Source organism: Sphingobium sp. SYK-6, from assembly GCF_000283515.1.
GTDB classification, from domain to species: domain Bacteria; phylum Pseudomonadota; class Alphaproteobacteria; order Sphingomonadales; family Sphingomonadaceae; genus Sphingobium; species Sphingobium lignivorans.
The window spans coordinates 3502406-3557691 of sequence record NC_015976.1; the positions used below are offsets into that span (position 1 = coordinate 3502406).

56 protein-coding genes and 1 other RNA gene (2 of these 57 running past the window's edge) are annotated in these 55286 nt (G+C 65.9%); 31 read left to right on the forward strand and 26 right to left on the reverse strand.

Annotation, left to right across the window (positions count from 1 at the left end):
* Window positions 1–108, reverse strand: partial view of a replicative DNA helicase gene (locus tag SLG_RS16030; protein ID WP_014077550.1) — the 5' end (the start) only. 1383 nt of this gene lie to the left of the window's left edge; only the first 108 of its 1491 coding nucleotides appear in the window; its start codon is at window positions 106–108; the stop codon falls past the left edge of the window.
* 201 nt (window positions 109–309) lie between these two features.
* On the opposite strand from SLG_RS16030, the gene SLG_RS16035 reads away from it, so the two are divergent.
* The 3 genes from SLG_RS16035 to SLG_RS16045 are packed head-to-tail and all read left to right on the forward strand — an operon-like array spanning window position 310 to window position 1969.
* A complete protein-coding gene (locus tag SLG_RS16035) occupies window positions 310–792 on the forward strand; it encodes a UPF0262 family protein (RefSeq protein WP_014077551.1) in 483 nt (160 codons plus the stop codon).
* The gene (locus SLG_RS16040; protein WP_231848692.1) at window positions 789–1514 is read left to right on the forward strand and encodes a GH25 family lysozyme; all 726 of its coding nucleotides are present in this window, start codon (window positions 789–791) and stop codon (window positions 1512–1514) included. Before SLG_RS16035 ends, SLG_RS16040 begins: the two co-directional genes overlap by 4 nt.
* Window positions 1511–1969: a cytidine deaminase gene (locus SLG_RS16045; protein WP_014077553.1), complete on the forward strand. Its 459-nt coding sequence runs from the start codon at window positions 1511–1513 to the stop codon at window positions 1967–1969. The genes SLG_RS16040 and SLG_RS16045 overlap by 4 nt, the downstream gene beginning before the upstream one ends.
* Window positions 1970–2011: 42 nt before the next feature.
* Here the strand turns inward: SLG_RS16045 and SLG_RS16050 are convergent, their stop codons facing one another.
* Entirely contained in the window at window positions 2012–3763 is a 1752-nt protein-coding gene (locus SLG_RS16050; protein WP_197535672.1) for a hypothetical protein, read from the reverse strand.
* Window positions 3764–4001: 238 nt separating this feature from the next.
* On the opposite strand from SLG_RS16050, the gene dcd reads away from it, so the two are divergent.
* Window positions 4002–4556, forward strand: a complete 555-nt coding sequence (gene dcd / locus SLG_RS16055; protein WP_014077555.1) for a dCTP deaminase — start codon at window positions 4002–4004, stop codon at window positions 4554–4556.
* Window positions 4557–4689: 133 nt separating this feature from the next.
* Window positions 4690–5493 (forward strand): metallophosphoesterase family protein, encoded by an 804-nt coding sequence (locus SLG_RS16060; RefSeq protein ID WP_014077556.1) that lies wholly within the window; start codon window positions 4690–4692, stop codon window positions 5491–5493.
* A gap of 81 nt (window positions 5494–5574) precedes the next feature.
* On the opposite strand, the gene ctrA is transcribed toward SLG_RS16060, so the two are convergent.
* A complete protein-coding gene (gene ctrA / locus SLG_RS16065; protein WP_014077557.1) occupies window positions 5575–6282 on the reverse strand; it encodes a response regulator transcription factor CtrA in 708 nt (235 codons plus the stop codon).
* A 184-nt stretch (window positions 6283–6466) separates the two neighbouring features.
* Complete coding sequence (locus SLG_RS16070) at window positions 6467–7474, reverse strand: acyltransferase family protein (protein ID WP_051003791.1); 1008 nt, start codon at window positions 7472–7474, stop codon at window positions 6467–6469.
* Window positions 7475–7497: 23 nt separating this feature from the next.
* On the opposite strand from SLG_RS16070, the gene SLG_RS16075 reads away from it, so the two are divergent.
* The 3 genes from SLG_RS16075 (at window position 7498) to SLG_RS16090 (ending at window position 9566) form a co-directional block, all read left to right on the forward strand.
* A complete protein-coding gene (locus tag SLG_RS16075) occupies window positions 7498–8232 on the forward strand; it encodes an RluA family pseudouridine synthase (RefSeq protein WP_014077559.1) in 735 nt (244 codons plus the stop codon).
* Window positions 8225–8629, forward strand: a complete 405-nt coding sequence (gene arfB, locus SLG_RS16080; RefSeq protein ID WP_014077560.1) for an alternative ribosome rescue aminoacyl-tRNA hydrolase ArfB — start codon at window positions 8225–8227, stop codon at window positions 8627–8629. The genes SLG_RS16075 and arfB overlap by 8 nt, the downstream gene beginning before the upstream one ends.
* Window positions 8630–8807: 178 nt before the next feature.
* The gene (locus SLG_RS16090; protein ID WP_014077561.1) at window positions 8808–9566 is read left to right on the forward strand and encodes a hypothetical protein; all 759 of its coding nucleotides are present in this window, start codon (window positions 8808–8810) and stop codon (window positions 9564–9566) included.
* 317 nt (window positions 9567–9883) lie between these two features.
* Here the strand turns inward: SLG_RS16090 and SLG_RS20555 are convergent, their stop codons facing one another.
* The gene (locus tag SLG_RS20555; RefSeq protein WP_014077562.1) at window positions 9884–10765 is read right to left on the reverse strand and encodes a hypothetical protein; all 882 of its coding nucleotides are present in this window, start codon (window positions 10763–10765) and stop codon (window positions 9884–9886) included.
* A gap of 157 nt (window positions 10766–10922) precedes the next feature.
* Between SLG_RS20555 and SLG_RS16100 the strand changes: the two genes are divergently transcribed.
* Together SLG_RS16100 and SLG_RS22265 are read left to right on the forward strand one after the other, a co-directional pair.
* Complete coding sequence (locus SLG_RS16100) at window positions 10923–11411, forward strand: GAF domain-containing protein (protein ID WP_041392131.1); 489 nt, start codon at window positions 10923–10925, stop codon at window positions 11409–11411.
* 151 nt (window positions 11412–11562) lie between these two features.
* Window positions 11563–12564 carry an RcnB family protein gene (locus tag SLG_RS22265; RefSeq protein ID WP_014077564.1) on the forward strand — a complete coding sequence of 334 codons (1002 nt, stop codon included), beginning with the start codon at window positions 11563–11565 and terminating at the stop codon, window positions 12562–12564.
* A 55-nt stretch (window positions 12565–12619) separates the two neighbouring features.
* Here the strand turns inward: SLG_RS22265 and SLG_RS16110 are convergent, their stop codons facing one another.
* The 6 genes from SLG_RS16110 to SLG_RS16135 all read right to left on the reverse strand — a co-directional run bounded on the left by SLG_RS16110 (window position 12620) and on the right by SLG_RS16135 (window position 17607).
* On the reverse strand, window positions 12620–13399 hold the full coding sequence (locus SLG_RS16110) for an arginyltransferase (protein WP_014077565.1): 780 nt from the start codon (window positions 13397–13399) through the stop codon (window positions 12620–12622).
* A gap of 171 nt (window positions 13400–13570) precedes the next feature.
* Window positions 13571–14227 carry a molybdenum ABC transporter ATP-binding protein gene (locus SLG_RS16115; RefSeq protein ID WP_014077566.1) on the reverse strand — a complete coding sequence of 219 codons (657 nt, stop codon included), beginning with the start codon at window positions 14225–14227 and terminating at the stop codon, window positions 13571–13573.
* Window positions 14217–14909, reverse strand: coding sequence for a molybdate ABC transporter permease subunit (gene modB / locus SLG_RS16120; RefSeq protein WP_014077567.1), 693 nt, complete (start codon window positions 14907–14909; stop codon window positions 14217–14219). Before modB ends, SLG_RS16115 begins: the two co-directional genes overlap by 11 nt.
* Window positions 14910–14994: 85 nt before the next feature.
* Window positions 14995–15762: a molybdate ABC transporter substrate-binding protein gene (gene modA, locus SLG_RS16125; RefSeq protein ID WP_051003884.1), complete on the reverse strand. Its 768-nt coding sequence runs from the start codon at window positions 15760–15762 to the stop codon at window positions 14995–14997.
* A gap of 146 nt (window positions 15763–15908) precedes the next feature.
* A complete protein-coding gene (locus SLG_RS16130) occupies window positions 15909–16289 on the reverse strand; it encodes a winged helix-turn-helix domain-containing protein (RefSeq protein WP_014077569.1) in 381 nt (126 codons plus the stop codon).
* A gap of 58 nt (window positions 16290–16347) precedes the next feature.
* Window positions 16348–17607: a threonine ammonia-lyase gene (locus tag SLG_RS16135; protein ID WP_014077570.1), complete on the reverse strand. Its 1260-nt coding sequence runs from the start codon at window positions 17605–17607 to the stop codon at window positions 16348–16350.
* Window positions 17608–17662: 55 nt separating this feature from the next.
* Here SLG_RS16135 and SLG_RS16140 point away from each other — a divergent pair, with 55 nt between their 5' ends.
* The 4 genes from SLG_RS16140 to SLG_RS16155 all read left to right on the forward strand — a co-directional run bounded on the left by SLG_RS16140 (window position 17663) and on the right by SLG_RS16155 (window position 21965).
* Window positions 17663–18532: an NAD(P)-dependent oxidoreductase gene (locus SLG_RS16140; protein ID WP_014077571.1), complete on the forward strand. Its 870-nt coding sequence runs from the start codon at window positions 17663–17665 to the stop codon at window positions 18530–18532.
* On the forward strand, window positions 18529–20196 hold the full coding sequence (locus SLG_RS16145) for an amidohydrolase (protein WP_014077572.1): 1668 nt from the start codon (window positions 18529–18531) through the stop codon (window positions 20194–20196). Before SLG_RS16140 ends, SLG_RS16145 begins: the two co-directional genes overlap by 4 nt.
* Window positions 20193–20999 (forward strand): class I mannose-6-phosphate isomerase, encoded by an 807-nt coding sequence (locus SLG_RS16150; RefSeq protein WP_014077573.1) that lies wholly within the window; start codon window positions 20193–20195, stop codon window positions 20997–20999. The genes SLG_RS16145 and SLG_RS16150 overlap by 4 nt, the downstream gene beginning before the upstream one ends.
* A gap of 120 nt (window positions 21000–21119) precedes the next feature.
* Window positions 21120–21965: a beta-etherase gene (locus SLG_RS16155; RefSeq protein ID WP_014077574.1), complete on the forward strand. Its 846-nt coding sequence runs from the start codon at window positions 21120–21122 to the stop codon at window positions 21963–21965.
* A gap of 660 nt (window positions 21966–22625) precedes the next feature.
* Here the strand turns inward: SLG_RS16155 and SLG_RS16160 are convergent.
* On the reverse strand, window positions 22626–23195 hold the full coding sequence (locus SLG_RS16160; protein ID WP_014077575.1) for a TetR family transcriptional regulator: 570 nt from the start codon (window positions 23193–23195) through the stop codon (window positions 22626–22628).
* A gap of 75 nt (window positions 23196–23270) precedes the next feature.
* Between SLG_RS16160 and SLG_RS16165 the strand changes: the two genes are divergently transcribed.
* Window positions 23271–24323 carry an aromatic ring-hydroxylating dioxygenase subunit alpha gene (locus SLG_RS16165; RefSeq protein ID WP_014077576.1) on the forward strand — a complete coding sequence of 351 codons (1053 nt, stop codon included), beginning with the start codon at window positions 23271–23273 and terminating at the stop codon, window positions 24321–24323.
* Between the two features lie 37 nt (window positions 24324–24360).
* Here SLG_RS16165 and SLG_RS16170 read toward each other — a convergent pair whose 3' ends face one another.
* Genes SLG_RS16170 through SLG_RS16185 form a run of 4 tightly spaced genes read right to left on the reverse strand, consistent with a single transcriptional unit; the run spans window position 24361 to window position 27080 of the window.
* Complete coding sequence (locus SLG_RS16170) at window positions 24361–24870, reverse strand: NUDIX hydrolase (protein WP_051003885.1); 510 nt, start codon at window positions 24868–24870, stop codon at window positions 24361–24363.
* A 44-nt stretch (window positions 24871–24914) separates the two neighbouring features.
* The gene (locus tag SLG_RS16175; protein ID WP_014077578.1) at window positions 24915–25598 is read right to left on the reverse strand and encodes a TPM domain-containing protein; all 684 of its coding nucleotides are present in this window, start codon (window positions 25596–25598) and stop codon (window positions 24915–24917) included.
* Complete coding sequence (locus SLG_RS16180; RefSeq protein WP_014077579.1) at window positions 25598–26425, reverse strand: TPM domain-containing protein; 828 nt, start codon at window positions 26423–26425, stop codon at window positions 25598–25600. Before SLG_RS16180 ends, SLG_RS16175 begins: the two co-directional genes overlap by 1 nt.
* Before the next feature lie 37 nt (window positions 26426–26462).
* Window positions 26463–27080, reverse strand: coding sequence for a LemA family protein (locus SLG_RS16185; RefSeq protein ID WP_014077580.1), 618 nt, complete (start codon window positions 27078–27080; stop codon window positions 26463–26465).
* A 136-nt stretch (window positions 27081–27216) separates the two neighbouring features.
* Between SLG_RS16185 and mscL the strand changes: the two genes are divergently transcribed.
* The 5 genes from mscL to SLG_RS21075 all read left to right on the forward strand — a co-directional run bounded on the left by mscL (window position 27217) and on the right by SLG_RS21075 (window position 31077).
* Complete coding sequence (gene mscL, locus SLG_RS16190; RefSeq protein ID WP_014077581.1) at window positions 27217–27651, forward strand: large conductance mechanosensitive channel protein MscL; 435 nt, start codon at window positions 27217–27219, stop codon at window positions 27649–27651.
* A 126-nt stretch (window positions 27652–27777) separates the two neighbouring features.
* Window positions 27778–28032 (forward strand): hypothetical protein, encoded by a 255-nt coding sequence (locus tag SLG_RS16195; protein ID WP_014077582.1) that lies wholly within the window; start codon window positions 27778–27780, stop codon window positions 28030–28032.
* A 57-nt stretch (window positions 28033–28089) separates the two neighbouring features.
* Window positions 28090–28442: a transfer-messenger RNA gene (ssrA, locus tag SLG_RS20695) on the forward strand.
* Window positions 28443–28826: 384 nt separating this feature from the next.
* Window positions 28827–29189, forward strand: a complete 363-nt coding sequence (locus SLG_RS16200; protein WP_014077583.1) for a tetratricopeptide repeat protein — start codon at window positions 28827–28829, stop codon at window positions 29187–29189.
* Between the two features lie 751 nt (window positions 29190–29940).
* Window positions 29941–31077 (forward strand): DDE-type integrase/transposase/recombinase, encoded by a 1137-nt coding sequence (locus SLG_RS21075; protein ID WP_014077584.1) that lies wholly within the window; start codon window positions 29941–29943, stop codon window positions 31075–31077.
* 199 nt (window positions 31078–31276) lie between these two features.
* Here SLG_RS21075 and SLG_RS16210 read toward each other — a convergent pair whose 3' ends face one another.
* The 5 genes from SLG_RS16210 to SLG_RS16230 all read right to left on the reverse strand — a co-directional run bounded on the left by SLG_RS16210 (window position 31277) and on the right by SLG_RS16230 (window position 39538).
* Window positions 31277–33913 (reverse strand): TonB-dependent receptor domain-containing protein, encoded by a 2637-nt coding sequence (locus SLG_RS16210; protein ID WP_014077585.1) that lies wholly within the window; start codon window positions 33911–33913, stop codon window positions 31277–31279.
* Window positions 33914–33995: 82 nt separating this feature from the next.
* A complete protein-coding gene (locus tag SLG_RS16215; RefSeq protein WP_014077586.1) occupies window positions 33996–35603 on the reverse strand; it encodes a hypothetical protein in 1608 nt (535 codons plus the stop codon).
* A 338-nt stretch (window positions 35604–35941) separates the two neighbouring features.
* On the reverse strand, window positions 35942–36235 hold the full coding sequence (locus SLG_RS21815; RefSeq protein ID WP_158512734.1) for a hypothetical protein: 294 nt from the start codon (window positions 36233–36235) through the stop codon (window positions 35942–35944).
* Window positions 36236–37580: 1345 nt separating this feature from the next.
* Window positions 37581–38366 carry a 3-hydroxybutyrate dehydrogenase gene (locus SLG_RS16225; RefSeq protein WP_014077587.1) on the reverse strand — a complete coding sequence of 262 codons (786 nt, stop codon included), beginning with the start codon at window positions 38364–38366 and terminating at the stop codon, window positions 37581–37583.
* Entirely contained in the window at window positions 38363–39538 is a 1176-nt protein-coding gene (locus tag SLG_RS16230; protein ID WP_014077588.1) for a patatin-like phospholipase family protein, read from the reverse strand. The genes SLG_RS16225 and SLG_RS16230 overlap by 4 nt, the downstream gene beginning before the upstream one ends.
* A gap of 155 nt (window positions 39539–39693) precedes the next feature.
* On the opposite strand from SLG_RS16230, the gene ypfJ reads away from it, so the two are divergent.
* Window positions 39694–40563 carry a KPN_02809 family neutral zinc metallopeptidase gene (gene ypfJ / locus SLG_RS16235; RefSeq protein ID WP_014077589.1) on the forward strand — a complete coding sequence of 290 codons (870 nt, stop codon included), beginning with the start codon at window positions 39694–39696 and terminating at the stop codon, window positions 40561–40563.
* Between the two features lie 614 nt (window positions 40564–41177).
* Here the strand turns inward: ypfJ and SLG_RS16240 are convergent.
* The 3 genes from SLG_RS16240 to SLG_RS22000 form a co-directional block, all read right to left on the reverse strand.
* Complete coding sequence (locus tag SLG_RS16240; protein ID WP_014077590.1) at window positions 41178–41573, reverse strand: PilZ domain-containing protein; 396 nt, start codon at window positions 41571–41573, stop codon at window positions 41178–41180.
* A 52-nt stretch (window positions 41574–41625) separates the two neighbouring features.
* The gene (gene dksA, locus SLG_RS16245) at window positions 41626–42093 is read right to left on the reverse strand and encodes an RNA polymerase-binding protein DksA (protein ID WP_014077591.1); all 468 of its coding nucleotides are present in this window, start codon (window positions 42091–42093) and stop codon (window positions 41626–41628) included.
* Between the two features lie 430 nt (window positions 42094–42523).
* Window positions 42524–43453, reverse strand: a complete 930-nt coding sequence (locus SLG_RS22000; protein WP_070098735.1) for a hypothetical protein — start codon at window positions 43451–43453, stop codon at window positions 42524–42526.
* A gap of 231 nt (window positions 43454–43684) precedes the next feature.
* Here SLG_RS22000 and serS point away from each other — a divergent pair, with 231 nt between their 5' ends.
* The 5 genes from serS (at window position 43685) to rimO (ending at window position 49370) form a co-directional block, all read left to right on the forward strand.
* Window positions 43685–44962, forward strand: a complete 1278-nt coding sequence (gene serS / locus SLG_RS16255) for a serine--tRNA ligase (protein WP_014077593.1) — start codon at window positions 43685–43687, stop codon at window positions 44960–44962.
* On the forward strand, window positions 44962–45726 hold the full coding sequence (gene surE, locus SLG_RS16260; protein ID WP_014077594.1) for a 5'/3'-nucleotidase SurE: 765 nt from the start codon (window positions 44962–44964) through the stop codon (window positions 45724–45726). The genes serS and surE overlap by 1 nt, the downstream gene beginning before the upstream one ends.
* A gap of 294 nt (window positions 45727–46020) precedes the next feature.
* The gene (locus SLG_RS16265; RefSeq protein WP_014077595.1) at window positions 46021–46623 is read left to right on the forward strand and encodes a PEPxxWA-CTERM sorting domain-containing protein; all 603 of its coding nucleotides are present in this window, start codon (window positions 46021–46023) and stop codon (window positions 46621–46623) included.
* A gap of 198 nt (window positions 46624–46821) precedes the next feature.
* Window positions 46822–47886: a potassium channel family protein gene (locus SLG_RS16270; protein ID WP_014077596.1), complete on the forward strand. Its 1065-nt coding sequence runs from the start codon at window positions 46822–46824 to the stop codon at window positions 47884–47886.
* 107 nt (window positions 47887–47993) lie between these two features.
* Window positions 47994–49370, forward strand: coding sequence for a 30S ribosomal protein S12 methylthiotransferase RimO (rimO, locus tag SLG_RS16275; RefSeq protein WP_014077597.1), 1377 nt, complete (start codon window positions 47994–47996; stop codon window positions 49368–49370).
* 51 nt (window positions 49371–49421) lie between these two features.
* Here the strand turns inward: rimO and SLG_RS16280 are convergent, their stop codons facing one another.
* Window positions 49422–50246, reverse strand: coding sequence for a DUF4163 domain-containing protein (locus SLG_RS16280; RefSeq protein ID WP_014077598.1), 825 nt, complete (start codon window positions 50244–50246; stop codon window positions 49422–49424).
* A gap of 86 nt (window positions 50247–50332) precedes the next feature.
* Between SLG_RS16280 and SLG_RS16285 the strand changes: the two genes are divergently transcribed.
* From SLG_RS16285 to SLG_RS20565, 5 genes are all read left to right on the forward strand, one after another.
* Entirely contained in the window at window positions 50333–51727 is a 1395-nt protein-coding gene (locus tag SLG_RS16285) for a leucyl aminopeptidase family protein (RefSeq protein ID WP_014077599.1), read from the forward strand.
* A gap of 54 nt (window positions 51728–51781) precedes the next feature.
* Complete coding sequence (locus tag SLG_RS16290; protein WP_014077600.1) at window positions 51782–52687, forward strand: C40 family peptidase; 906 nt, start codon at window positions 51782–51784, stop codon at window positions 52685–52687.
* Window positions 52684–53613 (forward strand): N-acetyl-gamma-glutamyl-phosphate reductase, encoded by a 930-nt coding sequence (gene argC, locus SLG_RS16295; protein WP_014077601.1) that lies wholly within the window; start codon window positions 52684–52686, stop codon window positions 53611–53613. Before SLG_RS16290 ends, argC begins: the two co-directional genes overlap by 4 nt.
* Window positions 53614–53685: 72 nt before the next feature.
* Window positions 53686–54216 carry a peptide-methionine (S)-S-oxide reductase MsrA gene (msrA, locus tag SLG_RS16300; protein WP_014077602.1) on the forward strand — a complete coding sequence of 177 codons (531 nt, stop codon included), beginning with the start codon at window positions 53686–53688 and terminating at the stop codon, window positions 54214–54216.
* 101 nt (window positions 54217–54317) lie between these two features.
* On the forward strand, window positions 54318–54554 hold the full coding sequence (locus SLG_RS20565; RefSeq protein WP_014077603.1) for a hypothetical protein: 237 nt from the start codon (window positions 54318–54320) through the stop codon (window positions 54552–54554).
* A 23-nt stretch (window positions 54555–54577) separates the two neighbouring features.
* Here SLG_RS20565 and SLG_RS20570 read toward each other — a convergent pair whose 3' ends face one another.
* On the reverse strand, window positions 54578–55286 hold the final stretch of the coding sequence (locus tag SLG_RS20570; RefSeq protein ID WP_051003792.1) for a glycosyltransferase family 2 protein. Its footprint extends 1286 nt past the window's final position; only the last 709 of its 1995 coding nucleotides appear in the window; its start codon lies off the right edge, out of view; it ends in the stop codon at window positions 54578–54580.

Here is a 55286-nt window from a genome sequence, read left to right on the forward strand (position 1 = left end):
GTCGATCATGAGCGCGCCGAGCAGCGCGGCCTCCGCTTCCACGTTGCGCGGCAGGCGCGTTTCGGATGCGGTGTCGGGCACCGGCGAGAGGCGGATCGGATCGGTCATGGGGCGCGCACAATCGGCCTTCGACGAGCGAAGGGCAAGGGCCTCGACACCAATAGTTCCGTGGACGCTTTGTGGATAAGATCGGGGAGGAAATGACGCGGGCCACCGCCGGGCGGCCGATCCTCCCCGCTCCGCGCCCGTCCATGCGCCTGCACCTCCCCTTGCCGCCGCTTCGCCACAGGCCTAGGGAAGCAGCGGACCATGGCCGACCCGCGCATCATCGACATCACGCTCGACGACAAGACGATCCTGTGGCGCAGCGCGGACGTCGAGCAGGAACGTCGCATCGCGATCTTCGACCTGCTGGAAGAGAACCGCTTCGCGCCAGTGCGCACGCATCCCGATGGCTATGCCGGCCCTTACAAGGTGTTCCTGCGCGTCGCCGACGGGCGGCTCGTGATCGAGATCCGCCGCGCGGACGACAGTCCGCTGGAAGCCGTGATCCTCGGGCTGGCCAGCCTCAAGCGCGCGATCCGCGATTATTTCGCGATCTGCGAGAGCTATTATCAGGCCATCCGCCAGGCCACCCCCGCCCAGATCGAGACAGTCGACATGGCACGCCGCGCCATCCACAATGATGCCGCCGAACTGCTCAGGGGACGGCTCGAAGGCAAGATCGACGTCGATTTCGACACGGCGCGGCGTCTCTTCACGCTCATCTGCGTACTGCACATCCGCTCGTGACTGGAAGGACGACACAGCACCGCGCCCGGCCCCGCCGCCGGATCAAGCTGACGCCCCTGCGCCTCATGGTGGGGACGCTCCTTCTGGCGGCGCTCATCGGCGGCGGGGCCACGCTTTTCGCGCGGCACTGGACACCGTCGCGCACGCATTTCCCGACGCAGGGATTGACCCTCACCGCCGAGAGCGGCGAGATCAACTGGCGCATGGCCCGGGCGGCGGGCGCCGACTTCGCTTATATCCTCGCCACCAGCGGTGCGGGATCGCGCGATCCCGCCTTCGATGATTATCTGGCCGGCGCGCGCCGCAACGGGCTGCGCTATGGCGCGATCCACCGCTTCAGCCTGTGCGAGCGCGCCTCGGGCCAGGCCACGCGCTTCATTGCCACGGTCCCCCGGGATGCGGCGATGCTGCCGCCCGCCGTGCAGCTCGATTTCCAGCCCGGTTGCGCGGACCGCCCGAGCCGCGACATGCTGCTCGCCGAACTCAACATCTTCCTCAACCAGATCGAGACGCACAGCGCGAAACCGGCGATCCTGCGTCCCTCCCATGCCTTCGAGGCCCGCTATGACGTGGCGGGCGGCATCAATCGTCCGCTCTGGCTGGAAGGCAATTTCTTCCCGCCCGATTATGCGACCCGGCGCTGGGTGATGTGGACTGCCTCGACATACCGGCGCGTCGACGGCATTGAAGGGTCGATCGAATGGAATGCGGTGCGGCGATGAGCGATGAACTGGACGATAGCGACCGGGCCCTGATCGCGGCAGCGCGAGAGGCGATGGGCCACGCCCATGCGCCCTACAGCCGCTTCGCCGTGGGCGCCGCCCTGCGCCTGACGGACGGCACGATCATCACCGGCAGCAATTTCGAGAATGCCAGCTACGGCCTCTCGCTCTGCGCCGAGACGGTCGCCATCGCGGCCGCCAATGCCAGGGGCCGCCTGCGGGACATTGCCGCCATCGCCGTCACCGGCGGCGCCATGGACAGCCCGCCGGGCGAAGCGATCATCACGCCATGCGGGCGCTGCCGCCAGATCATCAAGGAAGCGCAGGACATGGCCGGGCGGCCGCTCTCCATCCTGTGCGCCGCGCCCGCCGGCGATGCCGTTGCCCGCCACGCGCTGGACGACCTCCTGCCCCATGCCTTCGGCCCCGCGGACCTCGGGATCGGCCCTGCATAAGCGGGCCGGTGCGCCAGAAACCTTCGCTTACGCTTCGTTGCTTCAGGTCCGATTGCCCCGCGCCGCAAAGCGCGCCTTCGCCGTCGCGATGTCCTTCGCCACCAGAGTGCGCTGCGTGGTGAAGCTGTCGTCGACGAAGGTGATGGTGGGAATCTGCGGCTGGTCCGCGCTGACCGGCCGGTAGGTGCCGAACCCCGCCTCATGGACACCGCTCGATCCGCGTCCCGGCGCCGGCCAGCTCAGATGATTGTAGGAGGCGACATGGCCGAAATTGGCCTGCGGATACAGCGGGAAGCGCGCCACCTGGTTCATGGGAATGAAGCCCATCAGCGCATCATATTGCATCTCGGCGATGGGCGGGATGCCCGGGTGCAGCGCCGCCAGCTCGCTGACCAGCGTGCGGGTCCCTTCGAGCATGTCGCCTGACAGGTTGTTCTCCCACAGGCCGCAGATATCGAGAAAATAGGCGTCGATCCCGAAGCGCGTGATCATGTCGGAGATGCGTCCCTTGAGATGATCGCGCCAGCTCGGCACCGCCAGATTCATGAAGGTCATGCTGGCATCACCCTTGCGGTCGCCGTCCCAGTCCACATAATCCGCGGCCATCGGCACGCCGTAGATGGTGCGGATCTGCGCATCGGCCATCTGCGCGAACAGGGGCGATTGCGGGTTGGCGATATTGCTGCCGAACATCAGCGCGAAACGGAAGCCGAGCGTCTTCCCTTCGGCAATCAACCGGGCGAGCCCGGCCTCCCCGCCTGTTTCGGCACCGACGCGGAAAGCCGGATAGTCCCAATAATAGCGCCCATCCCAGCCGGGCAGGAACACCATCACATTTTGCGGATCGATCTGCTTCGCCGTCCAGCGCAGGATCTCGAGTTGCCGGTCGAAATCGTTGAACACATAGCCGGTCCAGTGTTCCCCATGGAGCGCGAGCACCAGCGCGAGATGCTTCATCCAGCTGGGCGCGTCGGCCCGGCTCGCGAAGTCCGGCAGGTTCCAGTTGCGGCGCACCGTCTCGAAGTGCGGCGCGGCGATGCCGGCAAAATCGGCGGCAGACGCGATGCGCCAGGTTGCGGTCCGCACGTCGCCGCGCCGGTCCCAGCCCGCCTGCTCGTGCAGCAGCTCGACCTTGTATCCCTCCGGCCCCGGCAGGAAAGCGAAGCGGGCTGGCCGCACCTGCGTCTGCAGCGCCGAAATGCCCCAGATGCGCCCGTCCTTGCCCTCGATCGCGGCCAAGGGCGTTCCCATGCCATCCATGAGCGCCGGATATTCGAACCGTGTCTCATCCTCGCCCGGATCGATCCATTCCCGGGCCGAGGCCGAGAGCCGCCCGCGCGGCAGGCCACGCACGATGGTCTTGATTGCCTTGATGGGCTTGTCGAGCCGTGCCTCGACCTCCCACTCGATCGCGCTGTTCGCGCTGCGGACCAGCCGGGCTGTGAGACTGCCCGGCGCGCGCTGCTGGCCGCCGGCCCAGGTCAGCCCCTTCGCCACCAGCGTCAGCCCCGCCGTCCCCTCGCGCGTCACCGTGACGGTGGCGGGATCGATCCCGTAGACATTCTCGAAGGTGATGATCTCGAACCCGAAGATCAGCCCGCCGAAATCCACGGACGGTTCGGGATTGGAGAAGCTGAGCTTCATCACGCCAGCGCCCCGGCGCGGGGTGTTGACGCTATCCGTCGAGGTCAGCAGCTGGAGGCGGGCGGGATTGGGCTGCTCCGAAGGCCCTTCACGCGCGAGCGCGGGTCCGCCCGCCAGCACCGCGCTGCTGGCGGCCGCAGTCGCCAGCATCGTTCGGCGCGACATTGCTGCCGGATCACGCATTCAAGGTTCCCCCGTTTTTCGTCTGTTGCTCCTGGCGGGAAGACCGTCCTGCAGCCCACCCGTCCGCGTTCACGCAAACAGCATAAGCTGCCAGCGCACCGCCGCAATCCATCAATCGCCCCGTCCGCCGCGAGGGAGGGCAAGCAGCGCGCGTCCCGCGAAGGAGGCTGGCCTTCCCCGCGCCGAGCGGCTAGCACCGCGCGCTATGGCCATACTCTCCGACAAGTGGATTCGCGCGCAGGCTCAGGAAAGCGCCATGATCGAGCCGTTCGTGGAAAACCAGCGGCGCGAGGGCTGCATCAGCTACGGCCTCTCCTCCTACGGCTATGATGCGCGCGTCGCGGACGAGTTCAAGATCTTCACCAATGTCGACAGCGCCGTCGTCGATCCCAAGGATTTCGCGTCCAACAGCTTCGTCGACCGCAAGACGGACGTGTGCATCATTCCGCCCAACAGCTTCGCGCTGGCCCGCACGGTGGAGTATTTCAGGATCCCGCGCGACGTGCTGGTGATCTGCCTCGGCAAGTCCACTTATGCGCGCTGCGGCATCATCGTGAACGTGACGCCGCTCGAGCCCGGCTGGGAAGGCCATGTGACGCTGGAATTCTCCAACACCACGCCGCTCCCCGCGAAAATCTATGCCAATGAAGGCGCCTGCCAGTTCCTCTTCCTGCAGGGCAACGAGCCTTGCGAGACGAGCTATGCCGACCGCGCCGGCAAATATATGGGGCAACGCGGCGTCACGCTGCCACGGCTTTAAGGGCCTGCCCCCCGACGGTTCCGAGCACGAAGGCGGCGGAGCGACATGGCGACCGCGCGCCGCGCCGGGCTCATTCGCAGCCGCAACAATAGCTCTGGTCCTGAGGCCATGCCTGACATTATAATGGCCGTGCATGTTCGGCCTTTTCAGAGCGAAGTCCGCACCGGACCTTCTCGTCGATCCGCCCCATCTGGGCGAGGGGCGCCGGGTCTACGCGATCGGTGACATTCACGGCCGCCTCGACCTGTTGAAGGACCTGATCGACATGATCGCCGCCGACGACCAGGCGCGCGGCTCCAACGGCACGACCGAACTCATCATGCTCGGCGACTTCGTGGATCGCGGGCCGGAGAGCGCGGGCGTTCTCGACTATCTCCTGCGATTGCGGACATGGTGGCCTTCGATCACTTGCCTGCAGGGCAATCACGAGGAAGTCTTCCTGATGGCGGCCCGCGGCGACGAGGCGGCGCTGCGGTTCATGACGCGCATCGGCGGCCGGGAGACCCTGCTAAGCTACGGCGCGACCGAGAATGATCTCGACCAGATGACGCTGGGCGAACTGCGCGACTGGCTGATGGCCGCCGTGCCCGACGCGCATCTGCAATTCATGGAGAGCATGTCGGACCGGGTGCTGATCGGCGATTATGCCTTCGTCCATGCCGGCATTCGGCCACGCGTCCCGATGGAGGAGCAGGAAGGCAAGGACCTGCGCTGGATTCGCGAGGAATTTCTGAGCTTCGAGCAGCCCCACCCTTATTTCGTCATCCACGGCCATTCGATCACGTCCGGCGTCGATCAGAAGGGCAATCGGATGGGGATCGACACCGGCGCCTATGCCTCGGGGGTCCTCACCGCGGTCGGGCTGGAAGGCAGCGACCAGTGGTTCCTCAGCACCTCGGGTCCTGGCACCGGCGATTTCTCCGGCATCGACGACTGACCGGAAGCCCGGAAATGACAAAGCCGGCGGATCGCTCCACCGGCTTCGCGCATCAGGAGATTTCAGGAGCGTCGCTGCGCGTCAGGCGACCTGCGTGAAATCGTCGATCGCTTCATCGGGATCGCGCAGCACATAGCCACGACCCCAGACGGTCTCGATGTAATTCTCGCCGCTGCAGGCCAGGCTGAGCTTCTTGCGCAGCTTGCAGATGAAGACGTCGATGATCTTGAGTTCCGGCTCGTCCATGCCGCCATAGAGATGATTGAGGAACATCTCCTTGGTGAGCGTGGTGCCCTTGCGGAGCGAGAGCAGCTCCAGCATGGCATATTCCTTGCCGGTGAGGTGAACGCGGTTGCCGTCCACTTCCACGGTCTTGGCGTCGAGATTGACGGCAAGCTTGCCGGTGCGGATGACGGACTGGGAATGGCCCTTGGACCGGCGAACCACGGCATGGATGCGCGCCACCAGCTCTTCCTTGTGGAAAGGCTTGGTCACATAGTCGTCGGCGCCGAAACCGAAGGAGCGGACCTTGCTGTCCATCTCCGAAATGCCCGAGAGGATGAGAACCGGCGTCTGGACGCGGGCGCTGCGCAGCTTCTTGAGCACGTCATAGCCGTGCATGTCCGGCAGGTTCAGGTCGAGGCAGATGATATCGTAATCATAGAGCTTGCCGAGATCGAGACCTTCCTCGCCCAGGTCCGTCGTATAGACGTTGAACCCTTCGGTGGTCAGCATGAGTTCGATCGCCTTGGCGGTCGTCGGTTCGTCTTCAATCAGCAGCACGCGCATATGCTAGCCCCTCTGTTCGATCGTCCGGCGCGCCTTACCCGGCATGGCAGGCCCGAGCGCAACTATTAACCATATGAGGTATGAACGCAAAAGGTTAATTTTGGGTAAAGTGGCTTGTCTCCGCGAGTCGCGACTGCTTGACGGCGAAAGTCACACCGATCGGGAGGCGTGGCTGACGACGCCTTCACCGCACGTTGCCGGGCTCTCCGAGCAGAAGCCGGCGCCCCAGAGACGATTGCCGGATCAGCGCATCCAGCGCCAGGGATGCGCCCAATGCGACGGGAAGGAGAACGGCTTTCGACGCATAAGGCGAAAGATAGTGAATGAAGGCGACGTGCGCATACATCACGGTCAATGACCGGCGCCCGACCCAGCCGAGCGTTGCAAGGGCCGGACGGGGCAGCCCCCGGACGAGCGCGGCAAGCGCCACCGTGACCGCGAAGGCGCCCGCCAGCGAAAGCACCGGCCAGCCCAGATCGCCGGCTTTCATGTTGATGGGCGGGAACCATGCCAAGACGATCAGCGCCGCCACGATACTGGTAAGCAGGATGGGCCGCGCAAGCGGATCGCGCAGGCGCCAGAGGCCCCCGGCCCACATCAGCAGCACGGCGCCGGGCACGGACAGCAGCGCCATCGGCGAATGCGCCGTCATGGCCGGCAGCAAAAGCGAAAGCCCCAGCACGCCGGCCATGAATCCCGCGACGCGCGGGCTCGCCGCGGTGCGTCCCCCGGCGATCACGCCATTCCAGACAAGACGCGACACGAACAGGCACGGGATAAACCACAAGATCGTGAACGGCCCCCGCAGCGTCTCGGGCGCCAGAAGGATTGTCGCCAGCCCCGTCCCCCAGTCGGGAAAGATCGGCCGTACGCCCCGCGCCCCCTCGATCATGAAATCGGCGGCGAGCAGCAGGAGCGAGAAGCTGAGGAACGGAAGCCCCAGCCCTCGCGCGCAGGACCGCAGCAGAGCGCCCCATGGCCTGTGGCTGGCCGTATAGCCCGAGAGAATGAAGAAGAGCGGCATGTGAAACGCATAGATGCCGTCGCGCACGGCGCCGCGCGTCCAGACATGGCCGGCGACCACCGCGATGATGCCGAGCCCCTTGAGCGCGTCCACCCAGTCAAGCCGCGCGGACGCTGCCAGGCCGGCCCTCGCCTCCCCCGTCATGCGCTTGCTGCTTCCCCCGCTCATGGGCACGGCCTATAGGCTCGTTCATGGCAGTCAACTCACGATCACAACACCACTCAGGCGGCCTTTCGCCCATCACTGACCGCGTGCTCTTCATCGACGGCGAAGCGATCATTCTGGACAAGCCGGCCGGTCTGCCGGTCGATCCTCCGCGCGATGGAAGCCTCAGCCTTCACAATCATCTGGCGTCGCTGACCTTCGGCTTCGAGCGCTGGCCTGTCGCGGTCCACCGGCTGGACCGGGATACCAGCGGGTGCCTGCTGCTCGCGCGCAATCCCAAGGCCGCCAAGCGCTTCACCGAGGCCTTCGAGGCGCGCGCGGTGGAGAAAAGCTATCTCGCGGTGGTGGATGGCGTGCCCGATGCGCCGGAAGGGGTGATCGATCTGCCCCTCGCCAAGCGGAGCACGGCCGCGACCGGTTGGCGCATGGTGCCCGACGCGGCCGGCAAGCAGGCCGTGACGCATTGGCATCTGCTGGCTGCGCGGGACGGCCGCGCGCTGCTGCGCTTCACGCCGGAGACCGGACGCACGCACCAGTTGCGCGCTCATTCGCTCCATGGCCTGGGCTTCGGCATTCTTGGCGATCCGGTCTATTCGTCCGGTGCCGAGCCACTCTGGACCGGGGGATTGCTGCTGCACGCCCGCAGCCTTTCCATGCCACGCCCGGGCAAGGCCCCCGCCGCAGCGATCGCGCCCGTGCCGCCCCGCTTCGCCCAGGCCGGCTTTCCCGACGCAGAGGCGCTGGACAGCTCCGATGTCTGACCGGATCATTCCGGACGAGGCTTTTGAAGAGCGTTTCATCACGGCAAGCGGGCCCGGCGGCCAGAATGTGAACAAGGTGGCCAGCGCGGTGCAACTGCGGGTCGATGTCTTCCGCCTCGGCCTCTCTCCGGAGAGCTACCGGCGGCTGAAGGCCATCGCCGGATCGAGGCTGACCGCGAGCGGCACGCTCGTCATTCTCGCCCAGCGCTTCCGCACCCAGGAAGCCAATCGCGAGGATGCCCGCGCCCGCCTCATCGCCATGCTCGACAAGGCGGACGAGCGCGAGGCCCGCCGCATTCGCACAAGGCCCTCCAAGGCCGCCAAGGCCCGCAGGGTGGATGCCAAGAAAGCCCGCAGCACCGTGAAGGCAGCGCGCACGCGCGTGCGGATCGACTAGGTAGGGCGGACGGTTTAGGCCCGACAAATGGTCTGCTGTTGGGTCGCCCTGGTAGCCAGCGCCGTGGCTGATTAGTTGTGGAAAGCGGACACCAGCAGCAGGAGTCGAGCCTCATCACAAGTTTCGTTGCGGCTGCCAACCGGGCTGTCTAACTTCGTCGCATGCCGAAAGGGTTGGGATGAAGTGGACGCTAGGATTAATGGGCTTTGCGGGCTTAGCCATTTTTGGTTCGGTTCTGGTCCTGACGTATGTGTCGCCGATCCATGTCGAGCGCGCCGCGCGCGGCTTCGTTCAGAGCCAGATAAAGCGGCAAATCAAAAATGAACTCGGCATCCACCCACGAGAAGCTCGGGACGTCCGAGTCGGCGGTATGGCCGAGGTTTTGGCGCAGCGGAACAAAGAGGAGATCAGCGTGCTGCGGCAGCATCTGGCAAGTGGACTCGACGCGCAGATTGCAGACACCTTGGCAAGGATGCAGGATGCCGATTGCGAATGCCGTGAATTTATGCGACGAGGCCTAGATACAGTTGGTCAATCGCGCCTTTCGAACTTGCAGCGCGCCGAGCCTCAACTGCGCAGAATAATTGAGGGAAAGTACAGCGAGATCGTCACCGATCTGCTACGCGATTTGCGTATTTTCCTTGGCACAAACATGTTCGCCTTCGTGCTTCTGCTAGTCCTTTCAGTTGCGAGGCCTAGCTATACGCGCCAGCTGTTTGTGCCGGGCATCCTGCTCGGGGTGGCCGTCGCAACGGGGAGCGTCATCTATTTGTTTGGCCAGAACTGGTTTTTTACCATCCTTTACGGCGATTTCGTGGGCTGGGCTTATGGCCTTTGGCTATTGCTGATCTTCGGGCTTTTTTGTGACATCGTTTTGTTCAAGGCCAAGGTAACGACACAGATTGTCGATGCGCTGTCTCCCGCGGTTCCTTGCTGATTGTGATGGCTACAAAGTCATTCGCGCGGAATAGCTGGCGCCTGCGAAGCCTCATGTCCCGAATGGCGGCTTCGGGAAGGAAAATGCCGTATAACCGCCGTTTCCCAACGCCATCGAATTTGTCCACGGTGCCCTCGAGCACTGGCGAATGCGGGTGTGGCCGGGTTTTCTGAGGCTCCTCGTTCGAATATGTTGAGGCCGGACGCGATATCTTTGCGACCCGGCTCGCTTTTCCGTTCTCCCCAATCCCCTTTTACCTGAATAGACCACCTGGAACCGGCCGATGGCGAGCCCAAGGAAATGGCCTGCCGCGCCCCTCAGAACGGCGAAGGGCTGGCTTGCGGCGCGGCCGGGCTCGGTAACGGGGATGGGCGGCTCTCGGATGGCGGTGAGGCGGATGGCGCGGGAGCCGGGGCGGGCTGGACCGGCTTGGGAGCGGACGAACGGCTGGGGCTGGGGCTGGGGCTAGGCCGGGGCTGAGGCTTGGGCTTCGGCGGCGTGACCGGTTCGGCAGCGGAGCGTCGCGCGGGTTCGCTGCGCTGACGCTGCGGGGGCGGCGCGCCCGTCGCGCGGGCTGAAGGCGTGGCCGCCGCTGGCTGCGGCTCTGCGGCGGGTGCGGCATTGTCCGGCTGCGGCAGGTCCGCCTCCGCCTCGACAGGCGCCGGCTCGGGAATGGTCACCGCGACGCCGGCAGGAGACAGGCCGTCGGCGACATGCCCCGCTCCTGTCAGGAACAGGGCAAGCGAGAAGAGGGCGAGAAACGACGTCACGGCCAGCCACAGCACGCCCATGCGCCGAACCAGCTGCGCCGATGACAGGCTTTCCTCCGATGGTGCGCCCGTGGCGGCAACCTCTGCCCAATGGGCCATGGCGAGACGGATCGACCGCGTCACCGGGATCATCAGCGCCAGCCCCGCGATCGCGGCAAGCAGCGCCGCCATGACGCCGCCGAAGAAGAGCGCGAGAAGCATGGGGCGGCCGACCGGCGCATCCGGCACCAGACCCGCCAGGCACAGCCAGATGGCACCGGCATTCAGCGCCACGAGCATCGTGAGGAGCCAGCGATACAGCGCCGATGCCTCGCCGATCAGCCGGGTAAGCCCTTCGCCCAGCCGCTCGACGCCGCGCCGTCCGACTTCCCGCGCCAGCGCGCCGGTCGCCTCGCCCCTGCCGATGTCGCCTTCGCTTGCCGGACCCATGGCGCTCCCTGTCGTCGCAATGCCTCAGCCGCTGCTGATGACCCCGGAAAGGCCGAACTGCAAGCGCGAACAGCTGCGGGGCGGGCGGTTTCCGGCTATCGCATCTCCCCTGTCAAACAGGCTGGCGAGCGGGCGTCCAACGGCCTACATGCACGCCATGTACGACTTTGCCCCGACGGCCTCCGCCGACAAGCCCGCGCTCTATGCCGACCTCGTCCTGGCCGCCCGGGCCATCGTGGAGGGCGAACCCGATCCCATCGCCAACATGGCCAATGTGGCAGCGCTGGTCTGGCAATTCCTTCCGGACCTCAACTGGGCAGGCTTCTACCGGCTGATCGGCGATGAGCTGGTTCTCGGCCCCTTCCAGGGCAAGGCGGCCTGCATCCGCATCCCGCTGGGCAAGGGGGTGTGCGGCACGGCGGCGGCAACCCGCCGGACGCAGCGGGTCGAGGATGTCCATGCCTTTCCCGGCCATATCGCCTGCGATGCCGCCTCCGCTTCGGAGATCGTCGTGCCCGTCCTCCATGGCGAGCGGCTCATCGGCGTGCTGGACCTCGACAGCCCCCTGCCCGCCCGCTTCGATCAGGCCGATGCAGAGGGACTGGAAGCGCTCTGCGCGGCCATCTCGTCGGCACTTGTCGGCTGAGGCCTTGCCGATCGCGCCGCCCGGCCCGAACCAGATCGGGACAGGTGCCGGGACGAGCGGCATGGAAAGAGCCATGCACGGCTGCTAATTCCGCACATGACCAGCGGTTCGCGAAGGGAAGCGAAGCCGCGAGGAAGCGGAAGGCGGCGCCATGCGGATCCATCATATCATCGGCCTGATGGCGAGTGCGGCGTGCCTGCCTGCGACGCCGTCGCTGGCGCAGCCTGCGGGGTCGCATCCCGCTCCGACGGTCACCTCTTCCCCGGGCGGCCCCACCATGCCGCATCATGCCGACTGGAACCGGACGGTCGAGGGGCGCTGGTGGGCGGGACATGAAGCGCCGGGCGGCTGGTCGGCCTATCGCACGCCCGTCAACGGCTTCATCCTGCCCGGCTACTGGCTGCAGCCCGGCTATCACATCGCCGAGCCCGAGCGATACGGTCTCCCGCAGCCGCCGCCGGGCTATGGCTGGTCGCGCTACTACGACGATGCCGTGCTCACCGACACCTATGGCAGCGTCCATGACTCCCGCATCGGCTATGACTGGGACCGCCCCGGGGGCTACAGCGATGCCGATTATCGGTATGACGCTGCGCCGGAGGAAATGCGCCGGGACGATGCCGGCCGCGCGGTTGCCGGCGCAGCGATCGGCGGAGTCGCTGGCGGCCTCATCGGCAGCGCCGTTGCCGGGCCGGGCAACCGCACCGGCGGCGCCATCCTCGGCGCCGGGCTGGGCGCGATCACCGGTGCGGTGGTCGCCGATGCATCGGCGGGGCCGCGCGGAGACATGGCGTACGCCCCGGCCCGGGGAAGCCTCTCGGCGGCGGAGCAAAAGCTCCTGCGCGAGGAAGCTCGCCAGCGTCGCAAGCTCGACACGCTGGCGCGCAAGGCAGGCTATGCCGATTATGACGCCTTCCTGCTCGCCCGCGCCGCATATGACGAGAGGCACGCCCCCGCACCGCTGCACCGGGCGCCGCACTGGGCCATGACGGGCGGGCCGGAATATACCGTCTCCCGGCAGGGTGGCGTTGCTTCGCCGTCGACGCCGCGCGTTCACACCCGGCAACTGCCCGGCTATTATGCCGATGGATATTATTATCCGGGGGCGACCATCACCACCATCACGATCGATCCCGGCGGCTCGCCGCCCTGAGCCCGCATGCCCCGACAGGGGTAAGTCATAGCAATGCGCAGATTTGGCCGGAGGCTCAGCTCTGAACGAGCTTCTTGTCCGCTCCGGGGATCAACGACGGCTCGAACCGTTCCCAGCCGGCGCGGCCGAGCCGCTCGATCGGCTGATAGCGGACCTTGTAGTTCATCCGGTCCGAATTCTCGACCCAATAGCCCAGATAGACATAGGGCAGGCCGGCACGCTGGGCGCGCAGGATATGGTCGACGATGATGAAGCTGCCAAGCCCCGGCCGATCCGCATGGTCCGGATCGAAGAAGCTGTAGATCATAGAGAGACCATCGCCCTGCTTGTCCGTCAGGCAGGCGCCGATGAGCCGTCCGGGACGGCCATCCTCGCTGTTCGCCGGCTCACGATATTCCACGACATAGGTCTCGACCGGCGTCTGCTCGACCATGTCGGCAAAGTCGATCTCGTCCATCTCGGTCATGCCGCCATTGGGGTGACGTGCTGACAGATAACGCTGCAGCAGCGCGAACTGCTCGTCGGTGGACCAGGGCTTGCAGGCCCGCACCACCAGATCACTGTTGCGGCGCACGAGGCGGCGCTGCGTCGCGTTCAGGCGGAATTCGTCGGCGACGATGCGCACCGACACGCAGGCATTGCAGTCCGTGCAACTCGGCCGATAAGCGACGTTCTGGCTGCGGCGAAAGCCGATGCGACCGAGCGCATCGTTCAGTTCCGAGGCATGCTCGCCGGCAAGCTCGGTGAAGACTTTGCGTTCGGTCCTCCCCGGAAGATAGGGGCAGGGACCGGCATTCGTCATGAAGAAACGCGGAAACCGGAACGCTGCGCTCACATCGTCTCCCTGCGGCAATGGGCCGATGACTCAACTGGAAAGACTATGCCCATATAGCGGCATCGTGAAAAGACCATTTACTCCGTCTCCTGGCCGGAACCGTCATCAGGTTGCCCCTCGGGCATCGAAATCCGCGTGGGCATGCAAGGGATTTTGCCGCACTTCCGCCCCTCAGCCGCCCAGCGGGATGATGGCGCAAGCCAGACGCGCCACCTCGCCCGAATCGTGACTGACGTAAAGGATCGGCAAGCCAAGCTCGTCGCGCACCCGCTCGATGACGCGCAGTATCTCTTCCCGGCGCGCCGCGTCGAGCGAGGACAGCGGCTCGTCCATGAGCAGGAAGCGCGGCCCGCTGAGCAGGGCCCGGCCGATGGCGACTCGCTGTGCCTCCCCGCCGGACAGCGTGCGCGGCCAGCGATGCATCAGATGGTCGATGCCGAGGAACTCGACCGTCTGCTCAATGCCGATCCAGCGCTCGGCCGGTGGGGCCAGCCGCCATCCGTAAAGGAGATTGTCGCGCACCCGGCGATGCGGGAACAGCCGGCCATCCTGAAAGACATAGCCGGCCCGGCGCCGCTCGGGGGGGAGATCGATGCCGGACGCACTGTCGAAGAGCACCTGCCCCGCCACCGCGATGCGTCCCCGGTCCGGTCGCAGCAGCCCGGCCACCATGTTGAGCACGGAGGTCTTGCCGGCGCCCGAGGGGCCGAACAGGGCGGTCAGGCCACCCCCGCCCGACTGGCCGGCACTCTCCGTGTTTTCCTCCGGTGCGCGCAGGCTTATGCGCGTATCGCCGAGCCGACGCTCGACATCGATCTCAAAGGACATGGCCGCCCTTCCCCTGCCCCATGCGGCGGGCCAGCACTTCCGAAAGGACCAGCGCGCCGAGCGACAGCAGCACCGCGATGGCGGCAAGGCGCGTCACCGCGGCTTCGTTGCCGGGAATCTGCAAGGCACTGTAGATGGCGATGGGGATCGTCCGCGTCTCGCCGGGAATGTTGGATACGAAGGTGATCGTCGCGCCAAACTCGCCGATCGATCGCGCGAAGCCGAGCACGGCGCCGGCCAGCAAGCCCGGCGCGGCGAGCGGGAGCGTGATGGAGAAGAACACGCGCACGGGCGAAGCGCCCAGCGTGCGCGCCGCCCCCTCGAGCCGCCGGTCCACGGCCTCGATCGAGAGGCGCATCGCGCGGACCATGAGCGGCAGCGCCATGACCGCCGCCGCCAGCGCCGCGCCGGTCCAGCGGAACATGAAGCTGACGCCGAACCAGTCGGCCATCCACCGCCCCGCCGGACCGTTGGCACCGAAGGCGATCAGCAACAGCCAGCCGGTCACGACCGGCGGCAGCACGAGCGGCAGATGCACCAGCGCATCGAGCAGCAGCTTGCCGGGGAAGCGCCCGCGCGCGAGCAGCCAGGCAAAGCCGAACGCGAGCGGCATCGTCGCGAGCACCGCGACGATGCTGACCCGCAGCGAGAGCAGGATGATCTCCCATTCCTCGCCCGTCACAAAGCGGACCGGACATAATAGGACACATAAAACGGACGGTGCAGCGTGCGCTGTCCTACCCTTGGCCAGGCCAGTGCCATCGCCCTCATCGGACCGGAAATCCCCGCCGGGCAAAGATGGCCTTGCCTTCGCGCGACAGCAGAAAACGGCGGAAATCCTCGACTTCCGGATGTCTGGAGCCACGCAGGATCGCCAGCGGATAGACGATCGGCGGATGCGTCCCGGACGGGAACACGCCCACGATCCGCACGCCGGAAGACGCGCGCGCGTCGGTTTCATAGACGACACCTAAAGGGGCCGCGCCACGCTCCACCAGCGCGAGAGCAGCGCGGACATTCTCGGCGCGCGCCACGCGGGCTTCCACGCTGCGCCAGACGCCGAGCGCGGCAAGCGCGGCCTTGCCATATTTGCCGGCGGGAACGGCGTCGGGATCGGCCATGGCAAGGCGCCCCTTGCCGAGCGCCCGGGCGAGCGGAAACCCACGGGCGATCCGCAGCGCCACGGCACTGCGCGCCGGGGCGACCAGCACCAGCCGGTTGGTGAGGAAATCCGCGCGCGAGCCCGGCCGGAGCAGACCCTTGCCCGCGACATGGTCCATCCATGCCTCATCGGCCGACACGAAGAGATCGGCGGGTGCACCCGCCTCGATCTGACGCGCCAGCGCAGGCGATGCGGCGAAAGACAGCACCGGCGCGGCATGACGCCGCGCTGCCCAGGCCCGCGCCGCATCGTTCATCGCTTCCTGCAGGCTGGCGGCGGCAAGGACCAGAGGCCCACGCCGCTGCGCCTGTGCCTGCGCGGCACCGGACAGCAAGACCGAGGCGAACAGCAGCAGGCAGAAAAACGAACGGATCTTCAAAGGCAGGATCCCCGGTGAGCGGCTCGATCAGCTATAGTTCAGCGTATACAGCAATGAAGAGGCAGGGCAATTGCGAGTCACGCAACGAACGACCCGACACCCGAGGTCACGAAGGATGGACGCCCCCCTACCCCGGCCGCTCAGCCCTTCTGCGTCACGCGGGGCGCCGGCAGCATCGCGGCTTCGAGCGCGGCATGGTCCGGGCAGCGGGATGCGCTGTCGAGCCGGGCCTGCAGGGCCCGATAATGCGCGAGCACCGACGTGCCGAACGGCGTCACGCGTGCGCCGCCGCCATGGGCACTGCCGGGCGAGGTTTCCACCAGCGGCTCGCGCCAGCAGCGATTCATGGCATCGACCAGCAGCCATGCGCGGCGATAGCTCATGTCCATGGCGCGTGCGGCGCCTGAAATGGAGCCATGGGCATCAATGGCATCGAGCAGGTCCGCCTTGCCGGGGCCCATTGCGATCTCGTCCCCGCAATAAAGCTGGATCTTGAGCTTGAATGTGCCTGGCGCGGTCATGCCGCGATCCTAGAGGCTTTTCGCCACGCGCGGAAAGCCTGTTCGCGCGGCAGGTCGTTCAGGCAAGTTCGACCGGCGTGACTTCATAGCCGCCATCGACCAGCGCCGCGATGAGCCGGCGCAGATGCGCCTCGTCGCGCGTCTCGCATTCGATATCGGTGATGAGGCCCTTGGCCGGGAGCGAGGTGAACACGCGCTGGTGATAGACCTCGATGATGTTGACCTGCTGCTCGTGGAAGATGCGCGAGACATGGTAGAGCGCGCCCGGCCGATCCTGCAGGCGGATGCGCAGGCGCGCGAGCCGCCCGGAGCGCGCCAGATCGCGCAGCAGCACGTTGGCGAGCAGGCGCGTATCGATATTGCCCCCGCAAAGCACCAGCCCGACGGTCCGTCCCGCGAACATGGCCTTGTGCTCGATCAGCGCCGCGAGGCCGGCCGCGCCCGCGCCCTCGACCACGGTCTTCTCGATCTGCAGGAGCAGGCTGACCGCCTGTTCCAGCGCCCGCTCGCTCACCAGTACGACATCGTTGGCCAGAGCCTCGACGAAGCGCCGGGTGAGCTTGCCCGGCTCCTTGACCGCAATGCCCTCCGCCAGCGTGTCGCCGCCGGTCGGCAAGGCGACATGCTTCACGAAATCATACATGGAGGGATAGAGCTCGGCCTGGACGCCGATCAGCTCGATACCCGGCTTGAGCGCGCGCGCGGCCGTGCCCATGCCGGAGAAGAGGCCGCCGCCGCCGATGGGGATGACGAGCGTGTCGACGTCCGGCGCGTCCTCCAGAAGCTCGAGCGCGACCGTGCCCTGGCCGGCAATGATGTCCGGCTCGTCGAAGGGATGCACGAAGGTGAGGCCGCGCTCTGTTTCCAGCTCGCGGGCATGGGCATTGGCTTCGTCGAAGGTCTCGCCGAACAGGACGACCGTGGCGCCATGGCCTTCCGTCTGCATCACCTTCACCAGCGGCGTGGTCTGGGGCATGACGATCGTGACCGGCACGCCGAGCCGCGCGCCATGATAGGCAAGGCCCTGCGCATGATTGCCGGCCGAGGCGGCGATCACGCCCTTGGCCCGCGCCGTGTCGTCGAGCAGCAGCAGCCGGTTGAGCGCGCCGCGCTCCTTGTAGGCGGCGGTGAACTGATGATTCTCGAACTTGAGATAGACCGTCGCGCCGGTGAGGCTGGACAGCGTCTTGCTGACCAGCGTGGGCGTGCGCACGATCGAGCCACCAATCCGCTCCCGCGCCGCGCGGACATCGGCAATGGTCACCGGCAGCGCCTGCGCGCCGGCCGGCAAGGGCTCTATCGTCTCGATCCTGTTCATGGCGGGCGCCCTATCCCATCTGGCGCTTCCTGAAAACAGGCTCTATGCCCGCCTTATGGCAAAAATCGCGTTTATCGGGCTGGGGGTGATGGGCGCGCCGATGGCAGGGCATCTTGCCAGAGCGGGACATGAGCTCTCCGTATTCAATCGATCGATGGGCAAGACCCAGGCATGGGTGGACCGTTATGGCGGCATCGCGGCGATCAGCCCGGCGCAGGCAGCGGAAGAAGCCGACATCGTGATCAGCTGCGTGGGCACGGACGACGACCTCGCCGCCGTGACCATCGGCCGCGACGGCGCGTTCCGTACGCTGCGCTCGGGCGGCCTCTATGTCGATCACACAACCGTTTCGGCGCGGATAACGCGGCAACTCGCGCTCGAAGCGGACAGTCGCGGCCTGCACTTCGTCGACGCGCCGGTCTCGGGCGGCCAGTCCGGCGCGGAGGCGGGCACGCTCTCCGTGATGTGCGGCGGCAGCGCGCCGGCGGTGGAAGCCGCGCGGATCGTCATGCAGAGCTATGCCGCGCGCGTCGTGCATTGTGGAGAGGCGGGCGCCGGGCAGACCACCAAGATGGTCAACCAGATCTGCATCGCCGGGGTGCTGGAGGGCATCTCGGAAGCGCTGCGCTTCGCCCAGGCATCCAAGCTCGATCTTGCCCGGGTGCACGAAGCGATCTCGGGCGGGGCGGCGCAGAGCTGGCAGCTGGACAATCGCTGGCAGAGCATGGCCGAGGACCGGTTCGACTTCGGCTTCGCGATCGAATGGATGCGCAAGGATCTCGGCCTCGCGCTGGACGAGGCGAAGGCCATCGGCGCGACGCTGCCGGTGACGGCGCTGGTGGATCAATATTATGCGGAAGTGGTAGCGATGGGTGGAGGACGGCAGGATACGAGCGCATTGGTGAGGCGCCTGCGCAAGCCATGATCCGGTTCCGCGTCCGGCCCCTGATTGCCGCCCTGCTCGCCGCCTGTACCCCCGTCACGCTTCAGGCGAGCGGCCTCATCGACAATGTGAACGGCATCACCATCGACGAGACGGGCGACCTCGTCCATTTTACCGGCCTCCTCATCGACAGCGAGGGCCGCGTGGAGAAGCGGCTGGCACGCGGCGAGAAGCGCCCCGAGCGGCCGGACTTCCGCTATGACGGCAAGGGGCGCACGCTCATCCCGGGCATGATCGATGCGCATGGCCATGTGATGGATCTCGGCTTCACGCGCCTCAACCTCGACCTCAGCGACACCAAGTCGCTGGAGGAAGCGAAAGCGAAGATCGCTGCCTTCGCCGCCGAGAATCCCTCGCGCCCGTGGATCCTGGGCTTTGGCTGGAACCAGGAAGTCTGGGGCCTCGGCCGTTTCCCCACCGCTGCCGATCTCGACGGGCTGGCGGAAGGCCGGCCGATCTGGCTGGAGCGCGTGGACGGCCATGCCGGCTGGGCCAACACGGCCGCGCTCACCGCCGCGAAGATCACCGCCACCACGAAGGCGCCGTCCGGCGGGCGGATCGAGATGGCGGCCGGCAAGCCAAGCGGCGTGCTGGTCGACAAGGCGATGGCGCTGATGCAGGCGGTGGTCCCGGCGCCGCAGCCCAAGGATTATGACGCGGCGCTAATCAAGGCGCAGGACGCGCTGCTCGCGCGCGGCGTGACCGCCATCGCCGACATGGGCACCACCATAGAGGCCTGGCAGGCCTATCGCCGGGCAGGCGACCGGGGCGCGCTGCGCATCCGCATCATGGGCTATGCGCGTGGCATGGATCAGGCGACGTTGATCGCCGGCCCCGGCCCCACGCCCTGGCTCTATGACGACCGGCTGCGACTGGGCGGCGTCAAGCTGATGATCGACGGTGCGCTCGGCTCGCGCGGCGCGGCGCTCAAGGCGCCTTATGCCGATGCACCACGAGAAAGCGGCCTGCCGATGCTGACATCGACCCAGCTTCGCAACCAGATGAGCCGCGCCGCAATGGACGGCTTCCAGCTCGCGGTCCACGCCATCGGCGACAAGGCCAATGCCGAGCTGCTCGATGCGATCGACGAGCTGAGCTTCACGTACAAGGGCGACCGGCGCTGGCGCATCGAGCATGCCCAGATCGTCGACCCCGCCGACCTGCCCCGCTTCGCGCAGCATGGCGCCATCGCGTCCATGCAGCCGCAGCACGCCACGTCCGACTGGTCGATGGCCATCGCGCGCATGGGGCAGGAGAGGCTCGGCGGCGCCTATGCCTGGAAAGCCATGCTGGACAACAAGGTGCCGCTCGCCTTCGGCTCGGACGTGCCGGTCGAGCCGGCCGATCCGTTCATCGGCCTGCGCGCCGCGCTCACCCGCGTCGATGGCAACGGCCAGCCGCCGGGCGGATGGATGCCCGAGCAGCGCCTCTCGTTCGCGCAGGCCCTGCGCGCTTATGGCTGGGGCGCGGCCTATGCCGGGTTCGCCGAGCAGCGTTTCGGCAATCTCGCGCCGGGCCAGCGGGCGGACTTCATCATCCTCGACCGCGATGTCGAACTGGCGGCACCGCGCGACCTGCCCGCCACACGGATCGTCGAAGTATGGATTGGCGGGCAGCGCACGATCATGAAGGACGACGAGCCATGAGCGCTGTCGAGCTGACGACCAAATATGTCGAGAAGCCCTGGGGCCGGACCACGCTGCCGGACATCTTCCCCGATGGCGGCGGGCGCCGCATCGGCGAGGTGTGGTTCGACGGGCCGGAGGGGCGCCACCCGCCCCTGCTCGTCAAATATATCTTCACCAGCGAGAAGCTCTCCGTGCAGGTGCACCCTGACGATGCGCAGGGGCGCGCGCGGGGTCTGGCGGGCGGCAAGAGCGAATGCTGGCTGATCCTCGATGCCGAGCCGGGCGCGACGCTCGGCATGGGCACGCGCATGAAGCTCGACGACGAGACGCTGCGCGACGCCTCGCTCGACGGGCGGATCGAGCAGCTGATGGACTGGAAGCCGGTGAAGCCGGGCGACTTCTTCTATATTCCGGCGGGCACCGTCCACGCCATCGGCGCCGGCGTGACGCTGGTCGAGGTCCAGCAGAATGTGGACGTCACTTACCGCCTCTATGATTATGGCCGCCCGCGCGAACTGCACCTGGAGGACGGGATCGCGGTCAGCGTGGCCGAACCCTATGCCCGCGCGCCCGTGAACATCGAGGCGATGGCGCAGGCCAGCCTGCTGGAGCGCGACGAAGCGCCTTTCCGGCTCGCGCTCGAGACGCTCCCGCCCGGCGCGCGCGACATCGGCGGCGATGGGCCGTGCTGGTTCATTCCGCTCTCGGGCAGCGGCACCCTCGACGGGAAACCTTGGGAAGGCGGGCAGTGCTGGCTCATCGAAGGCGAGGCCCGGCTGGACGTCGTCGACACCGCGCGGACGCTGATCGCCGGTCTCTGAGCGCCGCTCGTTTCCAGACATTATCAACGATCCGGGAACGAATGGCCAAAATCAACTAGCACTGACCGCCGGTTGCGCTTATGCCTCGGGGACGAAGCCTAAGGAGGGAGAGTCTCGAAAATGGCAAAAGACAACAAGATCACCATCTACGATCTGGCGCTGGCGAGCGGTGCGACGATCAGCCCATTCGTATGGGCGACCAAATATGCCATCGCGCACAAGGGCTTCGAGCTGGACATCGTGCCCGGCGGCTTTTCCGGCATTCCCGAGCGGACCGGCGGTGTGACCGAGCGCCTCCCGGCGATCGTCGATGACGGGAAATGGGTGCTCGATAGCTGGCTGATCGCCGAGTATCTCGACGAGACCTATCCCGAGCGGCCGACCCTCATCCCGCACGCCAGCGTCAAGGCGCTCACGCAAGGCATGGAAGCTTGGCTGTGGGGCGCCGCCATCAGCCCGTGGATGACCTGCTTCATCAAGCAGTATCGGGACCGCTCGCTGCCGCAGGATCATGAGTATGTGACCACCTCGCGCGAGCGTATGTTCGGTCGCAAGATCGAGGACATCATCGTGGGCCGCGAGGACCGCATTCCCAAAGTGCCGCCGACGCTGCAGCTGCTGCGCAACGTGCTGGCGGAGAACAAGTGGCTGGGTGGCGACACGCCCAATTATGCGGACTTCCGCCTGCTCGCCGTGTTCCTGTTCACCGCCTCGGTCGCCGACACGCCGGTCCTGACCGATGACGACCCGCTGCGCGACTGGATCGAGCGCGGCTTCGATCTCTACGGCGGGCTGGGCCGGCATCCCGGCCTCTCGCCCATCTTCGGCCTGCAACTGCGCGAGGGCGATCCCGAGCCCTTCATCAAGGGCGGCGCCGTGGGCGGCCTCGCCACGCGCAACACCGGCCCCAAGTCGACCGCCGCCGAGACCGCGCGCCTCAAGGGCGAGAAGGCGCCGGCCGCCTGACAGGCCGCGGGCACTTCAGGACAGGGCATGATCGGCTGCTCGCGGCCCTCATGCCCTGGCATCGCGCGGAACCTGCATGGGCCAGCGCGCTCGCGTGTGAGGCGGACGGCCGACACTTGCCGGACGCTCGATGAGCGGCCCACCGGGAATTCTTGTTGAAGATACCTGACGGTGTGGACGAATTCCGAGCAAGTAGTTTCGGTTGTAACACCGAAGAGGTCGCGGAAAACTGCGAATGTCCGCTTTCAGGACCCACGGCTCGTAGGGGCGATGGCTTAAAGGTTGTGGCGAGCGGACATTCCCACTTTTCGTCATTCCCGCGCACGCGGGAATCCAGTTACACCCCGGCGCTCGTACGCGATGTCTCAGCTGGATTCCCGCGTGCGCGGGAATGACGATTTAAGGGGAAGATGACGTCCGCAATGTCGTCGTGTCCGGAAAGTCTTCTTCAGGACGAAAGGCCCCCGAACCGACATCAAACAGCCCGCTCGAATTTGTCCATGCCGCCTAAAAAGAGCGCGCTTCTGGCTCGCTCCGAGTCCGCGAATCAGTCCACGCAACCCGAGGGCTGATCGATATTCATTTCTTCCGTTGAACGGGCACTCTTTCTGAGGTCGTCCAGGGAGGCAACGCGCTCCAGAGGCTGAATGTCGATCAGCCCTATGATGTCGCCGGATGGTCGAGGCCGCTTACCAGCGCGTCCAGGCCGATGGTGAAGGTGGAATCGAAGTCCATGATCTGGCGCAGGAAATCGCGCATCGGGCCGTTCGTCTCGAAAGTGGTCCAGCCCAGCGTGAAGGAAATGACCACGGCCTGATGGGCGAGGGCCTGCTTGACGTCGAGCCCCAGCGCGGTGAGTGGCGCGGCGATCCTGCCGGCCTGTGCGTCGGGATCGGCGGGGGCCGTGGGACGGGCGATCGCGCATAATCTGGCGCCGTCGCGATGCGAGGCGAGGCTGGCATGGAGCGCGCGGCCGAATTGCCCGAGCCATTCGCGCCAGTCCCGCGCCGCACCCGCGCCGGCATAAGCGGCGCCATAAATGGCGCCCGCCATCAGGCCGAGCAGCTCGGCCTTGTCCGCGACATGCCAGTAGAGCGCCGGCGCCTGCACATCCAGCCGGGCCGCGAGACGGCGCATGCTGAGGCTCTCCAGCCCCTCCTCCTGCAGCAGGCGGAAGGCCTCGGCCACGATCTGGTCACGCGTGAGGCTGGGCAAAGGACGATGGGCCATGGCGCAAGCCTTGACTCCTTAACAGTGTTAAGTCAACATTGGCGGCATGGAGAAGGACGACCGGAGAGCAGGATCATGACCTATGTTCGCAATGCCTGGTATGTGGCCGGCTGGGCGCAGGATCTGAAGGCGGACACGCCGTTCGCGATCACCATCCTGGGGGAGCGGATCGTGATCTGGCGGACCGCCTCCGGCGCGATCCATGCGCTGGAGGATCGCTGCGTGCACCGGCTGGCGCCGCTCTCGCTCGGTCGCTGCGAAGGCGAGCGGCTGCGGTGCATGTATCATGGGCTGCTGTTCGACCCGGACGGCCGCGTGGTCGAGATGCCGGGGCAGGACCGGATCCCGCCGCAGGCCCGCGTCAGGCATTATCCGGTGGTCGCGCGGCATAGCTGGCTGTGGGTCTGGATGGGCGACCCCGCGCGGGCCGACGAAAGCCTCATCCCGCCGGCCGTGGGACTGGACCATCCGGACTATATCCTCGGCCATGGCCAGCTCGACTATGCGGCCGAAGCCCGGCTGATCAACGACAATCTGCTCGACTTCAGCCATCTGACCTTCGTCCACGCCAACAGCTTCGGGTCCGGCCCGCAATTCGCCGAGACCCCGGCCCGCATCACGCCGCTCGACCGGGGCATCCGCTATGAGCGGTGGACGGAGAACTCGATCGGGACGGCATCCCGCAGGAGCCCCGAGCCCATGGACAGCTTCATGAGCTATGACTTCCTGATCCCGGGCGTGCTGCTCATGACCGGCGGCGTCTTCCCGCTGGGCACCGCCAGGGAATGCGATTTCGGCACGCCGGACTATGACAGGGCGGTGAGCGGCGTCACTTTCACCAGCCAGGCCGTGACGCCGATGGCGGGGAAGACGGCGCGCTATTTCTTCTCCTGGGGCCCGCACCGCAGCCATGGGGACGCGGCCCTGCGCGATATGCTGATGGGCATTGCCGCGCAGGCCTTCGACGAGGACAAGGTCATGATCGAAGCCCAGCAGCAGGTCATCGACATGACGCCGGAGCCGCAAGTGATGCCCACGGTGCATGATCGCGGCGTGACGCTGTTCAACCGGCTGGTCGAGAAGCTGGCGCGGGAAGAGCGCACGGAGATGCTGGCGGCCGCGGAGTAAAGTCCCGGCAAAGGGCGCGGCGGGCCCTTCGCGCTTCTCAGCCGCCGATCATGGCGGCGCCGAGCAGGAGAAGCATCTTCACGTCGACGGCATAGCCTTCCTCCCGGCGGGCGGCGAGCCAGGGCTCCAGCTCGCCCAGCGGCACGCGGTGGACGCGAATATCCTCGCCCGGGACGCCGCCGCCCGCGCCGACCCGGTGCAGGTCCAGCGCGCGGAAGAGCCGGAAGCTCTCCGAGACCATGCCGGGCGAGCTCCAGAAACGGCCGAGATCGATCATGCGGCCCGCGCGGTAGCCCGTCTCTTCCTCCAGCTCGCGCATGGCGGCGAGGGCAGGGGATTCGTCCGCGCCTTCATCCCCCACCAGCCCGGCGGGGAGCTCGATGCAGCGCCGCTCGAGAGGCACGCGGAACTGATCGACCAGAATGACGTGGCGGCCGTCCGGCGCTTCGTCGATGGCGAGGATGACCGCCGCGCCAATGCCGCGCGCGCGGCTCACATATTCCCAGCGGCCGCGCCGCCGGGCCGCGATGAAGCGCCCTTCCCACATGGTCTCCACGGGCTGGCGCAGTTCGTCCTCGGGCGTGAGGTCGCTCACAGCTCGATCAGCCGGTCAGGCAGTTCATTGGGATTGTCCACGCTCTTGGGACAATGGGCGGCAAGGATGACGCCGGCCTTCTCGATCGCCCGCTCCATGCCCTGCGCCACCCGGCCCTCGCGCACTTCGTCGATCAGCGCGGCCATGGCGTCGCCCCAGGCTTCCGGCGAGACGGCGGCAGCGATGGTCTCGTCCGCCACGATCTCGGCGCGGTGCTCGTCGAGCGAGAGATATAGCAGCACGCCGGTGAGCCGCGCGGTGCGCGCCTCGGCGGCAGTGCGGAAGAGCAGCAGGGCGCGCCGCCGCACGCGACGCGACTTGGTGGCGCCCGGCGTCACCAGCATGCGCAGCGCGGGAATGGCGAGCAGATAGCGCACGGCCAGGAAGACGAGGATCATGCCGCCGAGCAGGAACAGCAGCAGCATGCGCAGGGGCAGGGCATGCGTCCACTCGCCCAGCAGCCGGATGAGCATCGTTTCGTAGAAGACCGGGAAAGCCGCCGCGAAGGCCGGGACGAGCAGGGCGCACAGCACGGCCCAGTGGAGCCCGACGTCATGATAGGCATCCGAGCGGCGCGCGACGATCGTCACGATCTCGGCATCGGTGTGCTGCTCGGCCCGCCCGATCGCCTCGGTGACGATGCGGTGATCGGCCTCGCTCATGGATATGCGCTTGCCCATTACCAGCCTCCGCTCGCGCCGCCGCCGCCGAAGCTGCCGCCCCCGCCGCCGAATCCGCCGCCGCCACCGCCGCCCCATCCGCCGCCACCGCCCCAGCCGCCACCGCCGCCGTCACGATCCCGGAAGGCCTCGCGCAGCGCCGCCTCGGCGCCCCAGATGATGATCGGGTGAATGCCGCCACGATAGCGCCGGCCGCCGCGCAGGCGCCCGAGCAGGGGCAGCAGCACGAACAGGAAGATGAAGATCAGGAAGATGACGGCGGGGCCGATGCCGTCCGCCTTGCCGCTGCGCTGGCTCTGGCCGGCCTGCGCGGCCAGCTTGCGCTGTTCCTCGGGCGGCAGCTCGATGATGCGGCTGATCTCGTCCACCCCGGCGCGAATGCCGCCGGCCATGTCGCCGGCCTTGAAGCGCGGCGTGATGACGTCCCGGATGATCCGGCCGGAAAGGGCATCGGTCAGCACCGGCTCCAGCCCGTAGCCCACCTCGATGCGCAGCCGCCGCTCATTGGGGGCGACGAGCAGGATGACGCCGTTGTTGCGCTCCGCCTCGCCGATGCCCCAGGCGCGGCCGAGCCGGTAGCCGTAATCAGCGATGTCATAGCCTTCCAGGCTCGGCACCGTCGCGACGACGAGTTGCCGGCCGGTGGTGCGCTCCAGCGCTTCCGATTTCTGCGTGATGGCCTCGACCGTCGCCGGATCGAGCAGGCCGGCCGCATCCACGACCCGGCCGGTGAGCGGCGGGAAGCTCTGCGCCAGCGCCGCCCCGGAGGGCAACGCCAGCAGCAGCAGGGCCATCATGGCCAGCCAGAGGCGGGGGAGCGCGTTCATCGCGTCGAGCAGGCGCCTTGTCGCCAAGGCGGCGCGCTCAGCTTCCGTTGAACATCGCGCCGACGTCGGGCGCGGTGTCGGCGCCGGCCTTCGCCTCGAACGGCGTCAGCGGCTTGGCGCCATGGATGAGCTTCGCCCCGATCATCTCCGGGAAAGTGCGGATGCGCGTGTTATAGTCCTGCACGGCCGCGTTGTAATCGCGGATGGTGATGTTGATGCGGTTCTCGGTGCCCTCAAGCTGCGTCATGAGATCCGCGAAGCGCGCCTGGCTCTTGAGCTCGGGATATTGCTCGACAGTGACGAGCAGGCGCCCGAGCGAGCTGCTGACATTCGCCTGCGCGGACTGGAAGGCCTCCACCTTCGCGGGATCGGACAGATCGTCCGGCGTGAGCTGGACCTGCGTGGCGGATGCGCGGGCCTGAATCACGCCTTCCAGCGTGCTTTGCTCGATATTGGCGGCATTGCGCGCGACGGCGACGAGATTGGGGATGAGATCGGCCCGGCGCTGGTAGGCCGCCTGCACGTCCGCCCATTTCGCCTTGGCATTCTCCTCGGCGGTCGGCACGGAATTGATCCCGCAAGCCGCGAGCGCCAGCGGCAGCAGCAGCGCGACGAAAGCGCGGAGCAGACGGGTGGGAGAGTGACGGGAAGCCATCGCGGTCAATCCTCTTCAAGAGCGGTGTATCGCCAGAGTGATACGCTAAATAGGCGGTTGATCGACCACTCGCAACGAGATTAGCTCTAGGCGCTTCGCGGGCGGCACGGTGCCGGCCAAACTGGGAGGAAAAACCATGCTCTCCGAATTCAAGGCATTCATCGCGCGCGGCAATGTGCTCGATCTGGCGGTCGGCGTCATCATCGGCGCGGCATTCGGCGCCATCGTCAGTTCGCTGACCGAGGACGTCATCATGCCGGTGATCGGCCTCATCCTGGGCGGTCTCGACTTCTCCAACCACTTCCTCGTGCTCGGCACGGCGCCCGAAGGCACGCCCCGGACGCTCGAAGCGATGAAGGAAGCCAATGTCGCGGTGCTCGCTTATGGTAGCTTCGTCACGGCCGTCATCAAGTTCCTCATCCTGGCCTTCGTGATCTTCCTGATCGTGCGCCAGGCCAACCGCCTGCTGGGGCGGCTCAAGGAAGAGGAGAAGAAGGAGGAGGCAGCCGCCCCGAGCGGCCCCACCGAGATCGAGCTGCTGGCCGAAATTCGCGACGCACTGAAGAAGTAATCTCGCTTCGTCCCGCAACAAGGGCGCCTCGCCGCTGCACCAAGAACCTTACGCGCGGCGAGCGCTTTTGTTTCCCGTCCCGTCAGCGTGCGGGCAACAACAGGAGACTGACGCGTGAAACCCTTTATGATCATCGCCGCCATGACCTCGGCCCTGGCATTGGCGGCCTGCGATTCCCAGCAGGCGCAGAACGTCGAAGAAGCCTATGACAATCAGGCGGACATGATCGATAACCAGGCCGACCAGCTCGAGCAGGCCAGCGACAACATGACCGGCGCGGCCGCAGCCAATGCCGAGAACCGCGTGGACGCCCTGGAGAACCGCGCCGACGCCGTTCGCAACATGGGCGATGAAAAGGCGGACGCCATCGACGGTCACTGAACAAAGACCTGGAAACCAGCGGATCGATGAACAAGGCCCGGCGCGGAAGACGCGACGGGCCTTTTCATCGGCCGGATAATCCCTATATCGGGGATCGCCGGTTCAACCGGCTATGGCGATAAATTGTAGCGTGCAATAGACGCAGCGGACCCGGGGGCGGTACCCGGCGGCTCCACCAGAAACGGCCTGTCGCACGTGCGGCAAGCCGCTCCTGACGGGGCCGAACTAGGATCGACGTGTGTTGAAAAGCGTTGCTTTCGCTCGGGCTGAGTAACCCGTTAAAGGCTCAAAACCCATAAGTGCCAACGACAACGAAGCACTTGCTCTTGCAGCGTAATTGAGGGCCTCACGGCCTGACATTACCCTAACAGAACGCGGTTGGACCGAACCGGGCAACAGAATCGGATTCCAGCGGCACGGGGAGCGCCGGGCAACAGAAGCTCCCCACCTTCCTCCTCATGGTTCGTCTGTGTCTTGAGCGCTGGTCGGCGTTCGGTGTCGCGGACCCTGCATGCCCTGTGCTCCCCGTTCCGAAAGGCGCCGTGCGACTGCGGTGGGGCGCTTGCCTGCTGCCGCGTGCCGGCCCCGTGCCGCTGCCGCGAATCGGGTTTATGCGGCCGGAATGTTGTTTGTTACACTATGATGACAGATGCTGTGCAAGCTCAATAAATTCACATTTTATAATCTAAATACAGCGGCTTATCGGCAGAGAAAATTTTTTTCGATCGATTGTGCTCGAGTCATAAAACTGAAATAATCCCCTCACGAGTTTTCGTTCTCGGAGAGGAATCGCAATGACCGTCACACTGCTTAAAATCGTCGGAGGCGCCGCAGCCGCGGCCCTGGCTGCATCGGCCGCAGGAGCCCAGTCCAATGATGCGTCGGGCGGCTATGCCGCCGCCGCCATCACCTCGGGGCAGCTCGATGAAGCGGAGCGCATCCTGCAGCCGGCGAGCCGCGCCGATGCCAATGATCCCGCCCGGCTCCTGAATATGGCAACCGTCTATGCGCGCACGGAGCGCTTCGTCGAGGCGCGCGCGGCACTGGCCCGCGTCCAGGAACTGCCGTCCGAGCCGCTGGAGCTGGCGAATGGCAACAGCTATCCCAGCCATGCCATCGCGGCGGCCATGCTGGGTCGGCTGGAAGGGCGTCGCTAGGGCGATCGGCCCTGGGCCATTTTCGGTTCGCCATGAAAAGCCATGCGGGGCGGGTACGATTTGATCGTGCCCGCCTTCGCCGTCTCGCGCTCGGCACGGCGAAACGGGGAGCTCGTTGAAGGCGCATGGAGCCGCGCCGGGGAGGTTGCCTCCCGAGACTGTGCTTGGGCGGCGCGAACAAATTCGTGGACGTTCAAGGAACCAGAAGAGCGCTTTCAGCTATTTTCTTTCGTTATTCCGGGCTTGCTCCGGGATCCCGCTGCCTTGCTCTTGTGGGGGCCGGCCGGTTTGAGAGAAGGAGAAGCGGGATCCCGGAGCTGGTCCGGGATGACATCGTTCATGACGGGATATGGTGCGCCGTGATGGCCTGCACGATCTCTCGTCCGCCTTCTTCTTCCGGCGTCGGGTGCGCGGGGCTGCCGGCTTCCGGAGCGGAATGGCCGAAGGGCGCACCCGGGCGGCATAGGGCAGAGCTCAGGAAACAGACTCAGATAGACTCGGCAGGCCTTGGGCTCAGGGCGGGTGTTACGACGATGCGTTTCGCGCCGGGCCATGATTTAGAGCGTGTGGACAAATTCGAATGGCCGCTTTTTGCAGGAGACTTCCATGAAGCTGCCTGTCGGGACACGACGCCAATGGAGACGTCACCTCGTCCCACATCGTCATTCCCGCGCATGTGTAGTGTTTCGGATGGTTGGCATGAAGCCTCTGGGGTAGAGAGAGGCATGACGTGGCTGAGGAGTCGCGGACTATGCTGATCAAGCTTCACCGGAATGCGACCACGACCCCGCGCCAGCGGGCTTATATCCAGGCCAGCGACAAGAGCGTTGCGGACCTGGCGCGTGAACTGGGCGTCAACCAGAGTTGCATCCGCCGCTGGAAAGGGCGGCGTGATACGATGGACCGGCCATCAACACCCCACCGCCTGATGACCCGCTTCTCAACCGAGGAAGAGGATATCGCAGTCGAACTGCGCTCCCGCCTTGCCCTCTCGCTCGACGATGCACTCGAGGTGATGCGCCGCTGTCTGCGCGCCGATATCTCCCGCGCCGCTCTCTACCGCCTGTGGCGTCGGCATGGCATCGCTGCCCCGCGCACCAGCGATCAAGGCGCTGGCGCAAGCCTGCCCTTCGATCCTGCACCCTTCGGCTATGTCCATGCCGATCTCAAGCATCTGCCCCGCCTGCTCGGCAAACCAGCCTATGTGCTTGTCGTCATCGAGCGGGCAACCCGCTTCGTCCATGTCGACATCCTCGATGATCGCAGCGCCGCAACCCTCGCTGCCGCCTTCGAGCGCTTCCTCAAAGCCTTCAGCCATCCCGTCCACACCGTGCTGACAGATAATGGCAGCGAGTTCACCGATCGCTTCGGTGGCGCCTACTGGGGCAAACGCAACACCGGAACAGGCCGCCATGCCTTCGATCAGGTTTGCGCCGCCCATGGCATCAAGCACAAGCTCACACGGCCCTATCATCCCCAAACCAACGGCATGGTCGAGCGTTTCAACAGACGTATCAGCCAGGCCATCGCCGCTCACCCCGCAAACAACCAAAATGCAGGCCGAAACCACTTCTCTTCACATCAGGAGCGCAACAGCTTCATCCGACAGTTCGTCAATAACTATAACCGAACAAGACTGCGATGCCTCGCATACCACGCCCCAGCGCAACAACTTGCCATCCTCACGAAACACAACACGCACGCGGGAATCCAGCTGAGACCTCGCGTACGAGCGCCGGGGTGTAACTGGATTCCCGCGTGCGCGGGAATGACGAAAAGTGGAAATGTCCCCTCCCCACCGACATTCAGGCCACAGGGCCTGCAAGCCGAGTGCCCTGAAAGCGGACACTCGCAGTTTTCTGCGATTTTGTCGGTGTTACAACCATAACCACTTGTCCCGGACTTGCTCCGGGATCCCGCTTCTTCCGGTTCTCAAACCGTCTCGACCCGCCGATCTTCAAGGCAGCGGGATCCCGGATCGAGTCCGGGAGGACGAACGCCGCGGATAGCGCCGGAAGGACCGCGCCGAAAAGAGATGGGGCGGCCACCAATGGGGCCGCCCCGTCGCGCCAAGGGGTCAGGCGCGATCAGAACTTTACGCTGAAGGACGCCTCGAAGCTGGTCCCCGGCCTGTACAGATTATAGTAGATCCGGTTGGTCTCGTTCTCCTGCACTTCCTGATATTTCGTGTTGGTGATGTTGCGCACCTCCACTTTCAGTTCGCCGGCCAGCTTGCCGAGGCTGATGCCCTGGCGCGCCACGAAGTCCAGCGTGAAGTCAGGCTTCTCGACGATGTCCGGCAGCCCGGTGGAGCCGCGCCGCGTCACGCGCTTGCTCGCATAGTTGATGAGCAGCGTCTGCTGCGAGAGACGGCTGGTGTCCTCGAAGCCGAGCTGGAGATTGACGAGGTGATCGGACTGGCCGGTGAGCGGCGCGCCGTCGCGGAAATAGTTGCGCGCGGGCTGCGAGCCCACACCGTAGATCTCCACCGTCTCGTCCTCGCCTACCTTCAGCTCGGACTGGGTATAGGTATAGTTGAGCACGGTCACGAGCCGGTGATCGGTGTCCGCGATCGGGAAATATTTCTGCAGCTCCACCTCGGCACCGTAGAGCGAGGCTTCCGGCGCATTGGCAAAGCCGGTCAGGTCTACCGCGCCGCTGAGTCGCGACACGAAGGCCTCGATCGGGCGATCGATCTTCTTGTAGAAGCCGGCCAGCGAGAAGCGCTGTTCGCGCGCGAAATACCATTCGTAGCGCACTTCCGCGTTGAACAGCTCGCTGTCCTGCAGCAGCGGATTGCCCTGATAAATGACGTTGCTGTCCGGATCATAATATTGCTGGAAGATCAGCTCGCGGAACTGCGGCCGCGCGATGGTCTTGGATGCATTCGCGCGCACCTGCATGTCGCCGAAGGAATAGGTCAGCGTCGCGGTCGGCAGCCAGTAGTCGTTCTTCAGCGCGTTGGAGGGGCTGCTGTTGACCGGAACAGTGAACACCTGCACCGGGCGCACCGACTGGTAGCCGCGCTCGTAGCGGACGCCCGCATTGAGATCGAGCCCGTCGGCCAGCCCGGCCTGCAGCTGCGCATAGCCCGCATGCGTCTTCAGGCGTGCGCGGAACGCGGGATCGCTCTCCGTATTTTCCAGCAGCCGGTAGCGGAAATACTCTGCCGGCGCCTGGCCGAGCAGATAGTCGGGGCGCAGCAGCCCGACCTCGATCGGCATGTCCGACTGCGCTCTCACGATGAACTCACGGCGTTCGGACGTGCGGATCGTCTTTGTATAGGCATAGCCGATGGTCGCGCGGACGGTGGGCAGGATCGGGTAGCTCAGGTCAATGCCGCCCGAGAGCAGGTCCTCGTTGAGGTTCGAGAAGGCAAAGCTCGCCGAGCCCTGGTTGCCGTCCAGCCTGTTCACGAAGAGCTGGCCGAGCGGATCGTCGGCGCCATTGGTGCGAACATAGGTGTAGGAGAGTTCGTACGGCGCCTCGCGCTGCGAATTGGCGTAGCTGCCGCGCAGGTCCACGCTGAGGTCACCGAAGCGGAATTCGCCCACCACCTGCGTGTCGATGAGCTGACGCTCGTACCAGGCGGTATCCTGATCGAGAAAATCCCAGTCCGGGCGGTTCTCGTTGTTCTTGCCGATGCCCAGGCGTGACTGCTTCACGGTGTCGCGCACATAGAGATTGGTCCAGCGCAGCTTCTGATCGCCGAACTCGGCGCCGAAACCGAGCAGGCCGTTCACGACCACGCGATTGTCGGTCACCACCCGGCGCACGTCGCGGGCGAGCTCGGAAAGATCCTGGCTGGCTGCGTTCTGCTGGGTGATATCGCGCGTGCGCCATTTGCTGCTCCAGCCGGCGGTCGCGATCACGCCGAGCGTGGCTCCGCCAACGTCAACGCTGGTGCCCGCGCTCATCGAGACGCTGCCGCTCGGCGGCATGTCATGATTGCGCTGGAGGACGGCATTGTTGGCATTGGCGATCTGACCGATGATCTCGGCATGATCGCTGGCGACGTCGCCGATCCGGTTACCGCTCTTGAAGAAGGCGGCGAGCGCCGGCGGCGCGTTGCGGGTGCCGTTGTCGAAACCCGTCCAGTCGCTCTTGGAACCGTAATAAGTATAGCCGAGCCGGCCGGTCGTCTCGCTGTTGAAAGCGAGCCCGCCCGAGACGCTCAGGAAGCTTTCCTCGGGAACGGCCTTGGTGGTGAGGTTGATGACGCCGCCGCCGAACTCGCCGGGGAAATTGGCAGAGTAGCTCTTCTGCACCATCGAGGAGGAGACGATGTTGGTGGGGAACAGGTCGAGCGGCACGACGCGCTTGAGCGGTTCCGGGCTGGGCAGCGGCGAGCCGTTGAGCAGGGCAAGCGAGTAGCGATCGCCAAGGCCGCGGACATAGACATAGCCGTTGCCGACCACGCTGAGGCCCGTCACGCGGGCGAGCGCGCCGGCAATGTCGCCTTCGCCCGTACGCGCGATCGATTCCGCCGAGAGCACCGAGACCACGGCGGGCGCGCTGCGCTCGATATTGCCGGAGCGCCGCCCCGTCACGATGATTTCGCCGCCGCCGGGGATGGAAATGTCCGGCTGATCGTCCTGGGCCAGGTCGGGCGAACCGGCCGTGTCGGATTGTCCGGTGCCGGCCGTGTCCTGCGCCCAGGCGGCGGAGGTGGTCAAGGCAGTGGTCACAAGCAGCAGACCCGCGAACCTGAGCGGCGTCAACATCGATAATCCCCTTATGCCGTTAGTAAGACGGGGCGGATGCCGAGCGTGATGCCCGCTCCGCCCCATGCTCGATGTTTGCGCCTCAGGTGATGGGCAGGGACGTGCAGGCGCGGAACGGCTCGCTGGCATTGTCGAACGAGACGGTCGCGGAATTGCAGGTCCAGCCCGCGTACCAGGTGTCGTTCGCGTCCTTGAACGCGCCGATATAGTTGGTCGCGGTGAAGAACGAGCCGAGCGTCGTCACGTCGAAGGCCGGCACGGCCGTCTCGGTGGCGCCGTTCACGAACGTATTGACCAGCGAGGGCGTATAGGCGGCGCTATTGTTCGCCCCGGCCTCGAAGATCGCCTGCACCTGCGCAGCCGTCACGCTGTTCGAGCCGATGAACGGGCTCGCGCCACCGCACTGCATCTGGAACGAGCGGAAGACCGGCGCACCGGCTTCGTCGATCGCGGGATCGGCCGTGGTCGAGGCCGTCTGCGCGCGGCTGATCCGCAGGCAGGAGAAGTTCGGGCTCACCAGGACGCTGTTGGCGATCGTGTAGTCCGCGCCGCCGCGGATCAGGATCGCGGACGAGTTGCCGATCGCGGTCGAGCGGGCCAGGAAGGTCGCGTTGGCGATCTTCGTGTTCTGGCGCGGCGTCTCGCCGTCATTGGCATTGTCCGTATCGGCCTCGATGATCGAGTCACCCACCGAGCGCTGCACCGCGAGCACGAACTGGAGGTTTGCCTTCACGCCGGTATCGGTGTCGATCGCATCGTCCTCGGCGCCGTCGACGATCAGGTGCTTGATGTTCACCACGCCGCCAAAGGCTTCCATGCCGTCGTCCGAGCTGTTGTGCAGCTGGAGATGGTCGAGCTGGGTCCCGGAGCCCACGCCGCCCAGCGTCAGGGCCTGCAGCTCGGAGTTCGAGCCGAGGACATAGCCGGAGTAGCGGATCTGGACATAGCTCATCCGGCCGCTGTTGTCGGTGGGCGTCGCGCCGCCGAAGAAGGCCTGGGCAGCCGCGCCTTCGGTCTGACGCGAGCATCCCGCCGTGCCGGGCGTCGCGCCGCTTTCCTGGCAATCGGTGGTCGGCGCACGGCCGAGCAGCACCACGCCGCCCCACTGGCCGGACGAGGCATTGGTGTTGAGTCCGAGCACATTGTCGCGGCTCGTGAAGATGATCGGCTTGGTAGCGGTGCCCACGGCGTTGATCTTGTTGCCGCGATTGACGGCCAGCCACGAAACGCCCGTGCCGCCATAGACGATGACGCCCGGCTCGATGTTCAGCGTCACCGAGCTGATCGTGCAGGTGCCCGGCACCGCGGATTCGCTCGGACCGCGGTCGCAGCCGACGTCGACGCGTCCCGGCATCTGATAGAGCAGGCCCGCGATCTTGGGCAGGGTGACGTTGGTGCGGATCTGATTCGGCAGGCTGCAGACGCGCCACGTTCCGGTCGGGCCGGAGATGGTGCCGGCGTCGGTCAGGCCCTGCGGATCGGCGATCGTCGGGCAGCCGCTGGCGGGAGTGACGGTCGGCGTGGGTGTCGGCGTCGGCGTGGGGGTCGGCGTCGGGGTCGGCGACGGCGGATAGTTGATCGTGATGTCTCCGCCCCCGGGGGAAGCGATGTCCTGAGCGCCGCAGCCAGCCAGAAGCGGCAGTGCCACGCCAGCCAGCATCATGTTCATGGTCCGAGTGATAGATTTCATCGTCTTCTCCGCTGCCGGGTTGGTCCGGATTGTCGAATGCAGGACGGCTTCCGGGATCAGCGAATCTGACCTTCCCCCTTGCGCCCTCGGCGGCGCAGCTACGGGAAGAGTATGACGGCGGGATGCCATTCACGTTTCACCGCGATGACGGTTTGATTGCAGATTTGTTGCAAAGCGTATGGAAAGGCCCGCGAAGGCAGTATTCATGCCGCCCGGGGCGAAGCAGGGGCGCTCTTAGGCGTGGATAAATTCGGAGGCAGGCGAATGTCTGCTTCGCGAACGCGATGAAGGATGTTTGACGACGGCAAAGTTGGGATAACTTGCCTTTGACGTTGGGACTAGCTGCCTTCGAGGTCGTCAACGTTGATCCAGGAGATCAAAGTCCCTTGGTTCTCATGGGCAACGCGAAGTGCTCCGGTCAAAAGACTAGTAATGTCGCTTGGACGAACAGCCGTGTTCTTCCTCCAAAAAACCCTCTCGAGAGCATCTTTAAGCTCATCAGGTCTGGAGGCCATTTGCCAACCTGCCGAAATCATGGCTTCATTGGCTATTGGGACTGAGTGTTTTGGAAGATCCAATCGAATCTCAATTAGCCTTTCGCGGGTGCTATCGCTCTGATCGTCCGCGATCATTGACCAGAGGTAGTGCTCTGGGTCGAGAACCCTGGCCAACGATTGTTCAAAGCTATTCAGGTCAGCGTGCCCCCGATTTTAAGTGTCGCAGACACAACGAACGTAGCTTTGTATCGGCATCGACAAACGTCCGCAACCGCGTCGAAACCTGAGCCCGTCCTTTCAGCAGGAAGGTCGTGCTGAGCAGTTGTTCTCCTACCTACTCCGTTCGGACTGAGCTTGTCGAAGCCCTGTTCTTCTCCTTTTATACATGGCCAGAAGGACAGCCCTTCGACAAGCTCAGGGCGAACGGGTGGTTGAGCGATGGCAGCAATGTTGTCGTGTCCGCACAGACCGCTTTGAGGTCGCGCCGCCAGTATGGAGGAAGGCTTAAATGTTGTGGGGAGCGGACACCACAATCCTCAGGTAAGGCGCGTGCTCAAACGTTCCTATAATTGATGAGCTTGAAGATACTGGGCACGCAAAATCTTGTTGGCGAGCCGCCTAAGCGAGCGCAGGCTATTGGTGCGAAGAATATGCTCCGCCAGCCGTCGGTTTCTATTTGTGCCAACTTCATCGGGCGGAACCAAGGACACGAGCCCCGGTCGATGCGGAACCATCGAAATCCCATACCTGCGGATGAAAGGCAAAAGACCTTGCCGTTTCAGAAACTGCACAGAATAAACTGGCGGTGAGAATTCGGGCGACAACGTCCTGATCGCGCGCCAGTTCAATCGAGAGCCGCGAGGGAAGCCATACAAGGGTCTAGACAAAAAGTTCCTTCCGAAAAGGCGAGGTCCATCTAGGCTACGTTTAGTCTGAAATGTCCGCAATGCCGTCGTATCCGAACAGTCTGCTTTTGAGGTCTCACCCCTCATTTTCTGCCATTGGGCTCTGCGCTTTTAACCACGTTTCCTAGACCAATGTGGAGGCCATGGTGGCGCACCATATCGTCATTGATGGCATCCTCCCGGACTTGATCCGGGATCCCGTTGCCTTGGATCTTGCAGGTCCAGCCAGTTCGAAACCGGAGGAAAGCGGGATCCCGGATCAAGTCCGGGAGGACGAACGGAAAAGGCTGAAAGCTCGCTTCTGGCTCCTCACTGTCCACCAACTTATCCATGCCCCCGAGCGGCGACCATCGCCCCTTGCCGGCCCCTGCCACGCTGCGACAATTTGCGACAAGTTTTGCGCCCGGCGACAAAGTCCCGCGACAAAGGCGGGCTATACCCCATTTCAGCGCTTCTCCCACGGCGCTGAAGAGAATGAGCGCGCCTCCCACCGTGCTCAGAGTGACTCCCACAGTCCCGCTCGGGCCCCTCCCTCCCACAGGGAGGGGCCAAGGCGTTTCCGGCGGATCAGCCGGTCAGCCGGCGGTCCACCCTCCATCCACGCTGATATTGGCGCCGGTGATGTTGCTGGCCGCGTCCGAGCCCAGGAACAGCGCGATTTCCGCGACCTGTTCGGCGGTCACGAACTGCTTGGTCGGCTGGCCGGCCAGCAGCACGTCGTTGATGACCTGTTCGCGCGTCATGTTCCGCGCCTTCATGGTGTCGGGAATCTGGTTCTCGACAAGCGGCGTCCAGACATAGCCCGGCGAGATGCAATTGGCCGTGACGCCGAAAGTCGCCAGCTCAAGCGCGATCGTCTTGGTAAAGCCGGCCAGCCCGTGCTTGGCCGTGACATAGGCCGACTTGAACGGCGAGGCGACGAGGGAATGCGCGGACGCGGTCTGGATGATCCGGCCCCACTTCTTCTCCTTCATGTAGGGCACCGCGAGCCGGGTCGTGTGGAACGCCGAGGTCAGGTTGAGCGCGATGATGAGGTTCCACTTGTCGACCGGAAAGGACTCCACCGGCGCGACATGCTGCGTGCCTGCATTGTTGACGAGGATGTCCACGCCCCCGAAGGTTTCCGCCGCCTGCGCCATCATCGCCTCGATCTCGTCCGCGCGGGTGAGGTCGTGCGCGGAATAGATGGCCTTGCCGCCGCTCGCGGCTTCCAGAGCCAGCCGCTCCTGCTCGATCGCGCCGGCATCGCCGAAGCCATTGATGACGATATTGGCACCTTGCGCCGCGAAAGCCTTGGCATAGGCAAGCCCGATCCCCGAAGTGGATCCCGTTACCAGCGCCGTCCTGCCTTTCAGAGTCATGCCTGCTTCTCCTTGATGCCACTCGGTTCGAGATCGAACGTCGCGCTCTTTCCGCTGATGATGTTCTGCGCGATCAACTGATTGCCGCGCTCTATCACGGCGGATACGGCTTCGCGCCCCTGAGTCCAGTGGTCGATCATCGTGCGGCGCGAGAATTCGAAGTCCCGCGCGCCGCGCTCCCAGGCGCGGGAACGGTAGATGAGATGGACGATATTGACCGCGCCTTCCTCGACGACGGCGGCAAGGGCCTGCGCCTGCGGCGTCCCGGCGAGGTCCGGCGGCAGCACGTCCAGCAAGGCGCGGATCATCTCATGCTCGTGGCGCTGGCGCAGATAGGCATCCGTCACTTGCCGGGTGCGGCTGGAATATTGGATATCCTTCTGGCGCGACCATACGTCGGTCATTTCCTGAGGCAGAGAGCCGGTGGCCGGAAAGAGATCGATCTGAAAGATGAGCAGGTCGCCCGTCTGATGCTCCAGCACATGGGAAAGCGGCGTGTTCGAGACGAGACCCCCGTCCCAATAATGCCGGCCGTCGATCTCCACCGGCGGCAGGCCCGGCGGCAAGGCGCCCGAGGCCATCACGTGCCGCGCGTCGATCCGCCCCCGCCACCGGGGATCCTCATTGTCGAAATAATAGAAATTGCCGCTTTCGATATCCACGGCCCCGATCGAGAAGCGCATGGGCCCGTGATTCAATCGATCCCAGTCGACGAACCGGTCCAGCGTCTCGCGCAGCGGGGTGGTGTCGTAGAAGCCGAGCGCTTCCGGCGAGCCGGCGGGCGCCCACCAGGGCGGCAGGATGTTGGGCCGGAAGAAGCCCGGTATGCCCCACAGCGCGACCGCGCCGGCCGCTGCGAGATGCGCGGCCTCGCGGATATCATGCTGGTCGGGAAGGCAGAAATTGGGCAGGCCGCCGCTTACCAGATCCCAGAACGCGGTGAGCCGCTCGCTGCGATGCTCCGGGGCGTTGCCTGCGATGATCGCGGCATTCACCGCGCCGATCGAGATGCCGGCCACCCAGTCGATGCCGATCTCCAGCTCCGCCAGCCGCTCGACGACGCCTGCCTGGTACGAGCCGAGTGCGCCGCCTCCCTGAAGGACGAGGGCCACCTGCTCCGGCAGCGGTACGGGGGCCTGGCCGGAATGACGTGGTTTCTTGGGCATATCCATGGTGCAGTGCAATATCGCAGTTTCGCTCAGGTCGCCATCATATCAAGGGACGAGTCGACCTGAATGTGGGATGTCCGGCATTCCCGGGCGCTGCTTTCCAACCGCCTTTCAAGCAGCTAGGTTTGGCGCGAAACGCAGAGTGGAAGGACGGGCCGATGCGCCTCGATGACCAGCAGGAAAGCCGCAATTACGAGATCCAGCGGGGCGGCGGTGGTGGCGGCTTTGGCGGCGGCGGCATGCTCTCCATGCTGATCCCGCTCATCGGCAGCCGATTCGGCCTGGGCGGCATCGTGATCGCGATGGGCGTGGTCGCGCTGCTCAATTATGGCGGCGGGCTCACCGAGTCCGCAGGGCCCGGCACCCAGGTCGAGCGCGGCGCGGCCGGGGAGCGCGGCAGCCTCACCCAGGTGCAGAGCTTCTCCCTGAAAGTGCTGGGCACCACCGAGCGCGTCTGGGACGAAATCTACCGGGAGCAGGGCCAACGCTACACACCGGCCGTTCTCTCCTTCTATTCGCAGAGCGGCCAGTCGGGCTGCGGCGCGGCGCAATCGGCCATGGGGCCCTTCTACTGCCCGCTCGACCGGAAGATCTATCTGGACACCGACTTCTTCCGCGAACTGCAACAGCGCTTCGGGGCGCCGGGCGATTTCGCGCAGGCCTATGTGATCGCGCATGAAGTGGGCCATCATATCCAGAATCTGGAAGGTACGCTCGGCGAGGTGAACCAGGCGCAGCGGCGCCTGAACGCCACGGAGGCCAATGCCCTGCAAGTGAAGGTCGAACTGCAGGCCGATTGCTATGCCGGCGTCTGGGGCCGCAGGACTGGCCTCATGGAGCCGGGCGACATGGAGGAAGGCATGCGTGCCGCCGAGGCGATCGGTGACGACACGCTCCAGCGTCAGGCCGGCCAGCGCCCGATGCCGGACAGCTTCACGCACGGCTCCAGCGCGCAGCGCATGAAATGGCTGCGGCGCGGCCTGGAGACGGGCGATCCGGCGCGGTGCGACACGTTCTCCACGCCCTGACCCCGTTCCGCCGAATCAACCGGCGTGATTCGCCCGACAACGCGACACCGGGCGCCTCCTCGCATCACGAGGGCCGGCAAGGACAGGCTGACGCTACGTCATCCGTCGCCCGGACCAACGCAAATCAACCACATACCGCCGAATTTCGTTTCGGAACTGCGCTGTCCGGAACACACCCGCCCCCTCTTCGCGGAAGCGAGAGAAAAGGCCAAGGATATTCCGTATACGAATCGCGGGACCACGGACTATCTTTTTATCAATATTAATCAGCATGTTATGAGTTGGTTAGAAATTTTGCACGGCAAAATATCATTTTCGCACTTGCAGCAAATTGAGGTTGTGGTAACTAGAACAGGCCTTTCAGGCATCCTCTCCTAAGACTCATGGGCCGGCCTCTTCGAGGCTGGCCCTTTTTTTTTGCGCGGAATTGCACTAGCAAGACCCGTCTCGCGCGCTTCAAAAAGATTGTTCGGAGAGGAGCCGCCGGTAAGACCGGCACGCGTCGCGTGACAAAGCGGAGGATCGAGCGCTTGGATGGCAGCTCTCCTCCGCATTTTCGTTTTCAGGGACGTTCATGCTCAGCGAACCGGCATCCGTGCCGGACACGCCGCCTTTCAGGGCCTCGGGGTCGCCTTGCTCACCAGCTTGCGAAGAAAGGGCGGCCCGCTCTCGGCCGGACGGGCACCGACTGGCTTGCGGGCGGCCCGGGGATCGATCGATCCGTCGAAGGCCATGCCGATGCGGTCGCCGCGCACCCATGTCACGCGCCCTGCAACATCGCCGACACCGCGCAGCCTGACGACCAGCCGGTCGCCATCCCGCAGATGCGAGTCGCAGTCGGCCATGAGACCGGTTTCGGAAAGATTGCGGACGCGCGCCTTGCCGAGCGGCTGCCCTGCTTCGTCCAGCAACGTGGTCAGCAGGAACAGACTGTCCCGCTTCGCGCCGCGCTTGGACGCCTTGTCAGGTGCATCGCTGTGCAGGATCGGCGTGGGGTCTGATTCTGCCATGGGGCCCGATCTGCCATGGCCATGGTATAGAAAGATTTAAAAGCGGCGCGTTTCAGTCGTCGCGAGAGACTTTTTCCTGCCGCTCGTGCCGCTCCTGCGCTTCCACTGTCATGGTGGCGATCGGCCGCGCTTCGAGACGGCCCAGCGAGATCGGCTCTCCCGTCACTTCGCAATAGCCATATTCGCCTTCGTCGATCCGGCGCAGGGCGGCATCGATCTTGGAGATGAGCTTGCGCTGCCGGTCCCGCGTACGCAGCTCGATGGACCAGTCGGTCTCGCTCGAGGCGCGGTCGTTAAGGTCGGGTTCGCGCAGCGGTTCGCTCTGCAGCACCGCCAGGGTGCCTTCCGCTTCCGCCAGGATCTGCTTCTTCCATTCAAGCAGCCGGCGCCGGAAATATTCCTGCTGCCGCGGCCCCATGAACTCCTCGTCCGCCGAGGGACGGTAGCCTTCCGGCAGATCGATGCCAGAGCCACCGGCACCGGAGATGTCCTTTTCCGACGAACCTGCAAGGGAAGCCATCAACTACTCCGCGATCTTCCGGTACCCTGTCTCGGGCGGCTCTGGCGCGGGCCTATAAAGCGCCCTCAGGGACGAAACAAGCTATCTTTCCGAGCCCTTGAACCGCCGCTGAACACCCGCAATTTCGGGTTCGCCATAATTCACTTCCCCATCCCAAGTCATTACTTGAAATCATTCTGTGCCCGATTGGAACATTAACCATATCTCTTACGAATATCGGCGATGAATCAGTATTAACGGGCATCAAAACGAAGTTAATTGGATTGAAGTTAAGGTTTTATTTTGCGTTGTAGGCAATTGAATTGCCCGCTGCCGGAAACGTCAACCGCGAGCACAGTTCGGAAGAGTGGCTGAACATGTCTGTAAGAATGGCCTTGGCAAAATTGTGCGCCTGCGCATGCGGTGGAGCGATCGTCGGTGGCGGCGCGCTTCAGCTCGCTGAAACGGCGCGACCGGCGGTGACCACCCAAACCAAGCGGAAAGGCGCTTCCCCGCTGGTCAAGGCGCCGCCCCGCCAGATGGTGAAGGCCCGCAAGGCCGTCCGCACCCCGAAGCCCAGGCCGGCGCCCACCGTCATCACGGTCCAGACGCAGGCGCCGCCCGTCCCCATCGCGCGTCCGCTGGCAAGCGAGATGCCGAGCATGGGCGGCGGCACCTCCGGCGGCGTGGTCCTGGGCGGCAGCGGCGGCTTCGGCGGGGGCTTTGGCGGCGGTTTCTTCGGCGGCTTCTTCGGCGGCGGTGGCAGCGGAGGGGGCACGGTCGTCATTTCCTCGACCACCACCGGCGGCTCGACGTCGACCAGCGGCGGCTCCACCTCGACGAGCGGCGGCTCCACCAGCAGCTCGACGGGCGGCGTCTCGACATCCACGGGCGGCGTCAGCACGACGTCCAGCTCGACCTCGGGCGGGGTCAGCACGTCAACCGGTGGCGTCTCAACCTCGACAGGCGGCGTTTCCACATCCACCGGGGGCGTTTCGACATCTAGCGGTGTCTCCACATCCACCTCGACCGGCGGCTCCTCGACCTCGTCTTCGTCGAGCAGTTCGTCCTCCTCGAGCAGTTCCTCGTCCAGCTCCTCCTCAAGCAGCTCTTCGGGCGGCAAGGGATCGTCCGGGTCCTCGGGCTCGTCCGGATCATCGGGCTCGTCCGGATCGTCCGGGTCTTCCGGATCGTCGAGCGGGTCTTCCAGCTCATCGTCCAGCAGCTCGTCGTCCAGTTCCTCCAGCGGCTCGTCTGGGTCGAGCGGATCGTCCGGGTCCAGCGGCTCGTCGGGATCGAGCGGGTCCTCGTCCTCGAGCAGTTCCTCGTCGAGCTCCTCCTCGTCTTCGAGCAGCTCTTCCTCGTCGTCGAGCGGCGGCACGGACGTGCCTGCGCCGCCCGTGGCGCTCCTTTTCGGCGGCGCAGCGGCGGCCCTGTTTGCGGGGCGGCAATGGGTGCTTCGCCGGCGGAACGACGAAGAACAGGACAGCGACGGGGAAGACCGCGCCGCCTGACCGGGCCCGGCCGCGAGAGACCCGGCCCGCCCTCGCCAGCGGACGGCCACCCTTCCGCCCTTGATCGTGCCCGGCCGGCGGGGCATAGGCGGGCCGCCATGCACGACATCAGGATCATTCGCGAGAATCCGGGCGCTTTCGACGCCGGTCTCGCCCGGCGCGGCCTTGAGCCGCTGGGCACGCTCATCGCCGTGGAGGACGCGCGCTGGCGCGCCGTTTCCACCGCGCTGCAGGAGGGACTCGCGCGCCGCAACGAGGCGAGCAAGGCAATCGGCGCGGCGATGGGCAAGGGCGATACCGCCACGGCCGAGGCGCTGAAGGCCGAAGTCGCCGAGCTCAAGAGCCGCCTGCCGGAGCTGGAAGCCGAGGAAAAGGCGCTGGCCGAAGCGGTGCAGACTCGCCTCGCCGCCATCCCCAACCTGCCGGCCGCCGACGTGCCCGATGGCGCCGACGAAACCGACAATCGCGAGGAGCATCGCTGGGGCACGCCGCGCAGCTTCGATTTCGAGCCGCGCGACCATGCCGATTTCGGCCCTGCGCTGGGGCTGGATTTCGAGGGCGCCGCGGCCATGTCCGGCGCGCGCTTCGCGGCCCTGCGTGGACCGATGGCCCGCCTCCATCGCGCCCTCGCCCAGTTCATGCTGGACAGGCAGAGCGGCGCGAATGGCTATACCGAGGTCAATCCGCCGCTGCTGGTGCGCAGCGAAGCGCTGTTCGGCACCGGCCAGCTTCCCAAGTTCGCCGAGGACCTGTTCCAGACCACGGACGGCCGCTGGCTGATCCCCACCGCGGAAGTGAGCCTCACCAATCTCGTGCGCGAGCAGATCCTGCAGGAGGCCGAGCTGCCGCTGCGCTTCACGGCGCTCACGCCCTGCTTCCGGTCCGAGGCGGGATCGGCCGGGCGCGATACGCGCGGCTTCATTCGCCAGCACCAGTTCGAGAAGGTCGAGCTGGTCGCCATCTGCACGCCCGAGCAGGCCGCGCAGGAACATGCGCATATGGTCGCCGCCGCCGAGGGCATCCTGCAGGCGCTCGACCTGCCCTATCGGCGCATGCTGCTGTGCACCGGCGATATGGGCTTTGCCGCCGCGAAGACCTTTGACCTGGAAGTCTGGCTGCCGAGCCAGAACACTTATCGCGAGATCAGCTCGGTCTCGACCTGTGCCGATTTCCAGGCCCGGCGGATGAACAGCCGCTACCGGCCGGAGGGCGAGAAAGGCACCCGCTTCGTCCACACGCTCAATGGCTCGGGCCTTGCCGTGGGCCGGACACTCGTCGCGGTGCTCGAAAATTACCAGAATGCCGATGGCAGCGTGAGCATCCCCCCGGTTCTGCAGCCCTATATGGGCGGAATCGATATGCTCAGGCCGGCCTGATGCGCATTCTCCTCACCAATGACGATGGCGTTCACGCGCCGGGGCTCGAAGTGCTCGAGCGCATTGCCCGCACGCTCTCCGACGACATCTGGATCGTCGCGCCGATGGAGGAGCAGTCCGGCGCCGGGCACAGCCTCACGCTCTCCCGGCCGCTGCGCGTGCGCAAGCATGGCGAGAAGCATTACAGCGTCTCGGGCACGCCGACCGACGCTGTGATGATGGCGATCGGCCATCTGATGAAGGACCAAAGGCCGGACCTGGTGCTCTCCGGCGTCAATCGCGGCGCCAATCTCGGCGAGGACGTCACTTATTCCGGGACGGTTTCTGCCGCCATGGAAGGCGCCATCTCGGGCGTGCGGTCGATCGCGCTCAGCCAGGTCTATTCGCGCGAGGGGCTGGGCGATGCCATCCCCTTCGAGGCGGCCGAAGCCTGGGGCGAGCGCGTCGTGCGCGCGCTGCTTGCCCAGCCGGGCCGGGCAAGGACGCTCGTCAACGTCAATTTCCCCGCGCTGCCGGCCGATGCGATCAGGGGAATCAAGGTCGCCCGGCAGGGCTTCCACCAGGTCGACCGCACCCGCATCGTGCGCGGCACCGACCCGCGCGGCTATGACTATTTCTGGTTCGGCCTCGATCACAGCGATTCGGCACCCGAGGACAGCGATCTGGCAGCCGTGGCGGAAGGCTATATTTCGGTCACGCCGCTGCATTTCGACCTGACGCATGACGCTTCGCTGGCCGCATTGCGCGAAGGCCTCACGCCCTGAACAGCCCCTCCCGGGTCCGGCCCTTCGGCCCGCTTGGGAGTGCGCCATCATTCGCGGATGCAAAAAAACGGAGTCGCCCGACGGGCCCGTTGTCCCGTTGCGGTACGCCCGGACATGGAAAAACGGCCGCGCCGACCTGCCCGAAGCCAGCTTTTCAGGGACATTCCCATCCCTTTTCCGACGCGCGGAGAAGGTTAATTTTCGATTAACCACATTTGACACGCTCCCGCAGTTGCGCAATCATACCCCATGCGGCTTGCCTGACCGAGGGCCGCACACAAGTGGGAGATATCAATGAAAACGACGCTCAAGGCCCTCGCGGCCGCGACTGCGCTTACGGCGGCTGCACTGGTCGCCGCTCCGGCAAGTGCCGGAACCCTCATCCTCGACGTGACCGATGTGGACAGCGTCGATGGTCTGGGCAGTCCTGACAACGTCTTCGGCTTCTTCAACATTGGCGCCGGTTCGCTCGTCACGTCGATCGCCTGGGACCTGGTGATGTATGCCGACTCGCCGTCCTGGCTCAGCGAGATGTCCATCTATTTCGGTGACTCGGCCGGGCTGAGCTCCGTCATCCTGACGCCCGCCGTCGGGGACACCTTCCCCGGTACCGGCGCTTATGCCGGCAGCGGCTATCTGCCCGATCTGGGTCTCGATTTCGCGGTGGGCGCCGATGGCCTGCTGTACATCGAGTTCTTCGAAGCCTTCGACGACTTCCCCAATGACTGGGACGGCTTCTATCTCTCCGGCACGCTGACCATCGACTATGACGAAGTCGGCGGCCCGGTCGCGCCGATCCCCGAGCCCGCCACCTGGGCGATGATGATCGGTGGCCTGGGCGCCGCCGGCGCGATGCTCCGTCGTCGCAAGGCCAATGTTTCGGTGAACTTCGCCTAAGCATTGAGATAACAGGGAAAGGGGGTCGCCGGCGCACAGGCCGGCGACCCCTTTCTCTTTTCCGGTCCCGCCCGTGGCGGCGCCGACCGCAGCATCGGCGCTTTTTCGCGACCTGGGCCACTGCAGACATACTGACAAACGGCAGGCACGTCCGACGCGGCTTGCCCGCCGGGCCGCGTGCTGGCAGAAGCACGCTCGATGCTGCGTCGCGACGATCCGCGGGCCCCGGTGCCGGCCTTTCTGAGACGCCGCTCCGCTTTGCCCATGTGGGCGGACCTGGCATGGCGCGTCGGGCTGATTTTCGCGCTGGTGTCGGCCGTGCTGATCGTCCACTGGATCGAACGCGATGGCCTGCAGGACAATCTCGATGGCCAGATCAGTTTCATCGATGTCCTTTATTTCACCACCGTCACCGTCACGACGGTCGGCTATGGCGACATCGTTCCGGTCACCGATTCGACGCGGCTTTTCGAGACCTTCTTCGTCACGCCGATCCGCATCTTCGTCTGGCTCATTTTCCTCGGAACGGCCTATCACTTCGTCTTCCGCAACGTTTGGCACAGGTGGCGCATGTCCCGTATCCAGAAGTCCCTGACCGGGCACATCGTGGTCGCCGGCTATGGCACCAGCGGGGCCGAGGCCGTCCGCGAGCTGATCGCCCGCGGCATGAAGCCCGAGTGCATCGTCGTGATCGACGGGCAGGAGGAGTCTCTTGCCCTGGCGGAAGCGGTGGGGTGCAATGTGCTCAAGGGAGATGCCACGCGCGACCAGACGCTGAACGATGTGCGCGTCAGCCAGGCACGCACGCTCATCGTTTCCGCCGGCCGGGACGACACGTCCATCCTCATCACGCTCACCGCCCGCCATCTCGCGCCCCATCTGCCCATCAGCGTGGTGGTGCGCGCGAGTGACAACGAGCAGCTCGCCCGGCAGGCAGGCGCCACCACCGTCATCAATCCGGTGAGTTTCGCGGGCCTGCTGCTCGCGGGCTCCTGGGAAGGGCCGCATGTCGCCGATTATATCGCCGATCTCGCTGCCACGGGGGGACGCGTAAAGCTCAACGAGCGGGCAGTCCAGCCCGGGGAAATCGGCAAGCCGCTCTCCAGCCTCCGCCCCGGCATCGGCGTCCGGGTCTATCGGGGAGGCCGGCCGATCGGTTTCTGGGAGCGGGAAGCACAGAGCCTGGCGGCGGGCGACATGATCATCGAGATCATCCAGGGCGCGGGCGGAGAACCGGGCGGGGAGCCAGACGGGACGGGCTGAGTCCCCGCAATATCGTCGGTCCGCCGGCCACTGTCATCCCGTTCACCGATGAAAACCGCGCGCCGACTCGCCTTTTGGGCCGGACGTCCCTATATGCGCGCGCAATCATGGCATTGAAGATCCCCGAGGCCCCCAAGGTGGGCATGGTATCGCTCGGCTGCCCTAAGGCGCTGGTCGATAGCGAACGCATCCTGACCAAGCTCAGGAGCGATGGTTATGCGCTGTCCCCCGACTATGCCGGGGCGGACGTCGTGCTGGTCAACACCTGCGGCTTCCTGGACAGCGCCAAGGAGGAAAGCCTCGAGGCGATCGGCGAGGCCATTGCCGAGAACGGCCGCGTGATCGTCACCGGCTGCATGGGCAACGAGGCCGAGCTGATCCGCGCCCGCTTCCCCGATGTGCTCGCCGTGACCGGCGCCCATCAATATGAAGCCGTGGTCAGCGCCGTGCATGAAGCCGCGCCGCCCGTGCCCAACGCCTTCGTCGACCTGGTGCCGGAAGGCGGCCTGAAGCTCACGCCGCGCCACTACAGCTATCTGAAGATCAGCGAGGGCTGCAACCACAGCTGCGCCTTCTGCATCATCCCGGACCTGCGCGGAAAGCTCGCGAGCCGACGCATCGACGCGGTGCTGCGTGAAGCCGAAAAGCTCGTCTCGGCCGGCACGAAGGAACTGCTGGTCATCAGCCAGGACACCTCGGCCTATGGCGTCGACGTGCGGCACGAGGAACGGCTGTGGAAAGGCGAGAGCATCCGCACCCACATGACCGATCTCGCCCGCGCGCTCGGCGGCCTGCGCACGGCGGACGGGCAGGCGCCCTGGGTGCGGCTCCATTATGTCTATCCCTATCCGCATGTCGACGCCGTCATCCCGCTGATGGCCGAGGGCCTGCTGACACCTTATCTCGATATCCCCTTCCAGCATGCCGCGCCCAATGTGCTGCGCGCCATGAAGCGCCCCGCCAACGAGGCCAGAGTGCTGGAGCGGCTGCAGAAATGGCGCAGCGTCTGCCCGGACATCGCGATCCGCTCGAGCTTCGTCGTCGGCTTCCCCGGCGAGACGGAAGCGGACTTCCAGTATCTTCTCGACTGGCTGGACGAAGCGCAGCTCGACCGTGTCGGCGCTTTCCGCTTCGAGCCGGTGGAAGGCGCGCAGGCCAATGCCCTGCCCGACCCCGTGCCCGAGGATGTGAAGGAGGAGCGCTACCAGCGCATCATGCGCAAATGCGCCGAGATCTCCGCCGCGAAGCTCGCCGCGAAGATCGGCCGGACCATGCCGGTCATCATCGATGAGGTGGGAGACCCGGACGAGGACGGCAGCGTCGGCGCGACCGGCCGCAGCCAGGCCGATGCACCGGAAATCGATGGCAGTGTCTTCCTGCGCGACGTCGATCCGGCTCTGGCGGCAGGCGACATCATCGAGGCGGTGATCGAGGATGCGGACGAACATGACCTGTTCGGCGCGCCTCTCGTCACCGGACGCTGAGCCCCCTCACCCCGCTCGCGGACGCTTGGATCGATCGACCGCCGGACGCGCTCATGCGCCCGCGCCGAACGCGCTGCGCCACGCCGGCTTGACCGCCGCGCGCACGGCATCGTCGACCGGCAGGTCCAGCTGATAGATGCCCTCGGCATAAGGCCCGGCTTCATAAGGCAGGATGACGACGCGAATGGTGTCGAGCGTCCGCCCGCCCGCCGAAACCGGCAGGATGACCTGCTTGGCCGGATCCACGCAGCGCGAGAATTCCGGAATCCCGTCCGATGCATTCGGATCGACCGGCGCGCCTCGCCGCTTCTCGCGCTCCGCATCGAGCGCGCTGCAGAAGCGCGCACGGATGGCGTTGACCAGCGCGGCGCTGTCGAACAGCGCATCCAGCGCCAGCCGGCGCCCACCGGCCTTGTCCCATAGGAGCGTGTTGACGAACGGCATGCCGTGCGCGCCGCCAGTGAAGGTGTAGCCTTCGCTCTGGAGGACCAGCAGGGCCGGCAGGTCGGCGGCGAGCTGCCAGTCCTGCGTGAGACTGTAGCCCCGATAGGGATAGCCGCCTTCCTTCGCCGAGGCCTGCTCCTTCCGACCGGCTTCCTCGGTTTCCTTGCGCAGCTTCTCGCCTTCCGCGCGCAGCGAGGCCGCGAGCGGCGCGATGGCGGCCGCCGCGCCGGGCCAGCTGTAGCGGAACTCGACCTGATCCTTCTCGAAAGCGATCGTCTCGCCATCCGGGGCGGGCGTCGCGGCGTTGGCAGCATTCGCGGGCGCCGCGCCATTCATGGCATTGTCGGCCAGGTTGCCGGCGCCGTCGCTCTTGCAGGCGCTTGCGGACAGCATGAGCGCGACGAGCAATGCCTTGCCAATGTTCGAAGTCATGACGATCTCTCTCCTTCAGGCCGATTGCTTTCCTAACGCATGCGGCGCTGCTTGCCGAGCGGGCAAGGGGAGATTATCGCGGTAACATGACGGAAATTGCCGATCTCGTGCGCCCCGACACCGGGCAGGCCGCCCGCACCATCCACATCATCGACGCAAATGGTCATCAGGCCTGGCTGGCGGCGCAACCCGAGCGCCATCGCGCGGCGCTGGACGCGCAGGGCTTCAAGCCCACCGCTTATGCCCATGCCATCCTGCCCGGCGATGGGGCGGACGAATGGTCGATCGTGACCACCGTGGCCAATGCGCAGTCCCTGTCGAGCTGGTGCCTCGCACGGCTCGCCGAAGTCCTGCCGGCGGGGCATTACCGCCTCGCGGATGGCGGCGATCCCGGTCCGGCGATCCTGGGCTGGATGACCGCGCACTATCGCTTCGACCGCTACAAGGAGAAGAAGAGCGACAAGGGCCCGCGCGTTCTGCTGACGCCGCAGCCCGCCGCCATCGCCTCGGCCGTCGCGCAGGCCGGCGCAACGGCGCTGGTGCGCGACATGGTCAACATGCCCACGGCGGACATGGGGCCGGACCAGATCGAGGCGCAGGCGCAGGCCATCGCGAGCCGCCATGGCGCCACGCTCACCGTTACCCGGGGCGATGCGCTGGAAGCAGGCTATCCGATGATCCATGCCGTCGGCCGCGCTGCCGACCGAGTGAACGCGCCCCGCCTCGTCGAGCTGACATGGGGACGCGAGGATCATCCCCGCATCGCGCTGGTCGGCAAGGGCATCACGTTCGACACCGGCGGACTCGACATCAAGCCGGCATCCGGCATGCGCCTGATGAAGAAGGACATGGGCGGCGCGGCCCACGCGCTGGCCCTCGCCGAACTGGTGATGGATGCCGCGCTGCCGGTGCGCCTGCATCTGCTGTTGCCGCTGGCCGAGAATGCGATCGCCGGCAATGCCTTCCGCCCCGGCGACATCCTGCGCAGCCGCAAGGGCCTCACCGTCGAGATCGGCAACACCGATGCGGAAGGACGGCTGGTGCTGGGCGATGCACTCACCCGGGCGGGCGAGGAGAAGCCGGAGCTGATCGTCGATTTCGCGACGCTGACCGGCGCCGCGCGCGTCGCGCTGGGCCCCGATCTCCCGGCCATGTTCGCCAATGACGATGCGCTGGCCACGCAACTGGCCGCCTGCGGCACGGCCGTGGACGATCCCGTCTGGCGCATGCCCCTGTGGGATCCCTATGACGAGCTGTTCAAGAGCGACGTCGCGGACCTCTCCAACAGCGGCGAAAGTGCCTTTGCCGGCGCCATCACCGCCGCGCTCTTTCTCCGGCGCTTCGTGCCCGAAAAGACGCCGTGGATTCATCTCGACACCTTCGCCTGGCGGCCGGTCGCGAAGCCAGGACGTCCGAAAGGCGGCGAGGCCTGTGGCCTGCGCGCGACCTTCGCGATGCTCCGCGAGCGATATGGGCGCTGACATCGCCGCCACCGGCCCTTGACCTGCCCGTCTCTTTTGGCGCAGGGGGCCCCGATGCACGACACAGTGGCGGGGGTTTCCCCGGGATCATCGACGACACGCAGGCGCGTGAAGCTGGACGGCGTGTCCCGCCGCTATGACGCGCGCGTGAATGCCATACGCCCTGACCTTGCCGACCTGGCGCTCGCCGAGCTGTATTTCGCGCCGCATTATGTGGCGCCGGTCGCGCGTGCCTGTGTCGTCCCCTCCGCCATGCTGCGCGGCAAGCCGGACGAGGCGGCAGGCGCGGTCTCGGAACTGCTGCACGGCGAGGCCTTCCATATGCTCGACGCGCGCGGCGAATGGGCCTGGGGCTATTGCGGGCACGATCATTATGTAGGCTATCTCCCCCTCGCCGCGCTGGGCGAGCCGGTCGTCGCCACGCACGTCACGCGGGCGGCCACGCCGCTCTTCCTGTCGGCCGACATCAAGTCGCCGGTGCAGGCACTGCTCCCGGCAGGCGCGCGGCTCGCCGGCGCGGCCGAGGGCGATTTCCTCGCGACCGCCGGCGGCTATGCCCATCTGCGCCATATCCGTGCGGTCGACGCGCCGGAAAGCGACTGGGTGGCGGTCGCCGAACGTCATCTGGGGGCGCCTTATGTCTGGGGCGGACGCGGCCATGGGCTGGACTGTTCCGGCCTCGTGCAGACGGCGCTGGACGCCTGCGGCATTGCCGCGCCACGCGACACCGATCAGCAGGCACAGGTGCTGGGCACCGCGCTGGACGACAATGCGCCGCTGCGACGAGGAGACATCGTTTTCTTCCCCGGCCATGTGGGGCTGATGATGGACGAGACTCGTCTCATCCATGCCAATGCCTTCTGGATGGCCGTGACGATCGAGCCGCTCGCCGATGTCGTGGCGCGGCTCTCGGACCAGCATGAGCAGCCGGTGACAGGCCGGCGCAGGATCAAGCCATGAGCACGACGATTTTCATTGACGGCGCGGCCGGCACCACGGGCATCCAGATCCGGGAGCGGCTCGCCGGGCGCAGCGAGTTCCACCTCATCACGCTCGACGAGGCCGCGCGCAAGGACGATGCCGCGCGCGCCGGCGCGATCAACGAGGCAGACATCGTGATCCTCTGCCTGCCGGACGATGCCGCGCGTCAGTCCGTGGCGATGATCGCGAACGATCGCACGCGGGTCATCGATGCCTCGACCGCGCATCGCGTCGCGCCGGACTGGGTCTATGGCCTGCCGGAGATCGCCGGGCGTGACGCAGTGGCCGACGCGCGCTTCGTCAGCAATCCCGGCTGCTATTCCACCGGCTTCATCGCACTGGTCGCGCCGCTCGTGGCGGCAGGCCTGATCCCGGCCGGCGCCCGCCTCGCCTGCAATGCCGTCTCCGGCTATTCCGGCGGCGGCAAGTCGATGATCGCGGAGTATGAGGGGCCGGACGGGCCGCCCAGCGCCTGGCGCACTTATGCGCTGACGCTGGCGCACAAGCATGTGCCGGAGATGCAGGCGCGCTGCCGGCTGCTGCACCGGCCGATCTTCGTGCCGGCCGTCGTGCCGCTCTATTCCGGCATGATCGTGGAAGTGCCGCTGCACGCCGAGATGCTGGCCAACGGCACGGGCGCGGCGACCCTGCGCGAGGCGCTGTCGGCCCATTATGCCGGATCGGCCGTCGTCTCCGTCGACCAGGGCTATCAGCCCGCCACGCTCCCGGTCGAGCTGCTGAAAGACAGCGACGCCATGCGCCTGTTCGTCTTCTCCGATGCGGCGAGCGAGCAGATCCGCCTTGTCGCGGCGCTCGACAATCTCGGCAAGGGCGCGTCCGGCGCGGCGGTGCAGAACCTGAACCTGATGGCGGGCCTGCCGGAAACGACCGGGCTTCGCCTCTGAGCGCCTGTTGCGAATTCGCCGCGGCTTCCTATTTCGGGAGCATCAGATGACATCGCGAAAGGACGGATCCCAATGAGCGCGACAGCAACGCTGGCGGGCGGCTGCTTCTGGTGCACCGAAGCTGTCTACCAGAGCCTGGCCGGCGTCGAGGCGGTGGAAAGCGGCTATATCGGCGGCACCAAGCCCAACCCGACTTATGAAGAGGTCTGCACCGGGCAGACCGGCCATGCCGAGGCGATCCGGATCACTTATGATCCCGCCACGATCAGCTATGGCGACCTGCTCGACATCTTCTTCGCCACCCATGACCCGACGACGCTCAACCGGCAGGGCAATGACGTGGGCACCCAGTATCGCTCGGCGATCTTTCCGCATGACGCGGCGCAGGAGGCGGAAGCCCGCGCCGCGATCGAGCGCGCACAGCCCGACTGGCCGAACCCGATCGTGACGACCATCGAGCCGCTGGCGACATGGTATCCGGCGGAGGATTATCACCAGCAATATTGGGACCGGGTCGGCAGCCGCAATCCTTATTGCATGGCGGTAATTCCGCCCAAGCTGCAGAAACTGCGCAAGGGGTTCGCAACGCGCCTGCGAGACTGACCGGCCTTCGCCGGGCCCTGTCCTTCCGGCCTGCAGTGACATAGAAGGACGTGGGCCCGGTTTTCGCCCGGACGGCGGGACGTGGCTCCAGGAGACCGACAATGCGCTTTTCCAGCCGCGCCACGCTCTGCGCCCTTCTCGTGATCGCTCTGCCCGCGCTGCCCGGCTGCGTCGCGAAAACAGCCTATACCGTTGCCACAGCGCCCGTGAAGGCAACGGCGCAGGCCGCTGACTGGGCGACCGTGAGCCGCGAAGAGGCCGATCGCAACCTCGGCCGCGACCTGCGCCGGAAATGCAAGGAACGCTACGACGCCTTCTACTGCCGCGACGCCGACTGAGGAGTCAGCGCCGCGAAGCAGGTTCAGCGGGGCGCCGAGCGAATATCGCGGACGACAGAGGCCGGATCGCGCGGGTCATGCGACGTGGCCACGGCCATGCCCGGCTGGACTAGCGGGGTCCGGGCGTGGCGTGGGACATAACGCGGGCGGTCACTTGCCTTGCGCGGCTGCGCTTCCCGGATCGCGATGGCTGCCATCAGCGGCGCGCAAAAGAAGCGGACGGACAGGCTGAACAGGCCCAGGAAGCCCAGCAGGGCAACTCCACCACCCACGAAACCGGAGGCGAACAGGAAGCCAAGGGCCAGCACCATGCAGACCGATCCGGCGATCGTCTCCGGCATGGTCGCCGCGAAGGGCGATTCCTGCCCGGCAGCCAGACCCGCGAACTTGGGCGTCCGCCGCCAAGCCAACGGCCGCTTCGAGAGGCCGGCCACGCCAGCCAGCAGCGTCACATAAGTGAGCGAGGCACGGGCGATCTCGCCCCGGATCATGTCCTCCACATTATTGCAGCCGGAGAGCCGGTAGCGATGCATGGTGCGCAGCCACCAGGTTACGCCGCCCAGGAGGAGGAGCAGGCCCGCGACGTGCGGCACGGCAACGGGAGTCATCGCGCCAGTCGCCAGCGACACGATCATCCCAAGCACGCCGAAGATGGTGAAGGCGATGCCGGCAAAGGTCTGTAGCGGGGAAATGCAGCGCATGACCTCCAGCAGCTTCGTCCAGCCCGGCAGC

Bases quoted from the DNA above. Each gene is read 5' to 3' on its own strand.
- SLG_RS16280 (WP_014077598.1), bottom strand. From the start codon at position 50,246: ATGACTTCGAACATTGGCAAGGCATTGCTCGTCGCGCTCATGCTGTCC.
- SLG_RS16270 (WP_014077596.1), top strand. From the start codon at position 46,822: ATGCTGCGTCGCGACGATCCGCGGGCCCCGGTGCCGGCCTTTCTGAGA.
- SLG_RS16090 (WP_014077561.1), top strand. From the start codon at position 8,808: ATGAAGTGGACGCTAGGATTAATGGGCTTTGCGGGCTTAGCCATTTTT.
- SLG_RS16265 (WP_014077595.1), top strand. From the start codon at position 46,021: ATGAAAACGACGCTCAAGGCCCTCGCGGCCGCGACTGCGCTTACGGCG.
- msrA (WP_014077602.1), top strand. From the start codon at position 53,686: ATGAGCGCGACAGCAACGCTGGCGGGCGGCTGCTTCTGGTGCACCGAA.
- SLG_RS16170 (WP_051003885.1), bottom strand. From the start codon at position 24,870: ATGTGGGAAGGGCGCTTCATCGCGGCCCGGCGGCGCGGCCGCTGGGAA.
- SLG_RS16075 (WP_014077559.1), top strand. From the start codon at position 7,498: ATGGCAGTCAACTCACGATCACAACACCACTCAGGCGGCCTTTCGCCC.
- dksA (WP_014077591.1), bottom strand. From the start codon at position 42,093: ATGGCTTCCCTTGCAGGTTCGTCGGAAAAGGACATCTCCGGTGCCGGT.
- argC (WP_014077601.1), top strand. From the start codon at position 52,684: ATGAGCACGACGATTTTCATTGACGGCGCGGCCGGCACCACGGGCATC.
- SLG_RS16180 (WP_014077579.1), bottom strand. From the start codon at position 26,425: ATGAACGCGCTCCCCCGCCTCTGGCTGGCCATGATGGCCCTGCTGCTG.
- SLG_RS16145 (WP_014077572.1), top strand. From the start codon at position 18,529: ATGATCCGGTTCCGCGTCCGGCCCCTGATTGCCGCCCTGCTCGCCGCC.
- SLG_RS16100 (WP_041392131.1), top strand. From the start codon at position 10,923: ATGTACGACTTTGCCCCGACGGCCTCCGCCGACAAGCCCGCGCTCTAT.
- SLG_RS16230 (WP_014077588.1), bottom strand. From the start codon at position 39,538: ATGGATATGCCCAAGAAACCACGTCATTCCGGCCAGGCCCCCGTACCG.
- SLG_RS16200 (WP_014077583.1), top strand. From the start codon at position 28,827: ATGACCGTCACACTGCTTAAAATCGTCGGAGGCGCCGCAGCCGCGGCC.
- SLG_RS16140 (WP_014077571.1), top strand. From the start codon at position 17,663: ATGGCAAAAATCGCGTTTATCGGGCTGGGGGTGATGGGCGCGCCGATG.
- mscL (WP_014077581.1), top strand. From the start codon at position 27,217: ATGCTCTCCGAATTCAAGGCATTCATCGCGCGCGGCAATGTGCTCGAT.
- SLG_RS16070 (WP_051003791.1), bottom strand. From the start codon at position 7,474: ATGAGCGGGGGAAGCAGCAAGCGCATGACGGGGGAGGCGAGGGCCGGC.
- SLG_RS16195 (WP_014077582.1), top strand. From the start codon at position 27,778: ATGATCATCGCCGCCATGACCTCGGCCCTGGCATTGGCGGCCTGCGAT.
- SLG_RS21075 (WP_014077584.1), top strand. From the start codon at position 29,941: ATGCTGATCAAGCTTCACCGGAATGCGACCACGACCCCGCGCCAGCGG.
- SLG_RS16225 (WP_014077587.1), bottom strand. From the start codon at position 38,366: ATGACTCTGAAAGGCAGGACGGCGCTGGTAACGGGATCCACTTCGGGG.
- arfB (WP_014077560.1), top strand. From the start codon at position 8,225: ATGTCTGACCGGATCATTCCGGACGAGGCTTTTGAAGAGCGTTTCATC.
- SLG_RS16165 (WP_014077576.1), top strand. From the start codon at position 23,271: ATGACCTATGTTCGCAATGCCTGGTATGTGGCCGGCTGGGCGCAGGAT.
- SLG_RS16160 (WP_014077575.1), bottom strand. From the start codon at position 23,195: ATGGCCCATCGTCCTTTGCCCAGCCTCACGCGTGACCAGATCGTGGCC.
- SLG_RS21815 (WP_158512734.1), bottom strand. From the start codon at position 36,235: ATGATCGCGGACGATCAGAGCGATAGCACCCGCGAAAGGCTAATTGAG.
- SLG_RS16155 (WP_014077574.1), top strand. From the start codon at position 21,120: ATGGCAAAAGACAACAAGATCACCATCTACGATCTGGCGCTGGCGAGC.
- SLG_RS16175 (WP_014077578.1), bottom strand. From the start codon at position 25,598: ATGGGCAAGCGCATATCCATGAGCGAGGCCGATCACCGCATCGTCACC.
- SLG_RS22265 (WP_014077564.1), top strand. From the start codon at position 11,563: ATGCGGATCCATCATATCATCGGCCTGATGGCGAGTGCGGCGTGCCTG.
- SLG_RS16130 (WP_014077569.1), bottom strand. From the start codon at position 16,289: ATGACCGCGCCAGGCACATTCAAGCTCAAGATCCAGCTTTATTGCGGG.
- SLG_RS16215 (WP_014077586.1), bottom strand. From the start codon at position 35,603: ATGAAATCTATCACTCGGACCATGAACATGATGCTGGCTGGCGTGGCA.
- SLG_RS16285 (WP_014077599.1), top strand. From the start codon at position 50,333: ATGACGGAAATTGCCGATCTCGTGCGCCCCGACACCGGGCAGGCCGCC.
- SLG_RS16185 (WP_014077580.1), bottom strand. From the start codon at position 27,080: ATGGCTTCCCGTCACTCTCCCACCCGTCTGCTCCGCGCTTTCGTCGCG.
- serS (WP_014077593.1), top strand. From the start codon at position 43,685: ATGCACGACATCAGGATCATTCGCGAGAATCCGGGCGCTTTCGACGCC.
- SLG_RS16150 (WP_014077573.1), top strand. From the start codon at position 20,193: ATGAGCGCTGTCGAGCTGACGACCAAATATGTCGAGAAGCCCTGGGGC.
- ctrA (WP_014077557.1), bottom strand. From the start codon at position 6,282: ATGCGCGTGCTGCTGATTGAAGACGAACCGACGACCGCCAAGGCGATC.
- rimO (WP_014077597.1), top strand. From the start codon at position 47,994: ATGGCATTGAAGATCCCCGAGGCCCCCAAGGTGGGCATGGTATCGCTC.
- SLG_RS16050 (WP_197535672.1), bottom strand. From the start codon at position 3,763: ATGCTGGCGACTGCGGCCGCCAGCAGCGCGGTGCTGGCGGGCGGACCC.
- SLG_RS16135 (WP_014077570.1), bottom strand. From the start codon at position 17,607: ATGAACAGGATCGAGACGATAGAGCCCTTGCCGGCCGGCGCGCAGGCG.
- dcd (WP_014077555.1), top strand. From the start codon at position 4,002: ATGGCCATACTCTCCGACAAGTGGATTCGCGCGCAGGCTCAGGAAAGC.
- ypfJ (WP_014077589.1), top strand. From the start codon at position 39,694: ATGCGCCTCGATGACCAGCAGGAAAGCCGCAATTACGAGATCCAGCGG.
- SLG_RS16045 (WP_014077553.1), top strand. From the start codon at position 1,511: ATGAGCGATGAACTGGACGATAGCGACCGGGCCCTGATCGCGGCAGCG.
- SLG_RS20565 (WP_014077603.1), top strand. From the start codon at position 54,318: ATGCGCTTTTCCAGCCGCGCCACGCTCTGCGCCCTTCTCGTGATCGCT.
- surE (WP_014077594.1), top strand. From the start codon at position 44,962: ATGCGCATTCTCCTCACCAATGACGATGGCGTTCACGCGCCGGGGCTC.
- SLG_RS20555 (WP_014077562.1), bottom strand. From the start codon at position 10,765: ATGGGTCCGGCAAGCGAAGGCGACATCGGCAGGGGCGAGGCGACCGGC.
- SLG_RS16035 (WP_014077551.1), top strand. From the start codon at position 310: ATGGCCGACCCGCGCATCATCGACATCACGCTCGACGACAAGACGATC.
- SLG_RS16060 (WP_014077556.1), top strand. From the start codon at position 4,690: ATGTTCGGCCTTTTCAGAGCGAAGTCCGCACCGGACCTTCTCGTCGAT.
- SLG_RS16210 (WP_014077585.1), bottom strand. From the start codon at position 33,913: ATGTTGACGCCGCTCAGGTTCGCGGGTCTGCTGCTTGTGACCACTGCC.
- SLG_RS16115 (WP_014077566.1), bottom strand. From the start codon at position 14,227: ATGTCCTTTGAGATCGATGTCGAGCGTCGGCTCGGCGATACGCGCATA.
- SLG_RS16290 (WP_014077600.1), top strand. From the start codon at position 51,782: ATGCACGACACAGTGGCGGGGGTTTCCCCGGGATCATCGACGACACGC.
- SLG_RS16240 (WP_014077590.1), bottom strand. From the start codon at position 41,573: ATGGCAGAATCAGACCCCACGCCGATCCTGCACAGCGATGCACCTGAC.